The 46127-nt window shown below is 42.5% G+C and carries 35 protein-coding genes and 1 tRNA gene; 30 read left to right on the forward strand and 6 right to left on the reverse strand.

Annotated features, from left to right (window positions below; translation table 11 throughout):
* From PHR02_RS04425 to PHR02_RS04525, 21 genes are all read left to right on the forward strand, one after another.
* Positions 1–465: deoxyribonuclease IV (locus PHR02_RS04425; RefSeq protein ID WP_299989513.1), on the forward strand; the 465-nt coding region annotated here is incomplete at its 5' end.
* The gene (locus PHR02_RS04430) at positions 462–1685 is read left to right on the forward strand and encodes a porin (RefSeq protein ID WP_299989515.1); all 1224 of its coding nucleotides are present in this window, start codon (positions 462–464) and stop codon (positions 1683–1685) included. The genes PHR02_RS04425 and PHR02_RS04430, both read left to right, overlap by 4 nt.
* Entirely contained in the window at positions 1685–3226 is a 1542-nt protein-coding gene (locus PHR02_RS04435) for a long-chain-fatty-acid--CoA ligase (RefSeq protein ID WP_299989606.1), read from the forward strand. Before PHR02_RS04430 ends, PHR02_RS04435 begins: the two co-directional genes overlap by 1 nt.
* Entirely contained in the window at positions 3223–4959 is a 1737-nt protein-coding gene (locus tag PHR02_RS04440; protein WP_299989518.1) for an ATP-binding protein, read from the forward strand. Before PHR02_RS04435 ends, PHR02_RS04440 begins: the two co-directional genes overlap by 4 nt.
* A gap of 116 nt (positions 4960–5075) precedes the next feature.
* Positions 5076–6170: a methyl-accepting chemotaxis protein gene (locus PHR02_RS04445; RefSeq protein ID WP_299989522.1), complete on the forward strand. Its 1095-nt coding sequence runs from the start codon at positions 5076–5078 to the stop codon at positions 6168–6170.
* Between the two features lie 314 nt (positions 6171–6484).
* Complete coding sequence (locus tag PHR02_RS04450) at positions 6485–6874, forward strand: NAD(P)H-quinone oxidoreductase subunit 3 (RefSeq protein WP_015652668.1); 390 nt, start codon at positions 6485–6487, stop codon at positions 6872–6874.
* Entirely contained in the window at positions 6856–7365 is a 510-nt protein-coding gene (locus PHR02_RS04455; protein WP_299989525.1) for an NADH-quinone oxidoreductase subunit B, read from the forward strand. The genes PHR02_RS04450 and PHR02_RS04455 overlap by 19 nt, the downstream gene beginning before the upstream one ends.
* Positions 7365–8171, forward strand: a complete 807-nt coding sequence (locus PHR02_RS04460; protein ID WP_299989528.1) for an NADH-quinone oxidoreductase subunit C — start codon at positions 7365–7367, stop codon at positions 8169–8171. Before PHR02_RS04455 ends, PHR02_RS04460 begins: the two co-directional genes overlap by 1 nt.
* An 11-nt stretch (positions 8172–8182) precedes the next feature.
* The gene (gene nuoD, locus PHR02_RS04465; protein WP_299989530.1) at positions 8183–9409 is read left to right on the forward strand and encodes an NADH dehydrogenase (quinone) subunit D; all 1227 of its coding nucleotides are present in this window, start codon (positions 8183–8185) and stop codon (positions 9407–9409) included.
* 12 nt (positions 9410–9421) lie between these two features.
* Positions 9422–9646 (forward strand): NADH-ubiquinone oxidoreductase subunit E family protein, encoded by a 225-nt coding sequence (locus PHR02_RS04470; RefSeq protein ID WP_299989533.1) that lies wholly within the window; start codon positions 9422–9424, stop codon positions 9644–9646.
* 9 nt (positions 9647–9655) lie between these two features.
* Positions 9656–11692 (forward strand): FAD-dependent oxidoreductase, encoded by a 2037-nt coding sequence (locus PHR02_RS04475; RefSeq protein WP_299989537.1) that lies wholly within the window; start codon positions 9656–9658, stop codon positions 11690–11692.
* Between the two features lie 11 nt (positions 11693–11703).
* Positions 11704–13959 (forward strand): 2Fe-2S iron-sulfur cluster-binding protein, encoded by a 2256-nt coding sequence (locus PHR02_RS04480; protein ID WP_299989540.1) that lies wholly within the window; start codon positions 11704–11706, stop codon positions 13957–13959.
* Complete coding sequence (locus PHR02_RS04485; RefSeq protein ID WP_299989543.1) at positions 13956–16442, forward strand: NADH-quinone oxidoreductase subunit G; 2487 nt, start codon at positions 13956–13958, stop codon at positions 16440–16442. Before PHR02_RS04480 ends, PHR02_RS04485 begins: the two co-directional genes overlap by 4 nt.
* Before the next feature lie 3 nt (positions 16443–16445).
* On the forward strand, positions 16446–17435 hold the full coding sequence (gene nuoH, locus PHR02_RS04490; protein WP_299989546.1) for an NADH-quinone oxidoreductase subunit NuoH: 990 nt from the start codon (positions 16446–16448) through the stop codon (positions 17433–17435).
* 12 nt (positions 17436–17447) lie between these two features.
* Positions 17448–18071, forward strand: coding sequence for an NADH-quinone oxidoreductase subunit NuoI (nuoI, locus tag PHR02_RS04495; RefSeq protein ID WP_299989549.1), 624 nt, complete (start codon positions 17448–17450; stop codon positions 18069–18071).
* A gap of 9 nt (positions 18072–18080) precedes the next feature.
* On the forward strand, positions 18081–18659 hold the full coding sequence (locus PHR02_RS04500) for an NADH-quinone oxidoreductase subunit J (protein WP_299989552.1): 579 nt from the start codon (positions 18081–18083) through the stop codon (positions 18657–18659).
* Positions 18659–18964 (forward strand): NADH-quinone oxidoreductase subunit NuoK, encoded by a 306-nt coding sequence (nuoK, locus tag PHR02_RS04505; protein ID WP_299989555.1) that lies wholly within the window; start codon positions 18659–18661, stop codon positions 18962–18964. Before PHR02_RS04500 ends, nuoK begins: the two co-directional genes overlap by 1 nt.
* A gap of 3 nt (positions 18965–18967) precedes the next feature.
* Complete coding sequence (gene nuoL, locus PHR02_RS04510; RefSeq protein WP_299989559.1) at positions 18968–20854, forward strand: NADH-quinone oxidoreductase subunit L; 1887 nt, start codon at positions 18968–18970, stop codon at positions 20852–20854.
* Between the two features lie 9 nt (positions 20855–20863).
* Positions 20864–22411 (forward strand): NADH-quinone oxidoreductase subunit M, encoded by a 1548-nt coding sequence (locus tag PHR02_RS04515; protein WP_299989561.1) that lies wholly within the window; start codon positions 20864–20866, stop codon positions 22409–22411.
* Entirely contained in the window at positions 22411–23916 is a 1506-nt protein-coding gene (nuoN, locus tag PHR02_RS04520; RefSeq protein ID WP_299989564.1) for an NADH-quinone oxidoreductase subunit NuoN, read from the forward strand. Before PHR02_RS04515 ends, nuoN begins: the two co-directional genes overlap by 1 nt.
* A gap of 23 nt (positions 23917–23939) precedes the next feature.
* Complete coding sequence (locus PHR02_RS04525; RefSeq protein ID WP_299989567.1) at positions 23940–26297, forward strand: flagellar protein; 2358 nt, start codon at positions 23940–23942, stop codon at positions 26295–26297.
* On the opposite strand, the gene miaA is transcribed toward PHR02_RS04525, so the two are convergent.
* Positions 26289–27182 carry a tRNA (adenosine(37)-N6)-dimethylallyltransferase MiaA gene (gene miaA / locus PHR02_RS04530; RefSeq protein WP_299989570.1) on the reverse strand — a complete coding sequence of 298 codons (894 nt, stop codon included), beginning with the start codon at positions 27180–27182 and terminating at the stop codon, positions 26289–26291. The two genes, PHR02_RS04525 and miaA, sit on opposite strands and share 9 nt — an antisense overlap.
* A gap of 92 nt (positions 27183–27274) precedes the next feature.
* On the opposite strand from miaA, the gene mqnP reads away from it, so the two are divergent.
* The 4 genes from mqnP (at position 27275) to PHR02_RS04550 (ending at position 29298) form a co-directional block, all read left to right on the forward strand.
* Positions 27275–28135 carry a menaquinone biosynthesis prenyltransferase MqnP gene (gene mqnP / locus PHR02_RS04535; protein WP_299989574.1) on the forward strand — a complete coding sequence of 287 codons (861 nt, stop codon included), beginning with the start codon at positions 27275–27277 and terminating at the stop codon, positions 28133–28135.
* The gene (locus PHR02_RS04540; RefSeq protein WP_299989576.1) at positions 28132–28653 is read left to right on the forward strand and encodes a hypothetical protein; all 522 of its coding nucleotides are present in this window, start codon (positions 28132–28134) and stop codon (positions 28651–28653) included. Before mqnP ends, PHR02_RS04540 begins: the two co-directional genes overlap by 4 nt.
* Positions 28650–29165 carry a hypothetical protein gene (locus tag PHR02_RS04545; protein ID WP_299989579.1) on the forward strand — a complete coding sequence of 172 codons (516 nt, stop codon included), beginning with the start codon at positions 28650–28652 and terminating at the stop codon, positions 29163–29165. The genes PHR02_RS04540 and PHR02_RS04545 overlap by 4 nt, the downstream gene beginning before the upstream one ends.
* A gap of 56 nt (positions 29166–29221) precedes the next feature.
* Positions 29222–29298, forward strand: a tRNA-Arg gene (locus PHR02_RS04550).
* A 259-nt stretch (positions 29299–29557) separates the two neighbouring features.
* On the opposite strand, the gene PHR02_RS04555 is transcribed toward PHR02_RS04550, so the two are convergent.
* Positions 29558–30037, reverse strand: a complete 480-nt coding sequence (locus tag PHR02_RS04555; protein WP_299989581.1) for a hypothetical protein — start codon at positions 30035–30037, stop codon at positions 29558–29560.
* 337 nt (positions 30038–30374) lie between these two features.
* A complete protein-coding gene (locus tag PHR02_RS04560; protein WP_299989584.1) occupies positions 30375–35393 on the reverse strand; it encodes a family 16 glycosylhydrolase in 5019 nt (1672 codons plus the stop codon).
* A gap of 604 nt (positions 35394–35997) precedes the next feature.
* Between PHR02_RS04560 and PHR02_RS04565 the strand changes: the two genes are divergently transcribed.
* Positions 35998–40116 (forward strand): cadherin-like domain-containing protein, encoded by a 4119-nt coding sequence (locus tag PHR02_RS04565; RefSeq protein ID WP_299989586.1) that lies wholly within the window; start codon positions 35998–36000, stop codon positions 40114–40116.
* 402 nt (positions 40117–40518) lie between these two features.
* Here PHR02_RS04565 and rsfS read toward each other — a convergent pair whose 3' ends face one another.
* Together rsfS and nadD are read right to left on the reverse strand one after the other, a co-directional pair.
* Positions 40519–40854: a ribosome silencing factor gene (gene rsfS, locus PHR02_RS04570; protein WP_299989589.1), complete on the reverse strand. Its 336-nt coding sequence runs from the start codon at positions 40852–40854 to the stop codon at positions 40519–40521.
* Positions 40851–41384, reverse strand: coding sequence for a nicotinate (nicotinamide) nucleotide adenylyltransferase (nadD, locus tag PHR02_RS04575; RefSeq protein ID WP_299989592.1), 534 nt, complete (start codon positions 41382–41384; stop codon positions 40851–40853). The genes rsfS and nadD overlap by 4 nt, the downstream gene beginning before the upstream one ends.
* Positions 41385–41465: 81 nt before the next feature.
* Here nadD and gap point away from each other — a divergent pair, with 81 nt between their 5' ends.
* The 4 genes from gap (at position 41466) to fabI (ending at position 45378) form a co-directional block, all read left to right on the forward strand.
* Positions 41466–42470 carry a type I glyceraldehyde-3-phosphate dehydrogenase gene (gene gap, locus PHR02_RS04580; RefSeq protein WP_299989595.1) on the forward strand — a complete coding sequence of 335 codons (1005 nt, stop codon included), beginning with the start codon at positions 41466–41468 and terminating at the stop codon, positions 42468–42470.
* Positions 42471–42512: 42 nt separating this feature from the next.
* Positions 42513–43703, forward strand: coding sequence for a phosphoglycerate kinase (locus PHR02_RS04585; RefSeq protein ID WP_299989597.1), 1191 nt, complete (start codon positions 42513–42515; stop codon positions 43701–43703).
* A gap of 127 nt (positions 43704–43830) precedes the next feature.
* Positions 43831–44550 carry a triose-phosphate isomerase gene (locus tag PHR02_RS04590; protein ID WP_299989600.1) on the forward strand — a complete coding sequence of 240 codons (720 nt, stop codon included), beginning with the start codon at positions 43831–43833 and terminating at the stop codon, positions 44548–44550.
* A gap of 3 nt (positions 44551–44553) precedes the next feature.
* The gene (gene fabI, locus PHR02_RS04595; RefSeq protein ID WP_299989609.1) at positions 44554–45378 is read left to right on the forward strand and encodes an enoyl-ACP reductase FabI; all 825 of its coding nucleotides are present in this window, start codon (positions 44554–44556) and stop codon (positions 45376–45378) included.
* 140 nt (positions 45379–45518) lie between these two features.
* Here the strand turns inward: fabI and PHR02_RS04600 are convergent, their stop codons facing one another.
* Complete coding sequence (locus PHR02_RS04600) at positions 45519–45941, reverse strand: hypothetical protein (RefSeq protein WP_299989603.1); 423 nt, start codon at positions 45939–45941, stop codon at positions 45519–45521.
* Positions 45942–46127: the final 186 nt, after the last annotated feature.

The following is a 46127-nucleotide window of genomic DNA, read 5'->3' on the forward strand; positions in this document are numbered from 1 at the left end:
ATGAGCATGAATGAAGCGTTGAGTGTTACCGAAGGTGTCACATTGGTAATCGAAAATACGGCGGGTCAAGGGAGCAATCTAGGATGGCGTTTTGAGCATCTAAATGCGATTATAGAGCGCATAGAGGACAAATCTCGCGTCGGCGTCTGTATCGATACGTGCCATATGTTTACGGCGGGATATGATATCCGAACCAAAGAGGCATATGACGCAACCTGGACGGAGTTTGATACAATAGTGGGATTTAAGTACCTCAAAGGGATGCATATCAACGATTCTAAACCCGATCTTGGGAGTCATGTCGATAGACATGACTCACTTGGAAAGGGAAAAATAGGTCTCGATGCGTTTGGATTTATCATGAATGATCCGAGAATGGATGATATTCCGCTGGTACTTGAAACGATTGATGAGACGATTTGGGCTCAGGAGATTGAACTACTTTACTCACTACAGGAGAGATGATGCGATACATAGTATTACTGTCGGCTGCAGCAGCCGCAGCAATGGCGGGGGGATATAAAATCCCGGAGAGTTCGATCAATGGTACGGCTCTGAGTGCCGCGTATGTGGCTGCTTCACATGGAGCCGATGCGGCGTATTATAACCCTGCGGCGATGGTCTATAACGAAGATGTCAATCTTTTTGAAGCGGATATGACCTATATCGGGTTAAGTGGAATCGATTATAAAGGGAAATATGTGCCAACAGGTACATTGGACTATGATATAGAATCAAAAAAAGAGAATTTTTTAGTCCCTACATTGCATTTTGCTTCGAAAAAATTGGGTGATAGTGGTGCTCGCGTTGGATTGAGTGTTGTAGTACCGGCAGGATTGTCGAAACGATGGCAAAGTGCTCCAGGAATTTACAGTGCTGAAGAGTTTACTTTGGAAACTATAGAAGTTAACCCAACATTTGCAGTACCGATCAGTGATGCGGTGAGTTTTGGTGCTGGTTTTCGTATCATTCACAGTAGCGGTGTGGTTAAAAGTTCGGCTACTGCTTCTCGTGATCTTGAAGGGGACTCGATCGATTATGGTTATAACTTGGCCTTAATGTATAAGCCAAGTAAAGAATTGTCTTTAGCGGCAACGTATCGTTCAAATGTCGATTTGAGTGTTGAAGGAAATGCTAAGATTTATGCTGGGTTACCTGTTGGGACTCCATTTTATGATGGAGCTGCAAATGTTTCTGTTCCAGTACCTGCAGCTTTGAATTTGGCGGCAGCGTATACCTTTGGTCGTGGAACAACAATAGAAGCTGTATTTGAACGTACTTTTTGGTCATCGTATAAAAATTTAGATTTTGATTACTCTATAGCTTTGCCTGGAGGATTGGGCACAGCGTTTGATAATCCTAAAGCTAAAAATTACGAAGATTCCAATAGCTATCGTCTAGGACTTACTCAAAAATACGGCAAATGGACTGCAATGGCAGGGGTTGCGTATGATGAGTCTCCTGTTCCAGAAAAAACACTCGGCTTTGAGCTTCCTGATTCCGATGCCTGGATTATCTCTATGGGTGGTCGCTATCAGCTAAATGATCAATGGAATATTGGTCTAGCAGGATTGGTTGATTTGAAAAAATCAAGAACCATAACGACTAACGATAATGGAATTAATGGTGAATTCTCCAATGCAAGAGCCTATTTGGTCACCGCCGGAATTGAGTACCGCTTTTGATTCATTATCCGTATGAAAATTTTTATGCGATGCTCTCCAGTGTCGCACGAGAAAATCCATCGAAAAAAGTTATTTTTGTCGAGGATGAGAGTTATAGCTACAAACAATTTTTAGAGAGAGTGGATCAAACGGCTCGTGCGCTGGAGCTGATCGGTATCGTGCGCGGGGATCGTATCGCTCTGATCGCTCCGAATGGGGTCGAGTTTGTCCAAAGTGTGTTTGCGATTAGTAAACTCGGTGCGGTTACGGTGCCGATCAACACGATGCTCAAAAACGAGGAGTACCGCTATATCTTGAGTGATTGCGGTGCGAAAGCGTTGATTACATCCTCTAAGTTTCTCAAAGAGGTGGCTGATTTATCCGATTCGATAGAGACGATCACTCACACGATTTGGATCGATAAAGCACCAAAAGAGGATTCACAACATTTAGTATTGGATGAGATACTAAGCGATCATTTACACACGCACAGCCCATCTGTTTCACAGCTGGATGATACGGCAGTTATTTTTTACACATCAGGTACGACGGGGCACCCTAAGGGGGCGATGATCAGCAACCGAAACCTTTTTTCCAATCTTATCGGAGCACGTGAGCGGTTTGATTTGAGTTCACGTGATCGTTTCATCGTCTACTTGCCGATGTTTCACTCATTTACCTTTTCGATTATGGTGATACTCCCTTTTTTCATCCGAGCATCGTTTGTCATTATCCCCTCGATTTTGCCTTTTAGCAATATCATCAAACAAACCCTTCTAAAACGGGTCACGATTTTTATGGGTGTTCCTGATATCTATAACGCTTTAATACGTGCGAAACTGCCGTGGTATTTTCTGTGGTTCAATTCTATCCGATGTTTTATCTCCGGTGGTTCGGCACTGAACGAAGATACGTTGAACCGATTCCGATCTACGTTTAAACGGGCCACTATGTTAGAGGGGTATGGGCTGAGTGAATGTTCTCCCGCAGTGATTATCAATCCGGTTGAGAAACAAAAAACTCTTTCGGTCGGTTTGCCACTCTATGGATATGAGGTAAAAATCGTAAACGATGAGATGGTAGAACTGCCCGTAGGTGAATCGGGTGAATTGATTATTCGAGGCGATTGTGTGATGCAGGGGTATCTGAATAACCCGAGCGCAACGGAAGAGACGATCCAAAACGGGTGGCTTCGCACCGGAGATATCGCCAAAGTCGATGAAGAAGGGTATGTTTACATCGTTGATCGGATTAAAGATCTCATTATCTCCAAAGGGATCAACATCTATCCTCGACAGATCGAAGAGCAGATGATGTTGTTACCGCAGATTAAACTCGCGGCTGTGATCGGAGTGAATGATCCTCATAGCGGAGAAGTTCCGATCGCTTTTGTAGAGCTGGAAGAGGGGTATGAAGATGCGACGCAAGCTTTTATAAAATCGCAGCTCAAAGAACATTTGGCGGCATTTAAAATCCCTAAAACCATAACCGTGGTAGAATCTCTTCCTAAGACTGCTACAGGTAAAGTGCTTAAACGTGTTCTCAAACAAGGATTCAATTGAAATTTTTAGTCGATTTTTTAGAAAATAAAACCATCGAAAAAACCCATATTTTTTCGCAACTCAAATGTACGGTCGATGAGGCAAAGATTTTGCAGCTTCTCACCCGTAAGTTTTTACAGTCTCAAGAAGATGTAATCGTCGCAGAGTTACTTCAAGAGCTTTACGGTGCCGACGATTATACCTATTTGGAACATTTCGGAGAGGTTAAAACCCTTTTGGAACTGGGATGGATGACTCATCACTCCTTTACCCCTCTTAAAATCAGTGAACTCTCTCACCTCGAACTTTATAACACCCCTGTTGCACTCACTTCGGTTTTTATGAAGCTTCTCGAAGAGGGCTCATTAGAGATGACACTTCCCGACATCAAACCCTACGCTGATCATTTGGAATATCTCCAAGATCAGTTTTTCCGTATCGAGCTGTATCAAAAAATGTCGATCATCCGCCACAACGGAAACGAGCACTCTCTCGGGATCAACCGTATCCAAAACAAACTCGATTTGCTCGAAAAACGGATCGATGAGCGGATTGCTCAAACGTCACTCGATGTGGTATTGGATCGCTTTTTCAAACAAAAAAAGCTTGAACCTAAAGAGCAGGTGATTTTTCTCGCCCTTTTGAAAGAAGAATACAGTGCGACTGAGGGGAATTTGCGTGAGATGAATACGCTCATCGATTTGATCAGTTTTGATGATTATGAGCGGATTAAAAACCGTGCCCTCCTCGAAGACGGTGCTCGTCTTATCAGTGATGAAGTGATCGATTATGAGGAGATGCTCAACCCATTTGGGGGTATTAGTCGTGCTTTTTATATCGTCGATGAGGTGCTTCAATCGATCATGCATCCGCAGAAGAAGAAAAAAGTGCGCAAGCTCAAACTCGATATGCTGATCAAAGAGCAAGAAATTTTTGAGTTGATCGAACCGACTACTTCGTTAGAGAATGTCGTTTTGAACCCTTCTACTGAGCAAACACTTCAAAATCTTATGCGTCAGTTGGATCGCGAAGTGATCGCTCGGCTTCATGAATGGGGAGTCAAAGATAAAAAAGCGGGGATTGATGCACGGATTATTTTCTACGGTCCTCCGGGGACGGGGAAAACCCTCACCGCTCACTCACTGTCGCGTTCACTCAAACGGCAGGTTTTGAGTTTTGATTGTTCTAAAATCCTCTCGATGTATGTCGGTGAATCGGAAAAAAATGTTCGTAAAATCTTCGATACCTATGCCGATCTTACGAAGCAGACGAAAACAGAGCCGATTCTCTTACTGAATGAAGCGGATCAGTTTCTCTCTTCACGCTCATCAGGTGCAGGAACATCCGCCGATCAGATGCATAATCAGATGCAAAATATCTTTTTAGAGCAGATAGAGAAGTTTCAGGGGATTTTGATCGCTACGACGAACCTTCTCGAAAATATTGACCAAGCATTTTCCCGTCGTTTTAACTACAAAATCGAGTTTAAAAAACCGGATCAGAAACAACGTATTACTTTATGGAAAATGATGCTTCCGAAAAATGCACCGTATGAAGAAGGATTTGATGTTGAAAAACTCTCATCCTACCCTCTTACTGGGGGGCAGATTAATTTGATCGTTAAAAATACGGCGTATCAGGTTGCAGCACGTAAAGAGGGGACATTTAAACTGGATGACTTTATCTCTGAAATCCAAAAAGAGCGCTCAGGTAGTTTCGAAGGGGAAAAATCGATGGGGTTTATTAACCATTGAAATTATCACAATATAATCACATCATCCAATAAATTTTATTTCAAAAGACCACTTTTGGGATAATATTAAGTATAATCGCTGGAGTAACGTAAAAAAGCTCAACAAAGGGGCAAAAAATGGGTTGGTTTAGTGACGATACGCAGCTGAGAGAAGACATCTCAGCACTGCAAAAAGAGAACAGTACGCTTCATGAACAAAATCAAGAGCTCGCTCAAAAGCTTCATGAGTGTGAAATGAAGATTTTGGAATCGGATGAGCGGCATCGATGCGGAAACGCATCAGCCATTATGACCTATCAAAATGAGCAACTCAAAAAAAATCTGATCGATGTTCAAGGGAATATGGCCACATCTGTCTCTTCATCAAAAGAACATATTACTCAATCCACGGAATTGTTAGAAAATATTGTTGAACTTGGGCGTAAAGCATCGGGAATTTCTCAAACATTGGAAGGGTTGAATAGCTTAGCGTTGGAGTCTATGGAAACTGTGAAAGCCCTTTCGGATCGTGCGCAAGATGTGGCGAGTATCTTGGTATTGATTAAAGATATTTCCGACCAAACTAATTTACTAGCATTGAATGCAGCGATTGAAGCCGCACGTGCCGGCGAGCATGGTCGAGGATTCGCCGTCGTAGCTGATGAAGTACGTAAACTGGCGGACAGAACGGACAAAGCAATCAGTGAGATTAATATCTCATTACAATCAATGAAACAAGATGTTACCACTATCGGTGAAAAGTTTGAACAAGTTCAAGAGAGTATTGAAGAATCAAACGAATCTATCGGAAGCTTTAACACTAATATGGAATATAATTCCCAAATGATGCGTGAAACGTTTGCCAGTACGGAACACACGGCTGAACGGGTTTTTATGAGTTTGGCAAAATTAGATCATATTATCTGGAAAGTGAATACCTATCTCTCTGCGGTTACTAAAAAAGAGCAGTTTAATTTTGTCGATCATCATAATTGCCGTTTGGGTAAATGGTATTATGAAGGAGAAGGGGCTGACTTTTTCAAAAATACACCAAGTTATTCATCGCTTGAATCTCCGCACTCCGTTGTCCATAATTCTACCCATAAAATATTCGATCTTATGAAGAGTGAGGATGTTGGATCTGAGCGATTTGTAAAAGTATTTGAAGAGATGGAGTATGCAAGTGATGGTGTTTTTGCAACACTTGATAAGATGCTTCACGAAAAACAGTGAGATTGCTTCGATTGGTAGCATAGGGTGTTCGTCTGGACACCTCTAAATTCCTAAGTATGTACGACTAATTGTTCCTATTTGATACGAAATCAGAATACTCCCTCTAAAAGTGTTACGTAATTTAACATTTATCTCCAAAAGCCAATATAGTGATGTTTCTTATAGTGACAGACCCATCTAAATATGAGATTGATAAGGGTTTGTTTAATTCTCTTTTTGTTATAGTGCAATAACTGTTTATACAAAAACCGTATATTGTAGCGGAGTGTTCCTCTGCTGCGAGATATGCCATCAAGCACAAGAAGGTCGGAACTATGGAGCATTACAACGTCGCAAATCCCTATTTTGGGGTATTTGTACTGTTTGTGTTAACGTTTGGTGCATTTTATGCCACAACAGTCATTGCACGCTTAGCGAGTCGCGCACTGGCAGCTAAAGATACTGAAAAAATTAAACTCTCGGTTTATGAATGCGGACCGGAAGTAACAAAACAGCCGAATCGTATCTCGACGCAGTTTTACCTGTTTGCGTTATTGTTTTTATTGTTTGATGTCGAAATCGTTTTTATGTTCCCATGGGCGATTGATTTCAAATTGCTTGGCTGGTTTGGGTTTGTTGAGATGATGATGTTCATCTTGTTACTCGCTATCGGATTTGTTTATGCGTGGAAGAAAGGGGCTCTCGAATGGCACAACATCAAGTAAATTATCTAAAAGACGGCGGACTTCCGGTCGCTTTGACGACGATCGACAAAGTAGTCAACTGGGGTCGATCAAATTCTATTTGGGCATTGACGTATGGTTTAGCATGCTGCGGTATTGAAATGATGGCGTCAGGTGCATCTCGTTATGACTTCGACCGTTTCGGTACAATTTTCCGTGCCTCTCCTCGTCAAGCAGAGCTTATGGTGGTAGCAGGAACATTGACGAAGAAACATGCAGAGTTTATACGCCGTTTGTACGATCAAATGACTGAGCCTAAGTGGGTTATTTCCATGGGGTCATGCGCGAACACTGGAGGTATGTTTAACACTTATGCAACCGTTCAAGGGGTTGATCGTGTTATCCCTGTCGATTTGTATCTCCCAGGATGTGCTCCACGTCCCGAGACATTACAATATGGGGTTATGCTCCTCCAACAAAAAATCCGACGTGAGAGTGCATCCCGCGCTCAAAAACCAAAAAGGTTGATGTAATGAGAGCTTACACCCCTAAAGACGACGTACAGAAAAAACCCTATTACACCGACCGTTACTGGGTTGCTCCTCAAGTTGCGAAGAGTGATGTATCTGAAGATGCAGTGTTTGCTGCGGATCTCGAAGCGATCAAAGCAAAGTTTGAGGTCTTGGATGCCTATATCCAAGTGAAACAAATGGTTGTTGTGATCAATGCACGTGATAACTTTGGAGTGATTGAACTCATGAAAAATGAGCTCGAGTACAATCAGCTTTCTGAATTATCAGCAATCGATTGGTTAGCAAGTGAAGGGAAATTTGAGATTTTCTACCAAATGCTCAGTATGTCTAAGCGCAAACGTATCCGAGTTAAATGCAAGATTGATGAAAAAGAGTCGATCCAAAGTCTCTCTTCTCTTTTCCGTTCCGCCGACTGGTCTGAACGTGAAATGTACGATATGTTCGGTGTGGTAATCAATAACCATCCGTTTATGAAACGTATTTTGATGCCGGATGATTGGGAAGGGTTCCCACTTCGTAAAACCTACCCACTTCAAGGGGATGAGTTTGCACAATGGTACGAAGTCGATAAAATCTTCGGTAAAGAAGCGCGTGAGATCATCGGACCTGAAAACCGTGACCCTGCGCGAGTAGACCGTTATGACACCGAACGTTTTGCCCGTTTGGGTCACGAAGTGCCGCGTGGTACTGACATCAGCCAAGGTGAACCGGATACCCCTCTCGTCTACCAAGAAGAAGATGGAGTATTCCTCATCCAAAAATTTGACGCAGAAAAAAGCGTCGTGATCTCTGATCGCGATCGTTAAGGAATTACAGTATGCAACAAGCCAATAGATTACGACCTTTTTTTGAAAATATTACGTTTGACCGCGACGATAATGAACTGATCCTTAACTTCGGGCCTCAGCATCCATCGGCGCACGGACAATTGCGTTTGATGCTCCATTTGCAACAAGAGCAAATCACGAAAGCCCATCCGGATATCGGATACCTCCATCGCGGTATGGAAAAAATGGCGGAGAACATGATCTACAATGAGTTCATGCCGACAACGGATCGTATGGACTATATCGCGTCGAGCTCAAACAACTACGGCTTTGCATTGGCGGTAGAAGAACTCATCGGTCTTGATGTTCCACGTCGTGCCAAAGTGATCCGTATGATGCTTTTGGAAACGAATCGCCTTATGTCCCACCTTTTCTGGTTGGCGACGACGGCGTTGGATATCGGAGCGATGACGGTGTTTTTGTTCGCATTCCGCGAGCGTGAGTACTTGATGGATTTAATCGAAGATTATTGTGGTGCACGTCTGACCCATGCGGCAATCCGTATCGGTGGCGTACCACTCGATCTACCGGATAACTTTATCGCCGATTTGCGTAAATTCCTCGATAAATTGCCGGAAAACATTAAAGACTACGAAGACCTTCTCGATACCAACCGTATTTGGTTGATGCGTATGGAGAACGTCGGGGTTATCTCTAAAGAGATGGCTTTGAGCTGGGGATGTTCAGGGGTAATGCTCCGTGCTTCAGGCGTTGAGTGGGATATCCGTAAAGAAGAGCCGTATGAGTTGTATGACGAAGTAGAGTTCAGTGTTCCTGTCTCTGACAAAGGGGACAACTATGCCCGTTATAAACTCTACATGGCAGAGATGCGCGAGTCTGCGAAAATCTTATACCAAGTGATCGACATGTATGAGGGGACAGGTCCGGAGCTTATGGCTCATGCACCGCAATACATCTCTGCACCGAAAATCGACATCATGACCCAAAACTACTCGTTGATGCAGCACTTTGTCCTCGTGACTCAGGGGATGCGTCCTCCGGTAGGAGAAGTGTATGTGGCGACCGAATCACCTAAAGGGGAGCTTGGATATTACATCAACTCCCAAGGTGGAGCCTATCCGTATCGTCTAAAACTTCGTGCGCCGTCGTTTTGGCACACCGGGATTTTGACCGACTTATTGCCGGGTCACTATATCCCGGACGTTGTATCTATCATCGGGACGACCAACATCGTCTTCGGTGAAGTTGACCGCTAAAAGGAGCATGCAGTGAAACGTTACGATTTACGTCATTTAAAAGAGAACTTTGCAGGCCGCATGTCCGACATTATCAAAAACGAAGCAATCAATGGTGAAGTGTTGATTTTCTTGTTTGAGATTGGTGATTTTACCCCTATACAGCAATCGGCTGATTTGGTAAAAGAACTTGGGTGTGAACTCATGAACTCGTTGAAATTCAACGAAGCTGACTGGACCATTGTGGTCAAGAAATAAGGAACCGGTGTGAGTAAAGTCTATTTCTCCACGTGGCGGGGTGAGCAAATCAACAACATCGGCAAAAGCGACGATGCTTGGGAAAAATCTGCTTATAACCTTCCGTTGGAATACAACGAACATGCCCATTCCAAAGCGTTTATCGGTTGGGACGGTGTGGCGCTTTTTAATCCTGATGTAGACGTGGTTCGTCTTGCGACAGAGTATGCAGCGCAGTATCAGGTTTATTCCGAAGCGTGCGGACGCTGTGCACCGGGACGATGGGGTGGACGTATTTTATACGATTTGCTCGATAAGATTGCTCGCGGTGAAGGCTCGCTAAGTGATATGGAACATCTCAAAGAGGTCTCTCGCACAATGCAAGAGACCTCTAAATGTGAGATCGGTAAAACGGTTCCGAATCCGCTTTTGGATTTAATGACCCATTTTGAGTCTGAGTTTGTGGCGTGTATCGAGAACCAAAAACCGTCCAAACATTACCATTTGGAAGATACGAGCTACATTGCGAAAATCACTGCGCCGTGTATGGATGCCTGTCCAGCGCATGTCGATATTCCGGCCTATATCGAGGGTGTTCGCGATTTGCGCTTTGATGATTCATTGATGGCAACCCGTCAAACAATGCCTCTTGCACACACCTGCGGTCGTGTTTGTCCTCATCCGTGTGAAACCGAGTGTCGCAGAACGAACCTTGACGAGCCGATCTCTATTATGGAACTCAAACGTTTGGGTGCCGATTATGAGACCGATCACGGATTCGGATTTTTTCACCCGAGTGAGAAAAAACCGTCCATCGGTAAAAAAGTAGCCGTTATCGGTGCCGGTCCTGCGGGACTTACGGGTGCGTACTATTTGGCATTAGACGGAATCGATGTGGATGTTTACGAAGAGCTTCCGGTTCTCGGCGGTGAAGTAGCGGTTGGTGTACCTGAATATCGTATGCCGATCGATAAATACAACCAAGATATCGAAGCCGTTCGAAGCCTTGGGGTGAATTTTATTACGAACTCCAAAGTCACCGCTGATATGATGCGCCGTTTTGAGAATGAGTATGATGCGACTTTAGTGGCAACAGGTACCCGTATCTCGAAAAAAGTCTATTGTGACAACGAACGCCAAGAGATCCAAGGGTACTGGGGAGCGATTGACTTTTTGGATAAAGTGAACCTCCAAGTCAAATATGACATCATGGTTCCCGAAGCCGATCAAAAACGTCATATGCTACCAGCCGATTTTGTCGATCTTACAGGGAAAACACTTGTGTGTGTTGGGGGTGGATTTACCTCGATGGACGTTGTCCGCTGTGCGATCCGTGCAAACGCTAAAAAAGTGGTCATGTTGTATCGACGTGATGAAAAAACTATCATTAAAAATACAACCTATGAAGAATACCACGAAGCGGTAGAAGAGGGTGTTGAATTTATTTTTCATTCGGCAGTTGCTGAAATGAGAGATGAGAACGATGTTCTCAAATCATTGATTGTAGACCGTTATGAGTTGGTTCCTGATCCAAACGGAGGACGTCCGAATTTGGAGAAAATCGAAGGGGCAAGTTTTGAAATGGAGTGTGATTATCTCATCCCTGCCGTTTCTCAAAGTGCCGATTTGAAACTTCTTCCCGAAGAGTGGGAGATTGAACGCACCTCATGGGCAACGATCAAAACCAACGGTAAAGACTACATGACTTCACGCAAAGGTGTCTTTGCAGCAGGAGATTGTGAATACGGTCCAATGACGATTGTCAATGCCGTCGGTCAAGCCAAACGTGCAGCATCAGTGATGTCACGCTATGTGCTCAACGGCGAGATTAGCCTCACTGATGATGAAATAATGGAAGATCACCTCCGTAAACTCAAAGTCTATGATAAAAAAGAAAAAATTGTCGGTTGGCTTCCGGGGTTACCGCGTCAACACAGTGAAGTACTCACCGTTGATGAGCGGCGCGACAACAATCGTGAAGTGAAATACGGCTTTACACAAGAAGAGGCACTCGCAGAGGCAGAGCGCTGTATGCGCTGTTACTACATCGCGATGGTAGCACACTAAAGGAGGGATGGATGATCAATTTTACGATTAACGGCCAGCCCGTCATAGCAAACAAAGGGGAGACGATTCTCCAAGCGGCACGCAAAGCGGGATTTTATATTCCGACGATGTGTTATTTGGAGAAAACAACCCCGTGTGCATCATGCCGTTTGTGTGTAGTTGAAACGGACAAAACAGATGGGTTGATCCTAAGCTGTCAAACCCCTCCGACCGAAGGGTTAGGGGTTACGATTAATTCCGAGCGTCTTGAGCAAGAGCGTACGAATATTATGCGTCTTTACGATGTCAATCACCCCTTAGAATGCGGTGTGTGTGACAAATCGGGGGCGTGTGATCTTCAAAATAAAACCTTGGAATTCGGTATTTCATCTCAGCACTTTAGTGCCAAAGATCAGCACCGTACCATCGAGCATTGGGGATTGATTAATTACGATCCATCGTTGTGTATTTTATGTGAAAAGTGTGTTCACGTCTGTAATGAGATTATCGGTGATGATGCGATTACACTCCAATTCGGTGGATATAAGTCCTCTGTTATTCCGAAAAACAGCGATGCCCTCGATTGTACTTTCTGCGGTGAGTGTATTGCAGTATGTCCGGTCGGTGCATTGGTAAGCAGTGATTTTCAATACAGCGCTAACGCATGGGAATTAACTCAAATCCCTGCTACGTGCGCTCACTGTTCAGCGGGATGTTCGTTAACGTATGAAGTACGCCATACATCCAACTCGATTGGTGCAAAGGCTAAAATCTACCGCGTAACGAATGATTTTGAACACACGACACTTTGCGGTGCAGGGCGTTTTGGATTTGATTTTGCGGTTGAGGGGACAAAAGAGGAGTCTGAGTTTGCTAAAGCAATCGCGGCACTCTCAAATGCCAGTGCAATCCGTTTTAGTTCATTCATTACCAATGAAGAGGCGATGATTCTTCAGGGGCTAAAAGAGAAACTTGGATTAAAACTTTATAATGAAGAGGCTCGTGCGTATCAAAGCTTTATGAGTGCGTACGCTTCGATTAGCGGTAAAACAGGTTTCGGCGGAAGCCTTGATGCTGTGCGACAAAGTGATGGAATCATCGTTCTTGGAGGACGTTTCACGAGCGATAATCCGGCAGTGCGTTACGCAATGACAACCGCGGCTCGTCATAGAGGGGCCAAAGTTGTTTATATGCACCCGATTGAAGATGAATTGCTTCAAAATGTTGTCACTCAGTTTGTCAAATACGAAGTAGGAACTGAAGAGGGTGTTGTCGCAATGCTTGCAAAAACACTTTTAGCAGGTGCGGATCTCTCAGATGAAGTAGCAGCCTTTTTTGAAGCGCTTGACGAGGGATATTTGTGCGCAGAGTGCAATGTCGGAGATGAAGAGTTTGCACGAATCGCAAAATCGTTTGGCCGTGCAAAATCTAAAACCTTGGTGATTGGAAGCGACGTTTTAAATCATAAGCGCTCAGCAAATATTGCCCGCTTGTGTGCGATGGTAGAAGCCTATACAGAGTTTTCGGTTGTGGTTGTTCCCTCAAACGTCAACACTATCGGGGTCTCATTGATTTGTGATTTGGATGTTGATAACGGCGGGGAAAATGTGGTCGGTTACAATGCATCAGGTGATTATACGATGGGCTCCATCGGAAATGTCAACCTCCCATTGCCATCACTGAACCAACAAGAGGGGACGTTCGTCAGTATTAATCACCAAGTACTGCCAACTAATGTTGCGGTTTCCTATGACGGTTACACCTTGAATGATCTAGCCTCTGCACTGGGGTTAAAATCTGACAACACGATTGACTATACCCACAAGCTTCCTCTATCAAAAGGGTTTAGTGCAGTAGCATTCGATAATCTTGGGAACTTTTTCACTCCGTTGGGTGAAGATGAACGAGGTTATAGGTTGGAGAGTATCGATGTTGAAGCTTCCGGCACTTTAGAAGAGATCGAAGATTTACCTGAGTTTAACGGAAGTGTTGTCTATCACTGTAATCCGGTGAATCAGTTTAACGGTTACACTGCCCGCACGTCACAGCTTGAAAAAGAGGCAATGTTACGCGGTTCTGCTCAGTTTGCGGCTGCTGCAAAAATCGCAGATGGTGATAAAATTCGCGTTGAATTTCCTCACAGCACACAAGAGCGGATTTTTAAACTCGATTCTAGTTTAAAAGGGACGATAGCACTGGTTCCGGCATACGATGTCGGATTCGGTGGTTTGAATGAACACTATCGCTTTGAAAAGGTGAAAATTATGAGGATGGGGAGTGAATCATGAATGAAATCACGATAACCATAGACGGTCGTGCTATCCAAACGCAAGAGGGGGAATACATCCTCAATGCGGCGCGTGCCAATGGTATCTTTATTCCGGCTATTTGTTATTTGACACGATGTTCGCCGACATTGGCGTGCCGTATTTGTTTGGTTGAAGCGGATGGCAAACAAGTGTATGCGTGTAATGCAAAAGCGAAAAGTGGGATGGACATTACGACGACGACCCCAAACATTTTGGCAGAGCGCAGAGCGATCATGGAAGTCTATGATGTCAATCATCCGTTAGAGTGTGGTGTATGTGACCAATCGGGTGAGTGTGAGTTGCAAAACTATACTCTCGAAGTGGGAGTTGATGCGCAAACGTATTCGATCAAAGATACCCATAAACCGGCACAAGACTGGGGCTTGATTCACTATGATCCGGCTTTGTGTATTATGTGTGAGCGTTGTATTACTGTCTGTAAAGATATGATCGGGGATGCGGCACTCTCTACCGTTGCACGTGGCTCTGAGGCGATTGAGGCTGAATTCAAAGAGTCTATGCCAAAAGACGCCTATGCGATGTGGAATAAGCTTAACAAATCGTTGATTGCACCAAACGGCGGCGACACACTCGATTGTACTAACTGTGGTGAATGTACCTCGGTATGTCCGGTCGGTGCGTTGGTGAGCAGTGATTATCAGTATACCTCTAATGCATGGGAGCATAAACAGATCCCTGCAACGTGTGCCCATTGTTCAGCAGGGTGCCAACTCAGCTACGATATCAAACATACCAGTATTACTGATCCTGAGGCTAAAATCTACCGTGTTAAAAACGAGTGGAACTATGTCTCTCTCTGCGGTGCGGGACGTTACGGGTATGATTTTGAAAACCGTGATGTTGTAAAAAATCCGGTTGCTTTCGAAGCTGCGATTGCCGCGTTCAAAAAAGCCGATACTATCGCATTTAGCTCGACAATTACGAATGAAGAAGCGTTGATCCTCCAACGTTTGAAAGAGAAATTTGGTGTTCGTTTGGTGAATAATGAAGCGTTAGCCCTCAAAAACTTTTTGAGCAATTACAGCACTATTAGCGGGAAATCACTCTACGGCGGAGATTTGAAACAAGTACATGAGGCTGATTTCGTCGTCTCAATCGGAAGTGCCCTCAAAACCGATAACCCGAATGCCCGTTTTGCTATGAATAATGCCCTATCGATGAACAAAGGGGCGGGGCTCTATTTTCATCCGATCAACGATCCTGTGATCGCGGATATGTCTAAAAACGTGACACAGTTCAACCATGCTCCGATGATGGAAGAGGCGGCTTTGTATCTAATGCTCGATCTTTTTGGAGATAAAGAGACTATGCCATCAAGCGTCGTCGAATATCTCTCGACATTCCACTCAACAAAAACCGTAAGCGTTGAAGAAACGGTCGATGAAAAAGTGACTGAAACCGTTACAAAAATGGTTCTGAATGAAGAGAGCGGTGTCGAAGAAGAGGTGAGCGAAGAGGTGACTAAAACTGTGAAGAAAAAGGTGAGCAAAGAGGTTGAAGTGGACGAAAATGCCCTTTTTGCCTTGTTGAATGCGCCGGCTGGCTTTGCGGAAACTCTTACCAAATATTTGGCGAAAAAAGAGAATTTCGCATTGATGGTAGGACCTGATCTTTACACTCACCCACATGCAGCTAATTGTGCCCGTCTTGTTGCGTTGATCGAAAAATATACCGTATTTAGCGTCACCATGATCCCGAATCTTGCTAACACTTTAGGTGTAGCAATGATTTGTGATTTGGACGGTGAACGTGGAAGCTACACGATCGGGTATAACACAGCGGGTGATTTCACTCTTAGTGCTTTAGGCAATGGCGATTTGGATATGCCATCACTGAATCAACAAGAGGGGACACTCACTGGTATCGACAAACGGGTTAATCCGACCAATGCGGCTTTGAGCTATGGTGGATACATTTTAAATGATCTAGCGAATGCGCTTGGTGTGAATGCAAAATTAACCGTTGATTATACCGCTCAGTTACCTGTTGAAAAAGGCTTTAGTGCGTGCGTATTTGACAGCTTGCCAAATCACTATACTAACAGCGGTGAAGAAGTTCGAGGGTACTTATTGAAGAATATTGCCATGAATGTTAGTGCAGATGAAAATGTTCGTCCGTTTGACGTTTCTGCAGCAATTAGAGAAAAAGTAGTTTACTTAGCCAATCCGGTGCTCCAATTCTCACCGTTTACTGCCGCATCGCATCAACTTCAAGAAAGTGGAGGTATCTATCTCTCTGCTTCTGCAATCGAAGCCAATGGTTGGAGCGAAGGGGAGCTCGTGAAGGTTAAAACTGCGCGTGGCGAGTTAAGTGTAAGTATTATCAAAGACGGTAAAATAGAAGGGGATATCGCTTATCTTCCAACATTTGATACCGCTATCAACTCTGAAGCACTGTTTGAGCGTTACCGTTTCGCCAGTGTATCAATTCAAAAGGTGTAAAGCATGGATGTAGCATTTATCATCGAAACGATTATTAAAATCGTCGTAATCTTGTTAGTCTTCTCAGCGCTCGCAGGTCTTGGGACCTATTTTGAGCGTAAAGTGCTGGCGTTCATGCAACGCCGACTTGGGCCGATGCACGTCGGACCATTCGGATTGCTTCAAGTTGCAGCGGATGGGATTAAACTCTTTACCAAAGAGGATATTATCCCTCAAAATGTTGTTAAACCGATTTTTAAAATCGCTCCTGTTATTACGGCAGCAACAGCATTTATGGCTGCCGCCGCGATTCCGTTTTGGCCTCAGTTTACGGTTATGGGTTATACCGTTCATCCGATCGTCGCCGATATCAATGTCGGTATCCTCTATGTATTAGGGGTTATGGCGATTGGGTTGTACGGACCGCTTTTGGGTGGTATGGCATCGGCGAATAAATGGTCGTTGATCTCAGCCGCGCGTAGTGCTGCGATCTTCATTTCGTATGAGGTTATCACAGGGTTATCTTTGTTGGCACCACTCATGATGGTGGGTTCATTATCTCTGATTGATATTAACAATTACCAAGCGGGAGGAATCACCCACTGGATCGTATGGTCACAGCCGGTAGCATTTATCCTCTTTTGGATTGCCGCATTTGCAGAAACAGGACGTACTCCGTTTCACTTGGTGGCAAATGACCATGAGATTATTGACGGGTTTGGTACCGAATATTCGGGTATGCGTTGGGGCCTTTTCTTCATCGGTGAATACGCGAACATGTTCTTTATCTCGTTCGTAATCGCCATTATTTTCTTGGGCGGTTTTGGTGATGGTTCAATAGCAGGAGCATTTCAGCTTTTGTTGAAAGTAGCGTTTTTCTTTTTCTTTTTCCTTTGGACTCGCGCTGCATGGCCGGATGTCCGACCTGACCAATTGATGTGGTTGTGTTGGAAAGTATTAATGCCGATTGCGGTGATCAACATTGTGATCACCGGCATCGTGATGATGTTCTAAGGAGGTTGGGTTATGCATCATGAAGAACCATTTACAAATCGTAATGTGAGCGAGTCATCTGCTTATTATTACGTTGATATCGAAACTTACCCGACTACCGGATGGGATAAGTTTAAACAGGTTGTGAAACGTACGTTTAACGGAGAACTTTTTGTAGGTCTTTGGGTAGTTATGCGTGAGATGATTAAATTTGACATCCATACGGTTCAATACCCGTTGGAGAAACTTCCGATCGGTCCACGTTATCGTGCTGTTCATAAACTGTTACGTTTGTGGGAATCAGGGTATGAACGTTGTATCGGATGCGGATTGTGCGAAAAAATCTGTATCTCCGACTGTATTCGTATGGACACACGTATCGATGAAAATAGCCGTAAAGAGGTTACTGAATACAGTATTAATCTCGGACGTTGTATTTTCTGCGGATATTGCGCTGAAGTGTGTCCGGAACTCGCAATCGTTCATGGTGGACGTTATGAAAATGGCTCAGAACAACGTGCTCATTTCGTAATCAAAGACGATATGCTCACCCCGCTCGATCTACTTAAAGCGGGTGAACAAGCAGAATACCCAGGCTTTGGAGCCATCATCCCAGGAAGCGACGCGTCGGTCAAAAAGACCCCGTTGGCGTATTAAGGAGTCAGAATGTTTGAAGCTATCGCTTTTTATCTGTTTGCAGCCCTCACCATCACGATGTTTACCATCACGGTGATGACGTCTCAAGCATTGTATGCCATTACCGCAATGGCGGCGGGGATGATTTTCATCTCGGCATTTTTCTTTATTTTGGGTGCCGACTTTTTGGGTGCAATCCAAATCATCGTTTATACCGGAGCCGTTATGGCGTTGTATGCTTTTGGTATGATGTTTTTCGATACAACACGCGACGTTGTAGAAAAACGTACTAACCCTCAAATCGTATTTGTCCTTGGGGTCTTGGCAGCCGTTATGGTGGTTGCAATTTTCGTAGCGCCGATTGTCTCCAATAATATTCAAGCCCTTTATCCGATTCAAGAAGGTGTTGGTAATTCTCAAGCCGTCGGTATGGTTTTATTTACCAAATACCTTGTACCTTTTGAACTGGCAGCGGTTATGTTGTTGGTTGCAATGATCGGCGGAATCGTTTTAGCAGGTAAAAAAATGGACAAATCGTTGACGTTGATGAAAGAAGAAGAAATTGGCTTGATGGACGATACTTTTGAACCAAAAGCAGGGGGACACTGATGGAAGTTACACTCAATCATTATCTTGTTTTATCCACCATTTTGTTTGCAATTGGTTTAGTTGGGGTTATGCGTCGTAAAAACCTTTTGATGCTCTTTTTTGCAACGGAGATTTTACTTAACGCGACTAACATTGCATTTGCGGCCATCTCTCACTATATCGGTGATTTGAGTGGACAAATGTTTGCGTTTTTCATTATTGCAATCGCAGCATCCGAAGTAGCAATCGGACTCGGGCTTCTCATCGTATGGTTTAAACGTACCGGTAAGATCGACCTAGATCAAATGAATTCAATGCGAGGATAGGCTATGGAACTTTATTTATATGTCGCACTGTTTGCTCCGCTGGTAGGATCACTTTACGCCGCACTTTTTAGTGCATCGCCAAAATCAAAGCACGTTGGTATCGTAGCATCGGGATTACTCTTTACCTCGTTTGTGAGTAGTGCTATTTTGCTCTCTTATGTCATGAGCGGACACATTGTTCATGTTGAAATGATGACATGGATGGCAACAGGAGATCTTTATATCCCGTTTGGCTTTGTAGTTGATCAAGTAAGTGTTGTAATGATGATGGTGGTTACGATCGTCTCTACGGTCGTTCATATCTACTCTATCGGCTATATGGATCACGACAAAGGATTTAACCGATTCTTCTCATGGCTATCTGCCTTCGTTTTCTCGATGATGGTACTCGTTATGAGTGACAACTTCGCGGGTCTCTTTATCGGATGGGAAGGGGTTGGTCTTTGTTCGTGGGGACTCATCGGTTTTTGGTACCACAAAGAGTCAGCGACTTGGGCAGCAAACGAAGCGTTTATTATGAACCGTATCGCTGACCTTGGGATGTTGATCGGTATCTTCTTGTTGTACTGGAACACGGGTTCACTCCAATACGACGTTGTATTTGCTGAAATCGGAAATCTTCCGTTAGTGGTTACCACCTGGATCGGTATTTTCCTCTTTATCGGTGCAATGGGTAAATCGGCACAGTTTCCACTCCATACATGGCTTGCCGATGCGATGGAAGGTCCTACTCCGGTTTCTGCATTGATCCACGCTGCGACCATGGTTACGGCAGGGGTTTATTTGGTCGTTCGTGCTAATCCGATTTATGATTTGATCCCGAATGTTGGACTTTTTATCGCCAGCCTCGGTGCATTTGTCGCATTGTTTGCCGCTTCTATGGCACTCGTAAATCGTGATATGAAACGGATCATCGCTTACTCAACTCTATCACAACTCGGATATATGTTTGTTGCGGCAGGGTTGGGAGCATACTGGGTAGCATTGTTCCACCTTATGGCGCACGCATTTTTCAAAGCGTTATTGTTCCTCGGAGCGGGTAACGTGATGCACGCCATGCACGATGAACTCGATCCGTTCAAAATGGGTGGATTGCGCAAAGTGATGAAAGGGACATTTGTGATGATGACCCTTGCTTCGGTAGCACTTGCAGGTATCTATCCGTTTGCCGGATTCTTCTCTAAAGATTTGATTCTAGAGGTTGGATTTGTTGAACACCATTATGTGATCTATACCGTCTTGTTGTTGACTGCCGGTTTGACGGCGTTCTATTCATTCCGTCTTGTAGCCCTTATCTTCCATGGAGAAGAGCGTTATAAACTTTTCGGTATCCATCCGCATGAAGCATACAAATTTATGTTGGTAGCGATGTCACCGCTTTTAGTATTGGCGATGATCGCCGGTGCATTTAAAATGACTTATTATCAATTGGTGATCAGTGTCCTACCGGATACCCAATACCATGTACACAGTGAAATGACCTATTGGATCATGACGATCGGAACACAGCTGTTTGTAATCGCAGCCATTGTGTATGCGTATAAAAAATACAGCAATTGGAACAGTGTACCGGATGGCACATCTGCAATGGAAAATAGCTTTGGTTACAAACTATTGAGCAATCAATACTATATTCCGAAATTCTATGAAGAAGTGTTCTCAAAACCATATTTGGAACTTTCACGTATTGCGTGGAAACAAATCGATCTTAAAATCGTGGATGCAACGGTTGATGGAATTGCGAATGTTATCTACAAAACAGGTGAAAACACACGTGATATTCAAAATGGAAATCTCTCCACGATGCTTCGTTGGATGGTCGTCGGTTTAGTGGTTCTAATAACACTAGCCCTCGCCTTTACCGTCGGATACAACGCGGTTGGCGCTTAAGGAGTAATGATGATAGATCATATTTTAACACTTTTAATTTTCTTCCCGGCATTGGCAGCAATGCTCGGATTTGTCGTCACAAAAGACAGTATGAGAGCCTACGGTATCGCCGTAGCCTTTATTGAATTTGTCCTCTCTTTGTGGTTGTGGTATGCGTACGATCCGATGATTTCGGGAATGCAGTTTATGGAGTCAATGCCTTTGATTCCGGCATTTGGTATTAACTACCTTCTCGGGGTTGATGGAATTTCTCTCTTTATTATTATCCTTTCGACGTTTTTTACGTTGATCGGTATTGCGTCATTGACCGAAACACGTCGATTAAAAGATTTGATTATTACCTTGTTGTTCTTAGAGATGACAATGGTGGGCGTTTTCGCAGCCCTTGATGCAATCGTTTTTTACGTTTTCTGGGAACTCTCTTTGGTACCGATGTTGTATATCATCGGTGCATGGGGTGGACCGCTTCGTATTTATGCGTCGGTTAAATTTTTCCTCTATACCTTTACAGGTTCTTTGGTGATGCTCGTTGGTATGCTCTTTATGGCGTACTTCTACTACCAAGCAACAGGTCAGTGGAGTTTCTCTATTCTTGAATGGTATCGTTTGATCTTGCCGGAGAATTTCCAGTTGTGGTTGTTCGCCGCTTTTTTCCTTGGATTTGCGATCAAAGTTCCAATGTTTCCATTCCATACATGGCTTCCGTATGCACACGGTCAAGCTCCGACCATCGGTTCGGTAATTCTTGCTGCGATTTTACTTAAAATGGGGACGTACGCATTTGTCCGTTTCTCCTTGCCGTTGTTTCCGGATGCGTCTGTCTTTTTCATGTTCCCTATCGCGATTATCGCGATTATCATGATTATCTATACCGCAATGGTAGCGTACGCCCAAGAAGATATCAAACAAGTCGTTGCGTACAGTTCCGTTTCACACATGGGTGTGATTATCCTCGGAACTTTCGCTCTGAACGTTGAGGGTGTCAGTGGTTCGGTCTTTTTGATGCTAGCGCATGGTGTTGTCTCCGGGGCGCTGTTCTTGCTCGTCGGTGTTATTTATGATCGCCGTCATACAAAACTGATGAGCGAATTCGGCGGTCTTGCAACGGTAATGCCGCGTTATGCGACTATTTTTGGAATCATGATGATGGCTTCTGTGGGGCTGCCACTGACGATTAACTTTGTCGGAGAGTTTTTATGTTTACTTGGTTTTTACAAACAATCGCACATGTTAACCCTAACTGCCGGTGTAGCGATTATCGTAGGGGCTATCTATATGTTGTCTGCATACAAAAAAATGTTCTTTGGAACGGTTACGAATGAAGCAAATCGTAATTTAAAAGATATTAACCGTACCGAAATGCTTGGGTTGATACCTTTGGTTATCGTGGCTATTTGGTTAGGTATTTATCCAAAACCGGTGCTAGAGCCGATCAATAACAGTGTTGAATCGGTGATTCAGTTAATGCACGATAAAGCACAAACTCCCGAAGCAAAAGCACGTATTCCTGACTTATCAGGTAACAACGGGACTATCTCACTACAGGAGGCGCACTAATGTTGGAGCCGATTAATGTTTCAATAGCGTCGCTTAATTTAGCGACCTTAGCTCCGATGGTTATTGCAATCGTTGGTGCACTGACTATTTTAGTGATCGATATGATCAAAGGGGGACTGAACAAAACATTATATGTTATGATCAGTCTTCTTTTCTTGCTCCTTGACTTGGGGGCTTTGGTCGATTTCGCAGGTGTTTTTCTTAAAAATGGAACCGTATTAGGCTTTTTCGACGTTATGTTGATGGACGGGATTGCAATTCTCTCCCAAATTATCATTGTCGTCGGATCGATGTTATTTATCCCATTGGCATTGACCTCTAAACGTTTTCATGAGTACAATTATCCTGAATATTTCGCCCTTTTCTTGTTTATGATTGCGGGTTTCCAGTTTATGGTCGCTACCGATAACTTAATCTTGATTTTCGTTGGTCTTGAGACGGCATCTTTGGCTCTTTATACGTTGATCGCTTTACATAACCGCTCAAAATCATTTGAAGCGGCAGTTAAATATTTTACGATGGGTGCTTTGGCAGCCGGTTTCTTTGCCTTTGGTGCGATGATTTTGTATGCGATCAGCGGTTCGGTTGAGATTAACCAAATTGCTACCGTATTGGCAGAAGATCATTATCGTAATATCGGTTACGTACTGGTATCGATGGCATTTATGATTGCGGCATTTGGTTTCAAACTCTCTATGGTACCGTTTCATACGTGGACACCGGATGTCTATGAGGGCTCTTCCGCAGCACTCGCGGGATATATGTCAATCGTTCCTAAAATTGCGGCATTTGTTGTTGCAATGCGCTTGTTTGAATTCTTAGTACACAGTGGAGTTGTATGGCTTCAAGTTATCCTTTATATCGGTGTAGTTGTTACGATGACCGCTTCGAATATCTGGGCATTGGTACAGAGCGATGTTAAACGTATGTTGGCGTACAGCTCGATCTCGCATGCAGGTTTTGTAATGGCGGCGATTTTAATCGGTACGACCCAATCAAATACAGGACTCTTTTTGTATTGGGCATTGTTTAGTTTCACTAACCTCGGAGCCTTTACGATGTTATGGGTTAACCGACAAAAAGATCTCCTTCCGGGGCAAAGTTCAGATCATCCGTATGAGAAATTCTCAGGTATGGTAAAAACAATGCCGATGGGTGCGGTAATGATGGCACTATTTATGCTTTCGCTCGCCGGTATTCCACCATTTGGTCTATTTTGGGGTAAAATGTATATGATTGGCTCAGCCGTCAGTGCCGGCTATACGGTTCTAGCCCTTATCATGGCATTGAACTCAGCAATCGCAGGATACTATTATCTCAAATTGATTGTTTTCATGTTTATGAAAGAGCCGATGGTCGGATATGAAAAATTGTATTTTATGAATGCATCGCTCTCTCTTAAAACGATTATAGGTATCGCGGCAGTCGGAACGATATTCGCCGTGTTCGCCGTAAACCCTCTCTTGGAAGTTATTACGCTATTCGTGTATAATAGCGGTTATTAAAAGGAAAAGATAAAGGGGATAGATTGAGATACTGGATTATTCTCTCTCTGTGTTTCCCCCTTTTTGCACTCGAACTTTCCGTGCAAAGCGGCAAAGAAGGTGGGGAGCCTTTTAGCGTTCTCCATCTACGCAATGCTTCCCCTTTTACCTGTCAACCGACGAACAATGAATTTGGTGAAACTAAACGGATAGATTGCCACTTTAGTACCCCTCCTAAACAAAATTTTTCTCCTATAAACAATACCCAATTGAGTGTAACTTCTTCGAAAAGTGCGCAAGGCTACACGATTACCATCCTCCCTAAATCCAAAATGAAATTGGTTCCGGTAGTATTTGATCTATCGACTGAATCCCAAACCTATCAATCGAATGTTAAAAATGCTACCCACTGGAGTGTGATCGGTTATCACACAAAGCTTCCTATACTCAATTTTTCAGCCGAATCTTCTTCTGCGATTAATTTCCCGGTAATAATCAATAAAAACAATAGACCCTTTGTCGGTGGATTAGATCTCAAAGGAAATCCGATTAAAATTACACGGGTTCAAGACGTCACCGATTACATGCAAATGAAAAAATCATACGCAGCGAAAGAGTATGATAAAGTACTGGAATTAGCAGATAACGCCCTAAAAGAATACCCTAAAACCGTATTTAAAAATGAGCTCATGCTGTATCAAATACGTGCATATCATCACAAAGAAGAGCCTGAGAAACTCTTAGAAATAGCAAAACGATTTTTGCGTGACTATTCAGCAGATCCGAATGTTGCAGAGGTATTAGCATATACGGCGAACAGTTATAATAAAATCGGACAAACAATCGATGCCGATTATTTTTTCGATCGTCTTTTTGATGAACAAAGCGAAAGTCCATTTGCCACATTAGGGATGATCTATAAGGCAGAACAGCTCGAAGCATCGGGTGATCGTAAAAAATCAATGGGCTTTTACCAGCGTGCACTTGCAGCGAGTTCTGATATTGAAATAGCATCAAAAGCAGCGTTTAAACTGGCTCAGATGGAGCTTGACAGTGGCAATACAAAAAAAGCAGCACAATACATCGAAAAAATTGCTTCCGCGAACCCCAACTATTTTGCGCAAGTGCGAGAGAATGCGATGAGTATGATAACGACCTTTACGGATCGTAACGACCCTAAAACTGCCCTACGCCTTAGTGAATCTCTCTTTAACGCAACCGATAAAAGCGCTCCGGATAAAGAGCTTTTACTTAAAAATCTTGGTCTTCAGCTCGCAAAAGCCGATAAACGAAATGAAGCTCTAAAGCGGTTTAATGAATACCTTGAAAAATACAAATACGGGGAATACGTAGAAGAGGTACGGCGAGCAAAAGATGGGTTATTTTTTGAATCAGGGGATAAAAATACAACTGCTGAAATGAAAAAATACGATGATTTGATCGATCGCTACGGAAACGACAGTGTCGGACAAAAAGCCCTTTACAAAAAAGCGCAACTCCTTTTGAGTGAGAAAAAATACAAAGATGTCTTGGATATGGAGAGCGAGCTTTACCGCTTAGATTCAACCCAATATCCTCAAACCAATGCCTTGATCTCAAAAAGTGCGATTGAATTGGAAAAATCACTCTTAAAAGAGGGGAAATGTTTAGAAGCGATGAAGCTTCAGAAGATGTACAAAATCAAACTTTTGAGTGAATGGGATGAGCCTTTATTTAACTGTGCCCTGAAGACAACCCAATATACAGCCGCAAAAAAAATAGCGCAACGCCATTTAAAATCCAAATCGATTCCCGAACGACAAGTTTGGCTTTCTCGCATGGTTAAAACCCAATTTGGTTTAGGGGAGTACAAAGAGGCGATCAAAGGGGGAGAAGAGCTGATCAGTCTTTTAGAGGTTGAGAAAAATCCCCCTCTGAATGATATCTACCGTACTATGTATGATGCAGCACAGCGTGTTGGTGATAATGAAGCGATGATCCGTCATATCAAATCACTTGAAAGTGCATTTGTGAATGATTTCAAAGATATCGAACGTTATACTCAAATGGTAACACTAGGGTTAAAACGCAAAGACGAAGCGATGACGCAAACCTATGCGAAAAAAGTAATGGCACTCCAAGTACGGACGAAAACATATACCCAAACCCCTTACATCGAATTTACTTTGGCGCAATCGTACCAAAATGTGGGGAAAGATGCCGATGCCCTCAAGGTTTTGAGAACGTTGAACACTCGCAAACTCATCAATGAAAAACGCTCCCGCCAGCAGTATCTTATCGGAGCGATAGAGCAAAAATTGGGGAATAAACGTCAAGCGAGAGAGGCGTTTAATGCAAGTATCAAAGCCGACAAAAATTCAGCATGGGGCAAGTTAGCCAAAGATGCACTGTCACTATTTTAGAATAGTACTTGCCGCCTTCAGTAACTCATCTGCCGTAGTGCTTGAACTCACTACAAACTGATGGGCATTAAACGTTTGTTGACGTTTTGCCAGTTGGGCCGTATGGGTTGAAATGAGTGAGGTCATCTCTTCTTTTGTTATTTTTCCGTCCAAATACTCCAAAACCTCGATGATACCGATTGCCCTCATACTGTTTGGAGCTCTTCCATACACCCTCTCAAGCTCAGCTACTTCATCGATTAACCCAGAGCGAACCATTTTTTCGCTCCGATGGGCTATTCGTTCCCGTAAAATATCTCTATCAACCTGTAGATTGAATACGGGGCACTCAGTGATGATAGGCTTAGGTGGATTGGCTTTAAACCACTCTGTGGGAGAAATACCCGATTCGAGATAGATAAGGAGCATCTTTTCAATTCGGTAGCGATCATTGAGGGTGATTTTTTGCATAGTAAGCGGATCGATCTCACTCAAAAGACGATGCGCCTCCTCTAAATCATTGAGCATTATTTTTACTCTATCAAAGGTGTCGAGAGAGAATGTAGGAATCTTAGAGAGTCCATCAAGCATACTTTTAAGATAAAAACTGCTGCCGCCGACGATGATAATGTTTTTGTTCTCTTGTTGTGCTTTTTGAGCAACACCATGGTATTCATTGATAAAAGTGATGACGCTAGCCGTTTCATTCGGAGAGAGACGATTGATACCGAAATGTTCTACTTGAGAGAGCTCAGATTTAGAAGGTTTAGCAGAAGCGATATCGATCTCTTTATAAATACTCAACGAATCGATGGAGAGGATGAGGGCATTATATTGTTGCGCTAACATAAGTGCTATGTCACTTTTCCCTGATGCTGTAGAGCCGATAATCGCTAATTGTTTCATTGACGACATTATACCCTGAAGTGTTTTTAGGGTAAAATAAATAAAACGTCATTTAGTGAAGCCAATAATGACAATAATTAAAAAGGGTAATTGTGAAGCGTTTGGTGAAAAAATTACAAGACTTTAATGAGCTGGTAATGTTTCAGCACAGCGTTTTTTCGCTTCCGTTTATTTTTATCGCCATGATTGTTGCCTCGGATGGATGGTTCGGGGTTAAACTTCTTATTCTAGGAGCGTTTGCAGCGATCAGTGCGCGCAATGCGGCGATGGGATTTAACCGTTACATAGACCGCGTATATGACAAAGATAACCCAAGAACCGCAGGTCGTCCGAGTGTTGATGGACGGCTTGATGGTGGATCGATCGCTATCTTTACGGTGGTTAATGCATTGGTTTTTATGGCGGTTGCCTATTTTATTAATGATCTAGCTTTTTATCTCAGTGCACCGGTTCTCGTTGTTTTGCTCAGTTACTCCTACTTTAAACGTTTTAGTTCGATGGCCCATATTGTCCTTGGGATATCGCTGGGACTTGCTCCGATGGCAGGAGCGATTGCGGTATTAGGGGATGTCCCTTTGTGGTCGGTGCTTCTGAGCGTTGGGGTTGTCTTTTGGGTTGCAGGATTCGATTTGCTCTATTCATTACAAGACATGGAGTTTGATAAAACCAACGGTCTTCATTCGATCCCCTCCCGTTATGGAAGCCGTGCAACGTTAAAAATATCGGCATTGTTCCACATGATTACCATTGTATTTTGGGGATGGTTTGTGAGTGTTGCGGCGCTTGGATGGTTTGCGGTAGCAGCGGTTATTTTTTCGGCGTTGATGCTTATGTATGAACATTATCTGGTACGAAAAGATTTTTCAAAAATCGATAGGGCATTCTTTACAATAAACGGTTATTTGGGATTTGTTTTTATCGGATTGATTATTTTAGATAAGGTGGTTGCATGAGTGATGTACGATTGGTAAATGCTCCAATTAATCTTGTGTATGATGAGTCTTCCAATGATTTGGAAAAATATGAACGGGAATTCCACCAAATGTCTGAGAGCGACGACGATCCCATCGGGCAATGGTTAAAACTGGCAAAAGCTCGGGGGGATACGAGTGACAGTGATCCGTTGGTTCTGAATTTAATGGTTGAACTTTATCGAAAGATAGACAAACTGGAGCAAATTTTAACGATGAATACGCCGACGAGAATTTCGCTCATCAACGAAGCGATGATCGAGAGTATCGGATTTGAACACTTCAAACTAAACGAAGCAGTACTTGAAGTAGGGAAGCGCTACTATGGAAGGATTGACATGCCGATTCATCCCAAAAGAGAGATAGCTGTTTTTTTTGAAGCAATCGATCCTTCTTTGGCTAAAATTGTTCAGATGCATGATCGTGACGAAAAAGAGTGGGCCTCTTACCTTACGGCACGTGAGCGGGTAATGATTCGACAGTTAAAGGGGCGTGAGTGAATTATACGATTGAAATTGCCGTTGTCGCTTTGGCAATTATGGTGGTAGGGCTTATTTATTACACGATCAATAAAGAGGGCGAAGTCACCTCGCAAATCCGCTCAATCGCTAAAGCAGTAGATGATTTGCACCGTGAACTCTTTATGATGGATAAACGTCTTAAACAAGAGCTTGAGATCATTACCTCGTTACAAGAGAGTGTCCCGGTAAGCCAAAACTCACTGCACGCCGAGCTAGGACGCGAAGTGAATGAGATATCGATTCCGATATTGGAATCCCTCTCCCACATCGAAGAGAGCTTGAGTGCTTACAAAGAGAAAACAGAGAATCGATTGCGCTACCTCGAAGAGCGTATCCGAAACCTTTCACTCCCTACCTCGATCAGCGGATTGGACGATGAAAAAGTGATTAGCCGCTATAACCAAGGACTCGAAGTAGATGCCATCGCCAAAGAGCTTCGCCTCTCAAAAGCGGAAGTTGAGTTTGTTTTGAAAATCAATCAATTGCGCTAAAAGTATATTAATTGCTTTTTAAGCTTATCTAGCTATAATTTCGTTCTCTTTAAAATGCGTCCGTAGCTCAGCTGGATAGAGCACCGGTTTGCGGTACCGGCGGTCAGGGATTCGAATTCCTTCGGGCGCACCACTTACAAACACCGTAATCATCGAACTTACCTTCACTTTTACCAATCACTAAAATCGCTTAAGAATTCACTGGGACATACCTCGGGACATACTTTTGTAAAATTTACCTGCTTCTTGTATTTGATAGCTGTAATCTCAATCACATCTTCGATGTTCATTACACCATACTGTTTGATCAAACCATGAGGTGTCGGTCGTCGATTGAACCGTCTACCAAATGGGGGTCATTCCATCGAAACTTAAAATGCATGTTGTATAAGTCACTTGTCTTTTAAATCTTTTTTCATTTGAAGTCTTATCTTTTTACGTTTTGCATGGTACGATTCTGAATCACCATATTCAAGATAATTATCGTATCTAGAATGCTCATGCTTCATCTCTCTATTATGCTTAATTGGACACCAAAACTCTTCTGTTCTTGCACCTATTGCTGCAGCATATTGTATAACTCCATTTACATATCCACAATAAATGCAATAAAATTTCTCCATAAAATTTAAGTATTTCAAATGATGTCTATCAACAACAACATATTCACTTCGTTTTACTTTGGGAATTTCATATATAGTAAAATTGATTGCTTGGAAGATACTAGCTAAAATATCAGCAAATACGGCGGGAATTATCATCATAAGTATAAACGGTGAAGTTAGAAAATAAGAAAGCTTACTCCTAGATAAGTATTCACGAGAAAATACATTAAGATTAGGTTTTTGATTTTTTTCATTACTATTTTTCATTTTATTCCAAGTTTGTTAGGCTATGCACATTGAAGTTTTTATAAGGTGTTAAAACTATGTAAATCACTTATATTTAGCATTTACTTAAGTACATAGTCAAGTTCTATTTGTTGAATTGTATCTAAATTTCAGTCAAAAAATTCAGGCATTTATGGCGCTTATACACATGATGCCATTGTAATGAGATCGGATCGATGAGTTAGGAAATATGACAGAATGAATGAGAGGGTAACTTCTGGGGAGCACTGGTTCTGATCGTTATTTAAACGTTCATATAAGCCCTTTAGAGGGCAAATATACTTAAATTGATTACCCCCATCTGGATAATGCTATAGTCCTAAATTACCACAAAATCTGCATTCGTGATTGTAGGATGAGTATTGACCCCAAGTAATACAAACTCTACCGCTACACCCGATCCACTTCCATCGGCATCATACGATAATACACCAGTTGATGTATTGTAGAGAATATAATCATTTGCATCTGAAGCGGTCCCCGTAGTGTTGGAACTGAAATTAGCACTATTAAGTGTAGCTGTTACGCTCAGTGTTGTGAAAATACTATTTTCAAGTTGAATCGTATCATCTATAGCGTTAAAGTCGGTAATCGTATCTTTATTGGTTGTTGTATTGAGTGCGGTATTAAAGAGAAAGGTATCTGTTCCTGATCCACCATTTAAAACATCGTTTCCTACTGTACTGCTGATCAGATCGTTACCTTCTCCACCATAGATTCTTCCTGATCCGCTTAACGTATCATTACTAGATGTTCCGATACTCCAAGAACTGAGATTATACACAGAGCCATTATCTAATGTAAGAAACTCACTGCTCCCTTTTGTGGTAAAAAATCGGCCGATGGTGATGAGATCAGAGAGCTGATCGATAGCAGTGGTATCTCCATTAGCTCGCACTCCTAAAAGTAAATTACTTCCATCACGCTGTGCATCGATCATATCGATCGAGATACTCTCTCCAAAAGAGATCACATCATTACCTGCATTGACTGCTTTCATAGTATGGTGTTTGGTGAATCCATGACGTACCGTTGCATGGACGAAATTGTAATCAAGAACTATGTCGTTTCCATCTCCGATGTTAAAGAGATAGGTATCATTTCCTATATCACCATATAGAGTGTCACTTCCGGTTCCACCGTTAAGTGTATCGTTGCCGTATTTGCCCATCAGCATATCATTTCCGCTTAATCCGCTGATGGTGTCGTTACTTCCAAAGTCAATCGTATCACCTACCATAAGATCAGCGTTGGCGGTTCCGAGTAGATTGAGGTTATCCAATACAGGTGCCACATTTATTGTCAATGTATTGGCTGAAGCAGAGTAGGCTGTTCCATCAGAAACTTTAAATCCGATATTTGCATAGTTTGATCCAAATACATTAGCAGTTGGAGTAAAGATCAGTTTGCCATCACTTATATCAGTTGCTGTGATCTCTTGGTTGAGAGTCACGACTACACCGTTAAGCTTGAAAGTACCAGCTGTCGACAAGGTAGTAATTTTTACTTTGGAAAGAAAATTACCTGTATCGACATCATTGAAGGCAAAGTCACTCAGGGAGAATATTTTGGCGGTGTCTTCATTGGTAGTGAGGGTTTTATTGGCAGATGCGGGGGCATCGTTGAGGGCGGTAACGACCTGGACAGCAGAGTTATTCACCGATGCGATACCATCCGTCACCGTGTAATCAAAGGTGACCGTTCCGTTATAATTCGGATCCAGCGTCAATGTCCATGTTTCGTTGCCATTATCGATCAGGGTTCCTGCAGTGGCACTTAGACCAGTGATACTTAAAGTGTCTCCATCCGCATCGGTCGTATTTGCAAGTAACTGCGCTTTCGTGATAGTGATTGGAGCACTGTCTTCAGAAGTGACTCCGATCACATTAGCATGGTAAGCAATCGAGTCGATCGCCATCTCCGCCGTTCCGTTTACTGTCGTGTAATCACTACTCCATCCGGTAGCTCCCTGGGTCGCCCATAAGTTGGCCATGATTTTACCCGGAGTCGATGGGAGTGCACCATGGGTTCCGTTTTCAGTATGGACCAAAGTTCCATTCACATACCATTCAATCGCATTTTCAGCCCATTTAAAGGCATACGTATGCATTCCTTCTGACGCATCGAATCCCAAATCGATGAGAGTTGGGTGTTCGACTCCGTTCGTCCAGTAGTTAACCTGGAGTTTGGTCGGGTCGTCCCCTTTGATCTCGATGTCGATTTCATCGTGCTGGGTCCCCTCCGATGGTCCCGTGTAAGTGAAAAAGCCGTTGATCGTTCCCGGTGTCTTCGATGCTTTCAACGAAACTTCATAGTAACCATATCCGTACGTTTCGTTCGATCGGTATTCACCCGAGAGGAGAGTGCTATTGACCTCGCTCAACGTGATGTGCATGGTGCCATCTTGAAATGCAATCTGATCGCCATCCCAGCTGTTGGCAAAAATCCCTCCGTTGCTCCATCCGTCCGATTTGCTCCAGACGAGGGTATCCTGGCTGTTCAATCCATCTTCTATGGAAGGGGTTGCGGGGAAGATCACAGGAGCGTTATTAGCAAATGCACTATCAATAGTTCCATTAATATTTAATCTAGTAATCATAATATCATGGGCACCATTCACACCGCTTGATCCTGCTACTATTATTTTTCCATCAGTCTGCACATCAATCGATAAACCAAAGGTTTCTGTGTTACCCGAATTGATAACCACAGTTCCATTTATCCCAAAAGTTTGGTCTGTAGTTCCATTTGGGTTATAACGAAGCACTACAATTTCTCGCCCATCACTTGTATCAAAATCACCAATAGCAATAATTTTTCCATCGCTTTGGACATCTATATCGTAAAGCGTTTCATAATCGCCTATGTCTAGGCTTACTGCCCCTTGGGTTCCAAAAGTTGTATCAATGGAGCCATTGCTGTTTAACTGAATGATGAATAACTCATCTTCGCTTGCATTTGATGTATAGCCAGATGCTAATATTTTGCTATTGCTTTGCACAAATAGGCCATCAATAACATCTAAGGTGCCACCAACATCGATCTGAAGGGTTCCGGTTCCACCAAAAGTAGTATCTAAGGTGCCATTGGCATTAAACTTAGCAATGAGCAAATCATTACCCTCTTTCCCGGCAGCAATAATTTTTCCGTTGATATCTACATCTAAAGCATAAAATCGTGCACTTCCACTTGGACTCGACAAAACAAGTCCTCCATTAAAGGCAAAACCATCATCCAGGGCTCCATCCGATGTATAACAAAAAACTGATGAGCTACTGTTATAAGCGCCCGCCGCAACAAATCGACCATCGTTTAATATGTCAACGGCATAAAATTGGCTTGCACTTCCGATGACAGCTCCATTTCCACCAAAATTAGTATTAATAGAGCCATTTGAATTAAGCTGAAGAATGATACTTTGCTTTGATACAATGTCGTTATATGCGTCTCCGACAAGAGTTATTTTTCCATTGGATGCCAATGAAAGTCCAACAAAATGCTGATATTTAAAACCAAGGTCGACTAAGACGACACCATTCTCACCAAAAGTTGTATGGAGTGTGCCATCTGCATTGAATGCTGAGACCATAAAGTTTGTGCCAGTGGAATCTCCAGAATACCCGGCAACGTAAATTGTCCCATCATTAGATGTTTGCATAATATTTATGCGATCATTAACCCCTACATTCGTTGTTATCACGTTATTGTTTTTGTTCTGCAAATAATTGTCTTGTCCAGGAACAACAATCGGGTTGTCATCTACATCTACGACCGAAACGGATACCGCCTTGGTGTCAGACAGCACACCATCATTCGCAATGACGTTAAAACTATAGTTGTTTTTAGCTTCATAGTCAGCTGATATTTTTAATGTCACTTGTCCATTGGTGCTATTAATATTTAAAAGCGTTGAATCAGCACCGGAAAGACTATATACAATACTGGCACTGTCAGAATCAGTTGCATTTGCATCATAAATAATAGTAGAGATTGGAGCGTTTTCAACAACAGTTCCAGTAGAACCCGATGTGATCACAGGTGAAGAAGAAAGACTTGACGCCAACACTAATACATCTGCAAATTGGATTTTCTCAACACCGTATAATGTGTCAATTCCATCCCGCCCAGGTGTTAAATCTTCAATAGTTATACTATCATCACTATTAACGCTTATTTTATAGCCAGATGAGTGATTGGAATACTGCACCACATCAACACCATCTCCACCATAAAGCGCATTGTTTGCTTCATTTCCAATAAAAATATCGTCCGCTTTTCCCCCAATGACATTTTCAATAGTGACGCCAAATGCAATACCTAGAGCATTTTTTCCTGTGTAGATGCTAGTAGAGTAGTTATTAAATATACTTGCAACCCAATCATTAAGCGACGTTGTATTTTTCGCTGCATAAATTTTTTCTTGTTCGATTACAATTTGAGTCTGTATACTACGATAGTTGACATCACTGTAACTTCCTGCAGTCAAATCAATAATATTTGAATATTCTATTCCAGTGAAATCTAATGTGTCGATACCTCCCGCATCCCAAATGGTTTTATAAATCTCATCAGAAGAAAAGACGTAAGTATCATTTCCAAGATTAGTGTTTGTATTAGCACCATAAATTGTTTGCAATGCGAGTATGTCATACACCATTGGTGTTTGGGAAAAAGCATAATCAAAAGAGGGAGACACTCCATCTGTGGTACTGGTAAAAACAGGGATCAATTGCTTGTAATGTGTGTACGACATGACTGTATTAACTTGGTTGTCATCCGCAGATGGGAGAATATAGTTCCCATCAAAAGGATGTTTGAGTCCAAGGGCATGGCCAATTTCATGAATCATTGAGAAATAATTATGTGTAGATGGAACAAAGGATTCATCCTTATGGTCGGCTTTTATCCATATATCCCCCTCTATTGGGTCTGCTTCTCCATTGATAAAGGCGTTGCTATAATAATATCCTTTTGTGTACCCCCACACATCAACAACATCGGGCGCACCAACATCGGATGAGAAAGCTATCCTAATGTCCCCAACGGACACAACTCCATCGTCAACCTTTGTAAAATCAACATTAATATAACTTTCATATAATGCAAAGATTTGTTCTGCATAGTATTGCTGTTGGGCATTAAGACCTTGTGTTACAGATGCTTCCGGCTCTGTGTAGTTTGCACTCCAGTACGCATTTGCATGATCTGTCCATGGAAGACTGTATGTGACAGAGGCTCCGGTCCCAAATGCTCCGCCCCACTTGACTCCCTCGCCGCCTGTCAGCGAATCAATTAAGATATTTCCGGTAAGTTGATTTTTATATGAAGTTATACTCATTATTAATTTATCCCTTTACGGTTTCAGTTAAACACTGTTCATTTATACAGAATCTTACATTAGACTTTTATAAGGGTACCTATAAAAACATATCTCAAAAGTGGCTAAGTTAAGTACTGATTAGGTTGTCAAACGACATGGCAAAATGAGCACTTAGAGGAATTAAAAGAAGTTATAAATCTTAAGAAATGATAGCTGTTAAGTTTGGCGATACCGGCGGTCAGGGATTCGAATTCCTTCAGGAACACCACTTACAAACACCGTAATCATCGAACTTACCTTCACTTTTAGCAATCACTAAAATCGCTTAAGGATTCAACCATTTCCACTTTCACTCCCACTTTCTTCGACTAAATTGTAACAACGTCTTCAATTAGACAGAACCCTTCTTCTCGACTCCCTGAAAGATTCATGGATTATCCATTTGCTATAAAATCCTCGCCGGTCATGATATTTTGCGTGAGTATTTTAGATTGAAATTGATTTCTTTTATTTTTTTATATTATTTTGCTACAATATATGCGAATTTTTAGAAATATAAATAGTTATATATTATTGTATTTTTGATTATTAATAAATATCAATTGTAATTACAGGAAAGTCTATGTCTAAATCCCTCTACTTAATCGATACTCAACTTAGTGACTATCAATCGATCATTGATAGCTTATCTTTTACAGATACTTATTATCTTATTGACGCAAATTCTGATGGTTTGACACAAATAGCAAGTATTCTCTCTGCCTATAAAGATCTGGATGCACTTCATATTTTTTCGCAGGGGGCAATTGGAAGCCTTAATCTTGGAAATACTGTACTAAATCAAGAAAACATCGCTTTATTCCAACCTCTGCTTCAATCTATTGGAAGCTCCTTGACTGTGAATGGGGATATTTTACTTTATGGCTATCAACCCGATACTACAGAGGCATTTATTAATTCTCTGTTAGTTTATACGGATGCTGATGTAGCAGCTTTGACTATGGATGTCCAAGTCGGAGAATGGGTTGTGACAGCTAGTTCCGGTATTGTAGAAACATTACCGATAGGGTATGTGATATCATCGGTAGTTAATACGGCTCCAATCGTATCAGCTCCTATTACTCTGAATTCTGTTGCTGAAGACAGTGGATCCATTTTTATTACTCAGGCGAAGCTTCTGGCTAATAGCTCAGACATCGATGGAGATACTCTAAGCGTAGACAATCTCACCGCATCATCCGGGACTCTTATTAATAATTACAACGGAACATGGAGTTTGACTCCGGCAGCAAACTATAACGGAACGATTAGCCTTAACTATGATGTCTCTGATGGTACGACTTTCGTAGCGGCTACTGCCACACAGGAAGTTGCCGCCGTTAATGATGCACCAACCCTCTTTATGGGCAATAATATTTCTGACGTTGCTAAAAGTGTTACGGTTCAAGCAGACGGGAAGATTTTAGTAGCTGGATACAGCGGTAATGGTCCGCAATACGATTTTACACTGGTACGTTACAACACAGACGGTTCTCTAGATACAACGTTTAGTAATAACGGGATGGTAAAAACCGATGTCGGTACAAGTTATGATTATGGTTCAAGCGTAACGGTTCAGACAGATGGGAAAATTCTAGTGGCAGGGTCGAGCCGGAATGCTGCTGGGAATGATGATTTTGCTTTGGTTCGCTACAACAGCGACGGTTCGCTGGATACGACCTTCAGTGGTGATGGAATTGTCACAACTGCTATCAGTACAGGTTACGATAATGCAAACAGTATAACCGTACAGCCGGATGGGAAGATTCTTCTAGCAGGGTCTAGTGGCGTCAACACTGATTTTGCTCTAGTTCGCTATAACAGAGACGGTTCCCTTGATAAAACCTTCAGCGGTGATGGAATCGTTACAACGGCTATTGGCACAGGTTACGATAGTGCGCTTAGTGTAACAGTTCAAACAGATGGAAAGATCCTGGCAGCAGGATATAGCAATAATGGTACTAACAATGATTTTGCTCTCATCCGTTACAATAGTGACGGTTCACTCGATACGACTTTTAGTGGTGACGGAAAAGTTACAACCGATTTTACGGCAAATTATGATGCTGGCCGGAGTGTAACAGTTCAGTCAGACGGAAAGATTCTTGTAGCTGGATATAATAAGAATGGTTCCAACGATGATTTTGCTCTCGTCCGTTATAACAGTGATGGCTCTCTCGATACCACGTTTAACGGTGATGGAAAAGTAACCACTGCTATCGGTGTAGGTGCAGATGGCGGCTACAGCGTAACGGTCCAGCCAGATGGGAAGATTCTTGTGGCAGGTGTCAGTAAGAATGGTTCCAACGATGATTTTGCTATGGTTCGCTACAACAGCGACGGTTCTCTTGATACTACGTTTAGCGGTGATGGGAAAGTAACCACTGCTATTGGAACAGGTTCAGATGTTGGTTACAGCGTAGCCGTTCAAGCAGATGGGAAGATCCTGGTGGTAGGTAGCAGTTATGGTTCCAATAGTGATTTTGCTGTTGTCTGTTATAACAGCGACGGCTCTCTCGATACTACTTTTAGTAATGATGGAAAACTTACGACCGTTATCGATGATGTAACGTTTGTAGAAAATGGCGCGCCGGTGGTTTTGATGCATATCAGTGGGGTTATTCGTGATACAGAACTTTCTACATTAAATAATTACAACGGGTCTACGCTGATTCTTGAGCGTAATGGATCAGCTGACAGTCAAGATCAGTTTTCTGGATCGGGGATCGTTGCCGGTCAAGGAATCGGGGAGGTTACGGCATCTGGAATGGTTGTTGGGAGTTATGCTTATACAAATGGTTCCCTTGTTATTTCATTTAATTCAAATGCTACGCAGGCATTGGTTAACAAAGTGGTACAAAATATTGCCTACAGCAATACAAGTGATACACCACCAGCGGGCGTTCAGATAAAATGGACGTTCAATGATGGCAATACAGGATCGCAAGGAACAGGAGGTGTATTAACAGCTACCGGTTATACGAATGTTGATATTGTTTCCGTTAATGATGCGCCTGTTGTATTTGCTCCTGTTGCTCTGAATTCTGTTACTGAAGATGGTGAGATCATTCTTATCACACAAGCACAGCTTTTGGCTAATAGCACAGATATTGATGGAGACACATTGAGTGTAATAAACCTCTCTGCATCAGCTGGCACACTTGTAAATAATCAAAATGGAACATGGAGTTTGACACCGGTAGCAAACTATAACGGAACGATTACCCTTAATTATGATATTTCCGATGGTACGACTTCCGTAGCGGCTACTGCCACACAGGAAGTTACCGCCGTTAATGATCAATTAATCGGTACTATAGAAATAAACGGTCATGCTGTTGAGGGACAAACGCTTAACGCTGCAAATTCATTCGCTGATGCAGATGGTCTTGGTTCTATCAGCTACCAATGGTTGGCAAATGGTATGGCCATTACAAACGCAACACAGCCTTTATATACGTTAACCGCAAATGAAATTGGTAAAACAATTACGGTAGAAGCAAGCTATACCGATTTGGGAGGAACTTTAGAAAGCAAGGTTAGTCTTGCAACTGCAAGCGTGATACAAACATATTTTAATGGGACTGTAGGAGCTGATACATTAACCGGAAACGCAAGTGCGAACGTGCTTGATGGAAAAGAAAATGCCGACAATATGATAGGTGGATTGGGTGATGACACTTATTATGTCGATAATCTAAAAGATATTGTAATTGAAGCGACTAATAGTGGAAACGATACCGTCATTATCACTATGGATACAGGTTATACTGGTAAATTTACGAATATAGAAACCGTATACGGAAGTACCGGTAATGATACCGTTACTTTGGGAACAGCCCAAATATCGGGTATGATTGATCTTGGAGTAGGGACAGACAAATTGACCCTTGCATTAGGAACTAACACTTTAAGGGTAATGAACGTTGAATCAATTATCGGTAATACTGGAGCCGATAACATCGTATTAGGCACTTTCTTAACAAGCAGCAATACAATAAATCTTGGATCAGGAACCGATAAACTGACGTTATCAGATGGAACCAATACGGCAACTCTTAAATACATTGAAACTATTATTGGTGGGTCAGGTGCTGATACCATCACCCTTGCTACTGCTCAAAAAGTAGGAACGATTGATCTAGGTAACGATACTGATACGTTGATTCTTGCAAATGGTACCAATAAATTAACCGTCTCAAATGTGGAAATGATTATTGGTAGCACCGGAGCGGATACTATTACAATTACGTCTGAATCAGCTGTTGCAACAACTATCAATGCTGGATCAGGAAATGATGTATTGACAGGTGGTATAGGCAATGACACACTTAATGGTGGGTATGGAAATGATAAACTTACCGGTGGGATAGGGAATGATATTTTTGTTTTTAATACAGCATTAAGTTCAAGCTACAATCGTGATACTATTATCGATTTCACGAGTGGAGAAGACAAGATACATCTTGAAAATTCGATTTTTACTAATCTAATAACATCAGGAATACTTTCAGAAAATAACTTTATTGCTAACTCTACTGGTAAAGCAGTTGATAGTAATGATTATATTGTCTATAACACCACAAGTGGGGTACTTTCGTATGATGCTAATGGCAGTGGTTTCGGTGCAGGCATTCAGATCGCACTCATTGGATCAACGGTTCACCCAACACTCTCAGCAATTGATTTTACTGTCATCTAAACAATAAGATCATCCCTCAATATGAGGGATGAATACTGCGTCAAATTCGTGTATTTTTTTCTCAAAAATATCCACAAAAGTGTACATTGTTCAAAAAAGTGACCGGCGAGTAAGTGGGTTTATTGTATAAGTTTTATTGATTTATAAATTTCTGAACGTATCGTGAATAAAGGAGTTTTTGAAGTAATGATGGCCCACTAAAAATTTGAATCTTAGGAGGCATTAGTCTCCTCTTTTGGTTTAGGTTTGATTTTCGGAGGGGTTGGAAGCGAGATAAATCCCTCTTTCTTTTTGTCTTTGAGTCATCATTTCGTGCCACGACATGGAATTCATGAATTTTGTAATAGGAGATGTACCCTGTATGAAGTATGGGATGACGAGCAGTAGGTGAGGCAAAAGCCTCTATTGTTGCTGTTTATTTTTACGTGCAGTGATTTCGTTAAGGAAACTTTCTAGATCGTATTTAACGCGGTATTGCGGCGTGAGGATGTGGATGAGGATATCTCCAAGATCGATAGCAACCCAGTCTCCACTCTCATCAACGTACAAAAATTGCTCATCCGGTTTAAGCCCTTTTTTGAGGTGATCTAGGAGGGCGATTGTGTGACGTTCTCCTAAAGACGAAGCGAGAATAACGTAGTCAGCGAAATAATCGCTTCCGTTGAGGTCGAAAACTTCGATCGCTTCGGCTTTGTTTTGATCTAAAATCTGAGAGATTTTTTCTATTCGTGAATTCACAGGTGTTCCTTGTAGTAGGTTGTAATTTTTTTTTCGATATTCGCTTCTAGCCCCAAAGGGGAGAGAGAAGTACGAAAATCGCTTGAGCTGATCGGTACAGTGACCGAAAGGCGAATCATGGTTTCCGGTATCGGGATATCATCACGTGCCGCAATAACCCACTTTACCATGGTATTAATCTCATCATATTGATACCAACTCTCTAGTTTTTCAAGATTATCGGCACCGATGATGAGGTAAATCTCATCGTAAAACGGCTGGTAGTGCTTTAGTGTTTCGATCGTGTAAACACTGCGCCCTTGTTTTACTTCAAAATCGCTGATATCAACGTCGGTAAAAGAGGCAAAAATTTCTTTTAGCCACTCATAGCGTTGTGTCCCATCTGCAAAGGTGGAAGGTTTAAACGGATTGCGCGCAGCAGGTACGATGATGAGCTTATCGATCGGTAAAATCTTTAAAGCTTCCGCAACGACAGCAACGTGTCCGGCGTGTGGCGGATCGAAACTTCCGCCGTAGAGTGCAAGCTTCATAAGCCTCAACTTCTTTTAATCGAAATTATAACCGATTTTTGGTAAAATCATCCCCTATTTTGTGTTTGTAGGATTATGGTAATGGCGCTAAAGATTGCAATTAACGGATTTGGCCGTATAGGCCGCTGTGTAACGCGCTTGATTGCCATGCGTAACGATATTGAGCTGGTCGCCATTAATGATATGGCTTCCATCGATATGATGCTCTACTTGTTGCAAAATGACTCCGTGCATGGTCCGTTTGAGATCGATGCAGCGATAGCAGGTGAAAATCATCTTCAAATCGGAGGAAAAAAGGTTCAAGTTTTTTCGGAAAAGAACCCTGAAAAGCTTGATTTTGCTTTACTTGGAGCAGAGGTGGTATTTGAATGCAGCGGTTTGTTTTTAACAGGTGCTTCAACACGTCATCATTTGGAAAAAGGGATCAAAAAAGTTATTTTGTCAGCTCCTACCCATGATAGTGCAATTCCCACTTTTGTGTTAGGGGTAAACGATCATCTTTATGCGGGAGAAAAAATTATCTCGAACGCTTCGTGTACGACGAATTGTTTAGGACCGATAGCCCGTATTTTAGAGGAACATGTGGGAATTGAAAAAGGGTTGATGACCACCATCCATGCCTACACCAACGGGCAAGCTATTATCGATTCAGCACATGGCAGCGATAAGCGCCGCTCCCGTGCCGCTGGCGTTAACATGATTCCCACTACGACGGGTGCAGCCAAGGCAATCAGTTTGGTGTTGCCTTCCTTGGAGGGAAAATTGCACGGGCAAAGTGTCCGTGTCCCCACACCGGATGTGTCGATGGTCGATTTAAATGTCCTTGTATCTCGATCAACTTCTAAAGAAGAGTTAAGTACCCTTTTTAAATCGTACGCAAACGGTCAAATGAAAGGAATTCTCGAAGTGGATGAGCGTTATCGTGTATCTCAAGACTTCGTTGGATCATCTTTTAGTGCCACAGTGGCGGATGATTTGATACAGGTTATTGATGGTAACATGGTTAAGATCATGGCATGGTACGATAATGAATGGGGTTATTCGAACCGTTTAATCGAAATGGCATTGTTTATTTATGAACAATAAAATATAATTATTAAAAATTTAATCTTACAGTAAGAGGAAGTAATGGAATTATTTAACATCAAAGAGTGCGACATTTACGGTAAAAAAGTATTTATCCGATGTGATTTTAACGTCCCAATGGATAATTATGGCAATATCACGGACGATCGTCGAATCCGTTCAGCACTTGCAACGATTAATTATTGTTTAGATCAGCAATGTGCGATTATTTTAGCCTCTCATTTCGGACGCCCGAAAGGGGAACCTGATGATGAATATACCCTCGCTCCTGTCGCACGACGTTTGCATCAGCTTTTGAAGATAGATATTCAGATGGCAGCGGATGTGGTAGGTGAGAGTGCAATGAAACTCTCAGCGCTCCTCAAAGGGGGAGAAATATTGTTGTTGGAAAATTTGCGTTTTGAAAAAGGGGAGACAAAAAATGACCCTGAATTCAGTGCCGCATTAGCTTCAATGGCTGAGGTGTATATCAATGATGCTTTTGGCGTGAGTCATCGTGCTCATGCTTCAGTGGAAGGAATTACCAGCCATTTCGATAAGGAGCATAAAGCGGCGGGCTTTTTACTCCAAAAAGAGATTCAATTTTTTGGTGTATTGCTCGAGCGTCCTGTTAGACCTTTTGCAGCGATTGTCGGGGGTTCAAAAGTTTCAGGTAAACTTGAAGCGCTGATCAACCTCTTGCCAAAAGTGGATAAAGTGCTCATCGGCGGCGGTATGGCGTTTACTTTTCTAAAAGCTCTTGGGCATGATGTTGGTAACTCATTGGTTGAAGATGATTTATTGGATGAAGCGATGAACATTATGAATGAAGCCAAACGTCTTGGGGTTAAATTTTATCTCCCTTTTGATGTGGTTGCCGCTGAAAAATTCGCACCTGATGCGATGAGTCGCCTTTGCAGTGTTCAGGAGATCCCAACGGGATGGATGGGATTGGATATTGGGCCGGCAACGGTCCGTTTGTACCGTCAAGTATTGAATGATGTTCAAACAATCCTTTGGAACGGGCCTATGGGAGTGTATGAAATGGATCGTTTCTCTCGCGGGTCGAACAAAATCGCCCATTTTGTAGCTGATTCGTATGCAACAACGGTTGTCGGTGGCGGAGATACCGCCGATTTAGTACAACGTATTGGTTTAGATGAAGAGATGACGTTTATCTCTACTGGCGGTGGTGCATCATTGGAATTATTAGAGGGAAAAATCCTTCCGGGTGTTAAGCCGTTGATGAAATAGTTTCTGTCATTCCCGTGAAGGCGGGAATCCAGCTTGCTTTGGGGATGGGTCCCCGGGTCAAGCCCGAGGATGACGAGCAAGAAACTTCTTGCAAGGTATCTAAAATAAAATTATAAGGAGATCAGTTATGATTTTATGTGCCAACTTCAAAGCAAACAAAACACGCCAAGAGACACGTGCCTACATGGCGGTTGTTGAATCATTTGTCAGTGCAAACGATATCACTGATACTGTTATCGTATTTCCACCATTCACAGCACTAGAACACGATCCTCGCAATGTCCTGATCGGTGTACAAAATGGCTATCCAGTAATAAACGGTGCCTATACCGGAGAGATTGCTCTAGAGCAGCTTGAAGAGTTCGGGATTAAAACAATTCTCATTGGACATTCTGAACGCCGTCATATTCTTGGAGAATCCCAAGAGGAGATCGCTGCAAAATTTCGTTTTTTTGCAGAGCAGGGGTTTGTGATCGTTTATTGTGTCGGTGAACCTCTCGAAGTTCGTGAAGAGGGGAATGAAGCACTGATGACGTATATCGAAAAACAGTTTGAGGGGATTGATCTCTCTTATGGTGATTTGATTTTAGCGTATGAACCGGTATGGGCGATCGGGACGGGACTTACCCCTTCTAATGAAGATATTGTCTGGGTACATAATGCCCTACGTGCAAAAACACACGCTCCATTGCTCTATGGTGGAAGTGTAAAAGTAGAAAACGCCGGTGAGATTATGGCACTTGATAATGTAGATGGCATCCTTGTCGGATCAGCATCACTCAGTGCCAACGATTTTTGCGAAATGATCGCACAAGCGGCAGAATTAAATACAGAAATAGGAGAATAATTGATGTTAATGCAAGGGAAAAAAGGTCTAATCGTAGGACTCGCTAACGATAAATCAATCGCATACGGTATCGCACAAGCGCTTCACGCTCAGGGTGCTCAAATGGCATTCACGTATCTTAATGAAGCATTGCAAAAGCGTGTAGAGCCTATAGCAGCAGCTTTTAATAATTCTCCTGTGTACAAGCTCGATGTATCGGATGAGTCAGATATGGAAGCAATCGCGGAAAAAGTACGCGCAGATTTTGGAGAAATCGACTTTCTCGTTCACTCAGTTGCGTTCGCTCCCAAAGAAGCACTTACGGAAGGATTTATGAAAACCTCTAAAAACGCGTTTCAAATTGCAATGGATGTCTCAGTCTACTCTTTGATCGATTTGACGAACCGTCTAGAATCCGTATTGGCTCCGGGGGCATCGATTATTACCCTCAGCTACCTTGGCGGACCGAAATACATCCCTAACTATAATGTTATGGGCGTTGCCAAAGCAGCACTAGAATCTACGGTACGTTATATGGCGGTAGAACTGGGTGCATCCAAAGGGCAACGGGTTAACGCAATCAGCGCAGGGCCTATCCGTACTTTAGCCGCTAGTGGTATCGGTGATTTTAAACAAATTCTCAACTGGAATGAAGCCAACGCGCCATTACGTAAAAACGTAACGATCGAAGAGGTCGGAAACTCAGCGATGTATTTACTTAGCGATCTCTCAAGTGGCGTTAGCGGAGAAGTTCATTATGTTGATGCGGGTTATAACATTATGGGTATGGCTGCAGTAGAGAAAAATGATGAAGGTAAGAGTGTTTTTGTTTGGGATGCTTCTAAATAATTAATAATGCCCCCGAAATTTACCTAGAGCCCAACCGCTGGCAGTAGTGCCAAAGCGGTTGGAAGCGTTCTATTGAGGGGGCAATTTTCTTTTGCTACTTTTCTTATGAAAAAGAAAAGTAGGATAAATGTTACGAAACGTTACTTTCCAATAACCGGCAAAGAGTTCACTAAATCAACATTTGAAGGCTCTTTAGGCTTCCCTTCCATCATCTTCGCTTTATTCTCATGATATACTTTCCATTTATCCGCATATTTTTGCAATGTAAACGGTTCGGTGTCCACCGGTTCTGGAACTTCTACCATTTTTGTCTCAGTAATCACTTTTCCATCAGGCATAGTGGTCGTTGTTGTGACAGTCGCTGTTTTGGTCATCGGAGTCCACTCTTCTTTTAGCCATCCATCAAGTGAGCGCTGCATAGAACCCGCTTCACTGGTGGCTGTAGTACTCGGAGAGACAGCATGAAGAGACGCATTTTGTGATGGTGCTACCCCTTCTCGATTAGCACATCCACTCAGGAGTAAGGCACTCATAGCGGCAGTTAGAAGGTATGTTGACTTCATTAAAGTTTCCTTTGGATTATTTGATAATTTGATACTAAATTGAACTATACCATAAAGCGGCTCATATTTATGATGATTATTTGTCTGTAAAATCCTACAAAAATGTCAGTCTCCCTAGAATGGGCATTTTTTATTTGGTAAACACTTAGTAAACAAAATAGTTTTTTTACAGCTATGTTTAAGAAT

The organism is Sulfuricurvum sp. (assembly GCF_028688295.1).
Classification (GTDB): Bacteria; Campylobacterota; Campylobacteria; order Campylobacterales; family Sulfurimonadaceae; genus Sulfuricurvum.

Bases quoted from the DNA above. Each gene is read 5' to 3' on its own strand.
- PHR02_RS04430 (WP_299989515.1), top strand. From the start codon at position 462: ATGATGCGATACATAGTATTACTGTCGGCTGCAGCAGCCGCAGCAATG.
- PHR02_RS04445 (WP_299989522.1), top strand. From the start codon at position 5,076: ATGGGTTGGTTTAGTGACGATACGCAGCTGAGAGAAGACATCTCAGCA.
- PHR02_RS04450 (WP_015652668.1), top strand. From the start codon at position 6,485: ATGGAGCATTACAACGTCGCAAATCCCTATTTTGGGGTATTTGTACTG.
- PHR02_RS04455 (WP_299989525.1), top strand. From the start codon at position 6,856: ATGGCACAACATCAAGTAAATTATCTAAAAGACGGCGGACTTCCGGTC.
- PHR02_RS04460 (WP_299989528.1), top strand. From the start codon at position 7,365: ATGAGAGCTTACACCCCTAAAGACGACGTACAGAAAAAACCCTATTAC.
- nuoD (WP_299989530.1), top strand. From the start codon at position 8,183: ATGCAACAAGCCAATAGATTACGACCTTTTTTTGAAAATATTACGTTT.
- PHR02_RS04480 (WP_299989540.1), top strand. From the start codon at position 11,704: ATGATCAATTTTACGATTAACGGCCAGCCCGTCATAGCAAACAAAGGG.
- PHR02_RS04485 (WP_299989543.1), top strand. From the start codon at position 13,956: ATGAATGAAATCACGATAACCATAGACGGTCGTGCTATCCAAACGCAA.
- nuoH (WP_299989546.1), top strand. From the start codon at position 16,446: ATGGATGTAGCATTTATCATCGAAACGATTATTAAAATCGTCGTAATC.
- nuoI (WP_299989549.1), top strand. From the start codon at position 17,448: ATGCATCATGAAGAACCATTTACAAATCGTAATGTGAGCGAGTCATCT.
- PHR02_RS04500 (WP_299989552.1), top strand. From the start codon at position 18,081: ATGTTTGAAGCTATCGCTTTTTATCTGTTTGCAGCCCTCACCATCACG.
- nuoK (WP_299989555.1), top strand. From the start codon at position 18,659: ATGGAAGTTACACTCAATCATTATCTTGTTTTATCCACCATTTTGTTT.
- nuoL (WP_299989559.1), top strand. From the start codon at position 18,968: ATGGAACTTTATTTATATGTCGCACTGTTTGCTCCGCTGGTAGGATCA.
- PHR02_RS04515 (WP_299989561.1), top strand. From the start codon at position 20,864: ATGATAGATCATATTTTAACACTTTTAATTTTCTTCCCGGCATTGGCA.
- nuoN (WP_299989564.1), top strand. From the start codon at position 22,411: ATGTTGGAGCCGATTAATGTTTCAATAGCGTCGCTTAATTTAGCGACC.
- miaA (WP_299989570.1), bottom strand. From the start codon at position 27,182: ATGAAACAATTAGCGATTATCGGCTCTACAGCATCAGGGAAAAGTGAC.
- PHR02_RS04540 (WP_299989576.1), top strand. From the start codon at position 28,132: ATGAGTGATGTACGATTGGTAAATGCTCCAATTAATCTTGTGTATGAT.
- PHR02_RS04555 (WP_299989581.1), bottom strand. From the start codon at position 30,037: ATGAAAAATAGTAATGAAAAAAATCAAAAACCTAATCTTAATGTATTT.
- PHR02_RS04560 (WP_299989584.1), bottom strand. From the start codon at position 35,393: ATGAGTATAACTTCATATAAAAATCAACTTACCGGAAATATCTTAATT.
- PHR02_RS04565 (WP_299989586.1), top strand. From the start codon at position 35,998: ATGTCTAAATCCCTCTACTTAATCGATACTCAACTTAGTGACTATCAA.
- nadD (WP_299989592.1), bottom strand. From the start codon at position 41,384: ATGAAGCTTGCACTCTACGGCGGAAGTTTCGATCCGCCACACGCCGGA.
- gap (WP_299989595.1), top strand. From the start codon at position 41,466: ATGGCGCTAAAGATTGCAATTAACGGATTTGGCCGTATAGGCCGCTGT.
- PHR02_RS04585 (WP_299989597.1), top strand. From the start codon at position 42,513: ATGGAATTATTTAACATCAAAGAGTGCGACATTTACGGTAAAAAAGTA.
- PHR02_RS04590 (WP_299989600.1), top strand. From the start codon at position 43,831: ATGATTTTATGTGCCAACTTCAAAGCAAACAAAACACGCCAAGAGACA.
- fabI (WP_299989609.1), top strand. From the start codon at position 44,554: ATGTTAATGCAAGGGAAAAAAGGTCTAATCGTAGGACTCGCTAACGAT.
- PHR02_RS04600 (WP_299989603.1), bottom strand. From the start codon at position 45,941: ATGAAGTCAACATACCTTCTAACTGCCGCTATGAGTGCCTTACTCCTG.